This is a genomic window from Shewanella sp. Isolate13, from assembly GCF_022398325.1.
In the GTDB taxonomy this organism is placed as follows: domain Bacteria; phylum Pseudomonadota; class Gammaproteobacteria; order Enterobacterales; family Shewanellaceae; genus Shewanella.
The window spans coordinates 115,343-173,013 of the sequence record NZ_JAKEVD010000007.1; the positions used below are offsets into that span (position 1 = coordinate 115,343).

Consider the following 57,671-nt stretch of genomic DNA (forward strand, 5'->3'; position numbering starts at 1 on the left):
TTGGCTCCGCTGCTCGATGAGGTGTTAGCGGATAAGCTTGCCAGTGACTTTAGCTGCGAGTATTGCATTCAAGCACTCGATGATCTTCCTGTCGCTGGGCGCGAATTTGCCGATGTGGCTCAACGTCAAAAGCCTTGGGGCACAGCCCATGCACTTTGGAGTGCAAGAAATCATGTTCATGGCCCTATGGCTGTGATTAATGCCGATGACTTCTATGGCGACAGCGCCTTTAGCTTGCTCGCCGAAGGGTTATCGACAGCCGATGAGGATTGGATGATGGTGGCCTATCCAATCGGTTTGACCCTGTCTGAAAATGGTGGCGTGAATCGCGGTTTATGTCAGGTTGAGGCGGGGAAACTGGTGGATGTTGCCGAATGGCTCGATATTCGCTGTGAAGCATCGGGTTTAACTGGTACGTTAGACGAGCAGCGTTTTGCTATTGCCGATGATGCTGTGGTGTCGATGACTTGTTGGGGCTTTAAGCCAGATATTTTCGAGGTGGTAGAGCAGCAGTTTAATCAGTTCCTTGAGTACAATGGTCGCCATCCAAAGGCCGAGTGTTACCTGCCTACTGTGGTGCAAGCTCGACTCGATGCTCCGTCAGCTCCTCAGGCTAACAAGGTGGTCAATGTCAGCGTTGCTCAAGAGTCATGGTACGGCGTGACCTACCCAGAAGATGTTGCTTGGGTAAGAGACAAATTGCAGCAAACCCTGAGCAAATAATAGCGGTAAGCTAATTCCTTTTTTAAGAATCAACTGCAAGGAAAGTCTGGAGAAATAAGCCCGGATAGCAGAGATATATAGAGATAACTGGAGTGTTGGGTGATTGATTTTATAAGACAAAATGTTTTGTCGCATTTTGGTGTAAATGCAGATAGCGCCAAGGTGTCACCATTGGGTAATGGCCATATTAACCATACCTTTTTGGTGCTTAGTGTTGAGCGAGAATTTGTTCTGCAAAAAATCAATACAGAAGTATTTAAAACACCGATAGCTTTGGTTAACAATGCCTATAAGATCAGCCAGCACTTACAAGGCAAAGTGGCGGCCGATGAGTATCGTTTGCAGGTGGTTTCCCCTGAGTTAACCCTTGATGGTGAGCTTTTTGTCGATCTTGGGGAGCATGGGTTTTGGCGTGCGATAAATTATCTGCCTCACAGTCATAGTATCGATGTGGTTGGTAGTGAAGCCGATGCCGAGATGGCGGCTAAGGCATTTGGCCATTTTTCATCGGCCCTGTCGGGACTGGACGCCGAATTATTAGAGGATGTGATCCCTAATTTCCACCATCTGCCTGGACGTATCGAGCTCCTTACTCAAGCCGTCGAAGTCGATAGTCATGCTCGTTTGGCTGAATGTCAGCAGTGGGTCGATTTTGTGATGTCGCAAACCGAACTTTTACAGGAGTTGGCCGAGTTCGAGGGTAAGCTACCACGCCGAATCTGTCATAACGACACCAAAATTAATAACATGCTATTTGATAAGCGTGACATGACCAGCCTTGCGATTATCGACTTAGATACCTGTATGAAAGGTTATCTGATGTATGACTTTGGCGATATGGTGCGTACCTTCTGTAGCCCTGAGGCGGAAGACTCGACCGCATTGGATAAGGTGCAGGTCAGAGAGTCTATCTTTGCTGCCATCTGTAAAGGTTACCTGAGTGAGCTAGGTGATGTGCTGTCTGATGCTGAGCGCGAGAGCCTGTGGCTAGGTGCGCGAGTGATTTGTTTAATGATTGGTGTGAGATTCTTAACCGATCATCTCAATGGTGATGTGTACTTTCAAATTCACCATGCAGGCCATAACCTTGAGCGTGCAGCCAACCAGTTTACCCTGTATCAAAGTTTATTGGGCCAACAACACGTGCTCAGCAAGTTTTTACAGTCTTAAATAATCAGGGGAGTTCTTCCCCTTTTTTTATCCCATCAGTATTAAGAAAGTGATCGACTCAGGCTGCTTTTTGGCAACCGAATTCAACTTTTATCTTGTTTAAGATCAAACTCATGTTAACTGAGTGTTTGAACGCTGTTAAAGCAAGGCGTAACCTCATACACTGCGAACAGATTAATTCTATTAGGTATCATTTATGGCGCCAATTATCTGTGGCAGTGCTCTAGAGGCAGTATCTTTCATTGAGAGTGGTGAGACGTTATGGACTCACTCAATGGGAGCGACGCCAACCCTATTACTCAATGCCCTCGCTGAACATGCTTTAACCAAAAAAGACCTCACTCTATTACAGTTACATACCGAATGCGCTGAGTCTTTAAGTGATGAAAAGCTTAAGGGGCACCTACGACATAGGTGTTTCTTTGGCGGTTTGCCAACACGTTTGCTATTGCAGCAGGGGGATGCCGATTATGTGCCTATTTTTCTCTCTGAAGTGCCTAAGCTATTTCGTTCGGGCGAGCAGCCAATCGACACCGCCATTATTCAAGTCTCTCCCCCCGATAAGCATGGGATCTGTTCATTAGGTATTTCGGTTGAAGCGACCTTAGCAGCCTGTCAGGTAGCGGGAAAGATTATTGCTCATATCAACCCACAGATGCCGAGAACCCACGGCGATGGCTTTATCCATTACAGTAAATTTACAGCTGTTTATGAGCAGAGTATGCCACTGCCACAACACCCCTTAGCAGCCAGCGATGAAGTTAGCCTTGCGGTGGGTAGAAACGTCGCGCAGTTAGTACGCGATGGTGATTGCCTGCAAATGGGAATTGGCGCTATTCCTGATGCGGTTCTTTCCTGTTTAACTGATCACAAAGAGCTAGGAGTGCATACTGAGCTGTTTTCTGATGGGGTACTTAACTTAGTCGAACTCGGGGTGATCACTAATCGCTGTAAACAAGTGCATCCTGGCAAAATTGTTACCGGGTTTGCTCTCGGTAGCCAGCGGCTTTATGACTATGTTGATGATAATCCTTCGGTGATTTTCATGGATATAGAACAGGTTAATGACACCGCCATCATTCGTAAAAATCCTAATATGATGGCCATCAACTCGGCGCTGCAGGTGGATATTTCAGGGCAAATCTGTGCAGATTCTCTGGGCACGCGTATTTACTCCGGAGTAGGAGGGCAGATGGACTTTATTCGTGGAGCAGGGCTGTCTGAAGGTGGTCGCTCAGTGATTGCACTCCCCAGCACTGCTGCGAGGGGCTCTGTATCGCGAATAGCCACCGTATTGTCCCCAGGCGCTGGAGTCGTGACCACTCGTGCCCATGTGCACTATATCGTGACGGAGTTTGGTATTGCCAATCTGCGAGGCAAGTCCCTGCGTGAGCGAGCGCGGGCATTGATCGATATCGCTCATCCAGACTTTAGAGAGCAGCTCTGTCGAGAGACTTTTGATATGTGGGGCTTAACGGTTTAATCACTTATCTTAACTAGGCGTTCAGTTAACGCCTATACCAGATAATCGTTAGGAATAAGCCGAGTAGTCTGACCAATGGGTTGATGCTGACTCGGTTTATTTATTTGCTGCACTAGAAAATCATGCCTAAGAGCAGGCTTGAGTAAGTCATCAAACATCTCAACTTGTTGGTTAGCTGGGTTTAGCCAAGCATCGAGCACTTCATCATTTTGCGGCAAGATCATCGGGCTGGCTTTGCTGTGAAACGGCATAAGATCGGGGTGAGGTGGATTAGTGATGATGGAGCAGGATGTGGTCACTTCGCCGGTTTTCGGATGTTGCCAGTCTCGAAATAACCCGCCAAAAGCTATCGCCGAGTTCTCGGCGATAAAGTCGTGATAATAGCTATCTTTACCTTTCTTCTCAGTTTCACCAAAACCGCTGGCAATCACTAAGCAGCGACTCTCTCTAAATGGCTGAAAACCTGCGCTATTGGGAGTGTTTAGCTTGTCGAATCGAGTGTTAAATGAGGTGTAACGGCTGGGTTTAAAGCCTTCATAGCAAGTTTCAAGCAGTAACCACCAAGTGGCGGTTTGCAAGCGGCGCTCACCATCAATCTCACGCACGATGCTGATGTCATTAGTTGGCATTTTAAAGCGTCCAAACAACATCTCTTGCTGATTGCTAACCCGCAAGTCTTCCATCAGTGCTTGTACAAACATGTCATCAATAATATTGAGTCGACCACACATAGCGCTTTACCGTAAACAGATCTCGTATTGAGTATATGAGTGATTAGTTACGGAGTATAGCTAAGCATGGGTCATTCAAATTTATTCCAACTCTATTATATAGGGGCTCTATTCTTTGTTTCGATCTCTGTATATGCGTTTCTATTCACATGATGAGTAAGTTTCTCGTTGTCACCTAAAGGCAATTAATAGGCCTACCTATCGGGTATTTTTAAAGTCATAAATGTAGGTATTAACCATCAATTCGTGTTGTTCTGTTTAACAAGAGGTGGCCTACGGAATGTTTAGTACAGGGCTTTGGGGGAAACGATATGGCAGAGGGCGCAGCGGAGGAAGCAAAGGAGTTGGCTAAAAAGAAAGGCAAAAAAATAAGGAATATAACCAACTCAATCTTAGCATTGACTATAGTCTCGTTGGCGATATCGATTATTAGCGATCGAATTATTCCTACCACTGACAATGTTCGTGTTGAAGGCAGTATCGTCTCTTTGAATCCTCAGGTATCGGGTACGGTTTCCGATATAAAAGTGCAAGCAAATCGTGTTGTCGAGAAAGGGGATGTGTTGGTTCAGATCACGCCTACCGACTACCAAATCGCGGTAAAAAAGGCTGAGACCGAACTTAAATTAGCGGGGCAGAAGGTTGGCGCACAGATGGCGGATGTACTGTCTGCACAAGCTCAGCTAACCAACTCATTGATATCGCAAGAAAATGCAAGGCGTCAAGGTCAGCGAATTTTTGCGATGGTGGAAAAAGGCGTGGTTTCACAGTCCGATGCTGACAAAACCCACGCGATTCTAGATAAAGCCGATGCTGAGGTATTGAATGCGAAAGCTAACCTTGAAAGAGTGCAAACCCAGCTTGGCGCGACAGGTAATGATAACGCGCAAATTCAAGTGGCATTATTAGCGCTTCAGCAGGCGCAGCTAGATCTAGAGCGAACCAGTATTAGAGCCCCTTCTCGTGGTGCGGTCACAAATTTTACTTTGTCAGAAGGCGCTTATGCTTCAGCTGGTGCCCCATTGATGACCTTTGTTGCCAAGGATGGGTTATGGCTAGAAGCTTATTTTCGCGAGAACAGTCTTGGGAAGATCCGCCCCGGCGACAAAGTCGAGCTGACGCTAGACTATAACCCCGGCAAAGTTTATGAGGGGACGGTTAGCTCCATTGACTTAGGGGTGTCATGGAGAGCGAATAATCAACCGGGCTCCTTGGCTACCGTTAAGAATCAAACTGGCTGGCTGCGTGATTCACAGCGTATGCCTGTGTCTATTCGTATTGAAAATGAAGAGGCAATGCAGGCGATGCGCATTGGTGGACAGGCTGATGTGATTGTTTATACGGGAGACAATCCCCTATTTAACTTGCTAGGTGAGTTCTGGATCCGCTTAGTGAGTGGCTTCTCATATGTTCGATAACTTAAATAGCATAGCTGATATAGATAAGGCGCAAGAGAGGCGGATCCTTCGCTATATATCGGCAGTGGGTAGCGCAACTTTTCTCGCGGTGCTGTTTAATTGGCCTTTGGCATTTTGCGCCCCCTTATTAACCGCTAAATTCATCGTTGATAAGCCTCAGTTCCATATCTTGCATGTTAAGCAGCTTGGTTTTGCTTTGGTGTCGACGGCGGGGATCGGCTTTTTATTGTCGACCGGTTTGCCTGAATATAAATTTGCCTTTTTAACGCTTTTTGCGGGTCTTTTGTTGTGGGGATATTACCTTTTCACCGATCCTAAGTGGGTCATGTTTGCGACGTTTTTAATTATTGAACTGATCCTTTTACCCTCAGTGACCATCATCGATCAGCAAGCGGCTGTGGATGTCGGTATGGGGTTTGCTTTTTCAGGTATTGTGGCGGTTTCTCTGTATGCGATCTCGCATGTCTATTTTCCGGAAGAGGCTGACGATGAGTTTAAAGGCTTCCCCCCTTCACCGCTCCCTAAGCACGTCAGGTGGGCGGCAGCGGTTAGAGCCTTGATGATTTCATTTCCCTTGGTTTGCGTTTATTTTTACTTCCAGTTGTCACAAGTCTTACTCTCGGTTGCTTTCATCTTGTTGCTTTCGTTTATGACGACGAGCGAAAAAGCGGGTAAGACATCCATTTTCTATATTTTGAGTAACCTGCTGGGGGGCGCAGTGGCCTTTGTCGCTTTTTTGGTTATGTCATTTTCGCCGAATATCTATATCTACCTCCTGGTGATGTTATTGGTGGTGACGCTATTTGGCAGGGTGATCTACCTTAACCCTCAGAAAGCCCCTATTTTTGCAACGGCATTTACTGGCTTTTCAGTGTTGATGGGAACATCGATGAGTACAGGGGCTCTCGATGACAAGTTTTTTGTGCGCATCTTTCAACTGCTTCTTGTCACCATTTATTTGGTTTTTATGGCTTATTTTATTGAAGGGCGAGAAGCCAAATAGACACATCATTAAGTCGTTTTAGCATTATCACAAGCAAGGGCTGTAACAGGTTCTTGCTTTTTTTTGGACAATATTTCCTCAAGTAGGTTGGTTTTTGGTGTGTCACTAAATGGCCATTTATTTGAGGGCGCTGTTGTTAAGATTTGTTCATCAGTTAGATGAAACCATTTTAGTGAAGCAATGCTACCGAGGAATCAACGATGAAAAAACTCATTATCAACGCTAATGTTTTTAACGGCACAGACAACCAACTCTTAGAGAATGTTGCAGTGCTGATTGAAGATAACTTGATCAGTAAAATTAGTCGCCAAGATGACATTGATTTGTCGATTGCCGATGAGGTGATTGACGCTAAAGGCGGCACCGTGATGCCAGGTTTAATGGATGCACACGTACATATTACCTTGTCGGCTCCTTTCAATGTCATCGACACCATGACCCGTGAAGAGGTGGCGATTCGTTCTGCGCGTATTTCTGAAGAGATGTTGATGCGCGGCTTTACTACCATTCGCGATGTCGCCGGTAACACCCTCGGCCTTAAAAACAGCATCGACAAAGGTTACGCCAAGGGGCCACGCATTCTGCCATCGATGGCAGCGGTTTCTCAAACCAGTGGTCACTCGGACTATCGTCAAAATCAAGCGCAGGAGCGGATCGGTCAGCATGAAGACTCGCCTATGATGAAGCTTGGCGCAATGAAGGTCGCAGACGGCAGATCAGAAGTATTAAAAGCTGTGCGTGAGCAGCTGTTTATGGGCGCATCGCAAATTAAGATCATGGCCGGCGGCGGAGCATCATCCACCTTTGACCCACTCGATACGCTGCAATTTACGCTTGATGAGATGAAAGCGGCCGTCGAGGCGGCAACGGATTATGGCACTTATGTTGCGGCGCATATCCATACCGCAGATGCAATGCGCCGAGCCGCAGAGGCGGGAGTGATGTCGTTTGAACATGCCACCATTATGGATGACGACATTGCCCAAACCATTAAAGATAAAGGTATTTGGGTGATACCATCCTACTTTACCTCATCACTGATTGCAGAGCGTAAGATCCCGCTACCTAACGAAGAGACCTATCGTAAAACTGAGCGCGTAGGTAAGGCGATGCTCAAATCTGCCGAACTGATTAAGAAATATCAGATCGACAATATCGCATTTGGTACCGACTGCGTCGGCGAAGCCAGCGTACACGCCACTCAGCTTAATGAACTAGGTGCGATTGAGCAGACCTTTGACACGATAACGGCTTTGCGTATGGTGACCTCAAACTGTGGACGCTTATTCGAGATGTCGACCTATCAGCATCCGTACCAACAAGGAGTGTTAGGTCGAGTTATTGAAGGCGCCTATGCTGACCTACTGATCATCGAGGGCAACCCGCTTGAAGGTGTCGCCTGCGTTGCCGATACCAACAAGCAAAAGGTGATTATGAAAGACGGCATCATCTACAAAAACACCCTGTAATCGCGACTGCAATTGCAGCATAACGGCCTAATAACGGCGCTTAGTTGATATAACTAGGCGCCGTTTTGCTATCTGCGATATGGCAGCTTGTCGTAAGCGCTGGGCTTTTGTTTTTCCTGTCACCAAATGGCCATTTTTGAAAAATATCGCTGGTATATTAGACGGACATTCCTACTTGAAGAGTATTAAATATGTCACATCATTTTAAAGATTACCGCGGTTCACTAGAGCGTTCTTTAGATCACGCAGTCTCGTATCTTGAGTCGCTAGATGAACGCCCTGTTGCCCAAGAGATCACATCGCAACAGTTGCGACAATTGATTGCTGGTGAAATGCCACAGCAAGCCACAGCGCCAGAGCAGGTGATCGATGAAATGGCATATGCGCTCGATGCGGGTTTGGTCGCGTCGGGTGGGCCACGATTCTTCGGTTATGCCATCGGCGGTACTTTCCCTGCGGCATTAGCAGCAGACTGGCTAGTTAGCGCATGGGATCAAAATGTGCCGTACTACGTGTCTAGCCCTGCAATGGCGGTAGCGGAAGAAACAGCAGCCGAATGGATGGTTGAACTGCTGGGCTTAACCAAGGGTTCTGCGGTTGGCTTTACCTCAGGCGCTCAAGAAGCGATTTATACCTCGCTAATCACCGCGCGTAATTCGCTGCTAGAAAATGCTGGCTGGGATGTGGCGACTAAAGGTCTATATGGTGCGCCGCAGGTGAATGTGGTCGTGAGTGACCAAATTCACTCAACCATCAAACGCGCGCTTTCGATGATAGGTCTGGGAATTGAAACCATAGTAAAAGTGCCGACGGACGATAATCTTCGTCTTATTCCAGAGGAGCTTGCGCGGGTGTTAGCCGATATAAGCGGGCCAACATTGGTTTGTGCTCAAGCGGGTTGTATCGACTCGGGGGCATTCGACCCATTCGACGAGATAGCTGATGCGGTGGCAGCGCATGGTAACGCTTGGCTACATGTGGATGGCGCAATCGGCTTGTGGGCGGCAGCGAGTGATAAGCAAAAGCATCTGTTGAAAGGTATTGAGCGAGCCGACTCCATCGATACCGATGGCCATAAGTGGTTCAACATGCCTTATGACTGCGGCATGGTGATAGTGAAAGACCCAGCCAAAATCACCTCCGCAATGGGCGGCGGCAATATGGGCGATTACCTAAATGATGCCATGGAGAAGCCGGATCGTAATGCAATTAACTTCGGCATTGCCGCATCGAGGCGTGCCCGTGGTCTGCCTGTCTACGCCGCGTTTAAGTCGCTTGGCAAGCAAGGCATTGTTGACCATTTAGATAACTGCTGCGCATTAGCCAAACGCATGGCTGATATTTTGCGGGAAGTGGACGGCATTACCATTCTTAATGATGTGGTGTCGAATCGATTCTCAGCGCAATTTGGTTCAGGTGATGTGGAATATCGCAACGAGCTTACCGCGCGCGTGGTACATAGGCTGCAGCAAGAGGGATACCTTTATCCTTCAACATCAGGCTACAAAGGCCTTAAGACCATGCTGTTTTCAGTGCTGAATTATCATACATCGATAGAGGATATCGATATTTCAGCAAACAAGATCATTGAAGCGTTTAACATCGAAAAAGCGTTACTGCCTCAGCCGGTTTAACGTAATGAATTCAAAGAGCAAAGAGAGTGGAGGAAGTATGACTCAGCAACGATTTGTAGGTTATAGCCTAGCCGTATTGGTTTATTTAACTGTACTCAATTTCTTTAATGAGTATTGGCACTGGGTTTCTATCGAGTCCTTTAGCATTTCACTAGTTGCAGCACTGCTTTTGCTGACGCTACTTAAGCTGTCGATTAAAACCGAGCATAAAGTAGCCGCCTTTTTTAAGGCTAAACCCGGCAGGGCTGCAAAAGTATATCGAGGCATTAGCACCTACATAATCTTGGTGGGTAGCAAGTTTATGATCCTTGAAGCGATAAATGTGATGTTTGGCGAAAAGGTCTCATTTAGCGGGCCGTTCAATGGTGTCGTCGCTTTCTTTGCCGTTGTGTTTACTATTCTCATTGCAGAGTTTGTAGTAGGTAAAATATATACAGGCTTGAATGACACCAATAAGCTGCAAGTCGCATGCTGATCGGTTAATTTATCAATAGCAAACCGCCTCAATAGGCGGTTTTGTGTTATCTGTAATCGAGCCACTTTCAACATAGAGGGGTTATCGCAAGTTGAGAACACTGGTCCGAAGTTATATGCCTGTTGTTTTTAGTTTGATAAGTCACTCTGCCGTAGCTTTCGCTTCCGTATCTTGGGTAACTATTGAGCGGGTATTTGTTGATATAGAAGATCCTGGTCACTATTTACATCCACTAAACAGTTAGACAGAGTATGTTTTGATAGATTAGTAAGATTGAAAACTAAGGGCAATACAGTTGATGATAAGACAGGCTAGAGAGGCAAAACTGCTCGATATTGCAAGAGAGCTGATTCTTGAGCACGGCATGGTATCGTTTAAGTTCACCGATATCACTAAACGAGCGGAAGTATCTCGAGCCACGCTGTATAAGTATTTCTCAGGCAAAGAAGATGTATTGGTGAGTCTGTTTGTTCATGATGCCGGTATTACTAAGCAAATGTTATTGGATATTCAGCTTGATTCTACGCTCAATAACCGAGAGAAAATTTTACTCAGTTTGCTGGCTCCTGTTGCAAGCTCAATGGAAACGTTAAATCGTTCCGGCACCTTATTGTTAAGTGCCAATCCCGGGATTTTTATGTATGCGAGCGATAAACAGCAGGCTCGGCTAGAGCAGATCGTCTCCGAAATAAGGAAAATCACCCTCGAGTTCTGGCTAGCTCCCTTTAAACTGGGGCAAATGGGCGTTGCGCAAGAGCAGTTAGAGGAGGTGATGGCATTGACCTTCCCTTATCAAAGGGGATGCATTGTCATCCCTCAAAGTGTGATGACCGTTGGTAAGCATATTCATTATCCTTTAAGAAAAGTATTTGAGAATTTGTTGAAATCGACAGAGGCATTGAATTGGTGTGAGGAACACGCAAATGTTGATTATGAGAAAGTCTTAATTGGCATTGGTCGACATAAGAAAGAGGGCATGATTGCCTGTTAGGTAGTAGGCCTTGCCCTGAGTGGGCGGCCTGTTTTGCTTCATTACACAGAGCCGTCCTGGTTAGGCGCTATGTTGTCATATCATGCTGGTACTTTTACTTTGCGGGATTGATTCAATCAGTGGCTGCAGCAAAGGGCACCTTGCACTAGCTTGCTTAACAACATAAACCACAATGTTTTGTACATCGTTTCTTTCACTGTTTAAGGTGCACATCGCGCTGCCCATGCAGACATGGATAAAAGGCTCGATTTCGACATCCGCACGATAGGCCTCATCGATATAGTCTCGAGCAGATGAGGCGATGTAATTGCTTACGGTTTCGCTAGATACTTGAGCAAATACTCTTGGGTGTATATCAAGAGAAGCGTTTATGTAGGTCTCAATCCAACTGGCAACCTTGGCAATTTTATATTGTAGCTTTAAGGAACCGATTACCCCCATAGCGTACGCTCTTGCACTATGACGCCATTAGACTCAACTAATACATCTAGGTAATCTTTAAGTAATAATCCCCACCCTAAGTAGAAGTTAGTTTTAGCGTGCTCAATCGTTAGCTCTGCCACTCGATATGCCCATGGTGCTAAGTGCTCAGCAACGACGGCTTGCAACTCAAAAGTCTTGTTTTGTTTAATGGTATATTCCACTAGTTGTAGAACCAGTGATAAGTGGTCGATAGGTTGGTTATCACCGTCTACGGTATTGATTTTTATGCCTAAGCTATCGATAAGTTGTTGTAGTTTTTGCGTACTCGGCCCACACAGCAGGTTATCTTCACTCAAGTAGTATGAGCCCCATAATGGCACCTTCATTTTCCCAGGGCCGATAAAAAGCTGATTAAAATCGAGTCGTAGTTCAGGTAACTGCTCACTGCTATATTGCTTCATGTAGTTGCTTATAAGTGCAACACCTTCGCTACGGGTTTTACTTTCAGTCAGTAATGGATAGCACAGGTTGAAGTCATGTTCTTGATACATCTCCAGCATCTTATCGCTAGGATCATGATACATGTTGGCCGCTAAGATTGGGGTTATTTCAGCTAATGCGTTATTCATATTTACTCCAGGATAAAAGGCGGCCAAGTGGCCGCCTTGAAGAGATATCTACTTATCTAAGCTAGGCTCGTATTGGTAGAACTCAAGACCAGAAGTAGGGCCCACGTTACACCAAGTTGATGTACCAAAGTACAGCTTATCGTCGATATCGACGACGTTACGGACACCGTTAGAGCACTGGTTACCGAAACCGTTAGTGGTTAGCTTACGTGCTTTACCGTCAGCTTCGATGATTGCTAGATCGCCACCTGGAATAAACTCATCGGCTAGACCGTTCGCTTCCATCTCATTTTTTGTGTAATCGTACATCCACATGGCTGGGTTGTTAGCCATTTGGTTCTTCCACTCACGGTTCTGGAATACGATACCGTCGAATAACATGTACTCACCTGCATAGGCATTGAACAGTAGATCATGAAGACCTGAGAATGCATCGAAGAAGCCCCAGAATAACTTGCCGTCTTTGGCTATCGAGGTCCAAGAGTAAACGTTCCCCGGGTTGCCCATGCCAGCCTCGCCATGGGTAGGCTTCTTACCGAGCAAGTTTGGTGTCGCTTTCCAGCCGTTACCATCGTTAACCTGCATGGTCTCGTAACCGTATAGCAGCTCTACCTTAGAGGTGTCACCATCGCTTACCGCATCGATATTGTTAAGATTAATACGGAAGATCGAAGTCGCGCGCCATTCGTTGATCATAAACTCTTTGTGATTGATCTCTTTATTGGCATCAATGACTGAGTAATCATGTGGATCAAGACCTGTTAACTCGGTAAATAGCTCCGGATCGGCCTTAGCAAAGTGCTTATAAGCCGCATCAGTGCCTTGATGGTAAGTACCGAAGTACATGTAGCCATCGTTTATCGCACTGGTTCCCCATTTGGCACCCCAGCGACCTTTAGTATCTGGGTCGTATTGATCCATACCGAAGACTTCGCGGAATGTTAATTGGTTCTCTACCGTGTAACCTGCTGTAGGGATAGGATCAGAGATTAGAATGACAGACTCTTTGTACTTATCGTTACGTACACCCTCTTTGTAGACAAAAGGATGCGCAGAAGCCGACATGATCAGACGCTCAGTACCATCGCTGTGGGTGAATTGACGCCAGTCACCAACCATACCGTACTGGACGCCATCGGCTGTCTCTTCATTATCAAGTTGAGTCGAGACCTTACTCCAGCCTGTGGTAGTGAGTGGGTCTGTACCTTCGATATTACCACCGGCAAACGGATCATCTTGTGTACCTACCCAGCGAAGTAGTTGAGTTGGACCGTCACCCGCTTGAGTCATCCCCGTCTCAGCACCAACAAGAGTGTAAAAGCCAGTCGTGCCGTCAGGATGCTCTAAGGTGCGGAAGCGACGCGTAGTGTCACCGACAATATCACGGTAGCCGATGAATGAGCGCTCCTTAGCATTGAATACGAATAGACGTAGACGCCCCTGATCGCTAGTCGTCTTCCAATGTCCGGCAACAAATACTAGGTCGCCAACAGTACCTGCGGCACGGAAACCATAGGTATTATTGATTGGCTTGAATGCTTCGGTGAACTGAGGGCCGCCAGATGTCAGCATGCTCTCATGAATTACCTCTTTTTCGCCAGTGCGGAAGTTGTAGATGAAGATCTGTGATGGTGTGCCAGTCGTACCCGGTACTGAGCAACCAGTCGTCTCACTTTCAAAAGTGGTCAGCTCAATTGGCATTGCGATATTTTGGTATGGCCACACACACCAACCGTTAGAGATGGTGCCCATCCATAACTCTTCACCATTTTCAGCGCTGTCATAGACAGTCGTGCCCCATGGGTAAGAAGCGTTACGCATCTCTTTGTATCCCGCAGGCATAGTATTTTCCCAGTCACGCAGAGGGTCGTACTCGTTAGTCGGGCTGGTGGCGCTGTAGAATGCACCGTCTACAATAGTGCGACCTGCATGTACAAATGGGCCATCTACTGCTGGTGGATCAGCTGGGTCGGTTGGATCTGTCGGATCGCCCGGCTCTGTTACTGGGCATTCATCAGGGCTTGAGACCTCAGAGCCGTTTTCGCAGACATATATTGTTTCTGAGTCGTCATCAGAACAGCCAGTAACCATAGCACCTGCAAGCAGGATAGCGACAAGAGAAAGTTTAGTATTCATGTTATACCTCGTTTGGATTTACTACAGAACCGGCACCTGAACCTACAGGTTGGCCGTCTGGATGAACTCTAATAATTAGGTTTGGTTTGGTAATGCTTGCTGCCGGTAGCGGGGCTATTTCGGCCGTTTCACCGTATTTGGCGCGCAAATCATCGATGGGACCAAAGTCCAGTGCACGATGGATGCAGCTATCGACACACATGGGTCGCTTACCAGCGTTGAGACGGTCGATACAGCCGTCACATTTGGTCATCTTGCCTCGCTCTGTATCAAGCTGCGGTGCATCATAAGGGCAGGCCTGAGCGCAAGATGAGCAGCCGATACAGATGTCGTCATGCACTAACACCAAGCCGTCTTCGATGCGCTTATGCATGGCACCCGTCGGGCAAGCTTTAGTACAAGCCGGAGTATCACAGTGGTTACACGATATTGACGTGTAGTAGGCAAAGACGGATTGGGAGAACACGCCATTACCATTGTCGGTGCAGCTTCCGCCTGCATACTCATATACGCGGCGAAAGTTACGTCCTACATTCAGGTCATTCTTATCTTTACAGGAAACCATACAGGCCTTGCAGCCTGAGCAGATTGCTGTATCAACATAGAATCCTAATTGCATATTTTGCTCCTATGCCGAGTAGACTTTGACTCGGTTAGTATTAGAACGGAATGATTTAGCAACCGGGCTTGGCTTACTATCGGTTAAGGTATTTGCACAGCCACCCACATCGATATCACCCTTCATTCGGCGCCACTGCCCCTGAGGCATTGCCACTACGCCAGGCACAATGCGAGGGGTCACGCGGACGGTGATTTCAAGCTTGCCTCTGCGGCTCTCAACGATGACCTTTTGACCGTTGAGAACGCCAATGGAGCCTGCGTCTACGGGGTTTAGCCATAGGTGATGCTCTAGAACCTCATTGAGCCATGGGGTACTGGCATGAATACTGTGGGCACTGTGTTTACCGTGATAGTTAATGCACTGCAGTGGATACTCAGAAGCGGTTGCATCTTCGTATGACTCATCACAGGCAAAGTACACGGGGAGTGGATTGATCTCGTCGCTGCCTTCGGCTTGGGATTGTTTACTCTCAAAATATTGCGAGTAGATCTCGACCTTGCCGCTGGGTGTACCTAGTGGGTTGGTCGCCGGGTCGCTGATGAAGTCACGAATTTTCCCCACGTTTGGGTGTTCAGGCGCTTGTTGGCGCTGTGGGCCGAAACTGACAAACTCCTCAAAGGTGTCGCCTTGGATCCAAGGGTTACTCTTCTTAAATTCCGAGTAAACTTTGCGTACTTGATCTAAATAGGTCATGCCGCCATTGGTGAACTTACTGCCTATACCGAGTTTATCGGCGATCATATGACAGATATCGTAGGCCGGTTTGCATTCAAACATCGGCTCGATTGAAGGTGTGATGCCGTATGCATACATTAAAGAGCCACAATCCATCTTGTTGTAGCTTTGGATGACATCGTACATCTCAAGCCAGCTGACTTCTGGCAGGATGATATCGGCGTACTTAGCCGATGCAGTCATATGCTGTTCAACCACAACCACGTAATCGACTAAGCTTTCGTCGTTAAGTAGACGGTCGGCTCGGTTAATATCGCCGTTCTGGTTTGCCAGCATATTAGAAGATGCTAACCACAAGAAGCGCACGTTAGTATCTAGTGGCTTATCGGCTGCCATAAGTTCAGGATCTGAGTAGCGAACGTCATGGGTGCTTGGCTTCATCTGAGTACCAAACTCGATGGCATCGAGGTGCGATGCTGCAGGAATCGTCACGTCCATGATTTTCATGTTCATCAGATCTTTCAGCGTATCTGCTGGCATCATGGCGTAATGAGACAAGCCACCATTGCCTGGCGTACCGCCGTGGTTCATGCCAGCGCCGGAGATCTTACCGACCAGCAGTGGCAACATCATCACTGCGCGCGCATTATTCTCGCCGTTACCCTGGCGTTGAGGACCAAAACCTTGGGTGACAAATGGTGCTGCAGCCGTACCAATCGCCTGTGCTATTTCACGGATCTTCTCTGCCGGAATACCACAGATGGCTTCGGCGCGTTCGGGCGTTTTAGCAATGCCATCGGTGATACCAGTGATGTATTCCACGTACTTATCGTGGCCATAGGTGTACGTCTCAAGGAAGGGGATATCAGCGTATCCATCTTCTATTAGTACGTTTGCGATTGCCTCACACAATGCTGCATCAGTACCGGGGCGGATAGGTACCCACTCGTCAGTCGCTGTTACTGCTGTATCGGTGAATCTTGGATCGATATAGTAGGTCTTGAAGTTGTTTTTCTGCTTAACATTTAGATACTCATAACCAGAGCCTGCGCCGCCAAGGCGAGCCTCCATAGGGTTATAGCCAAAACAGACCATCAGATCGCTGCTTTCTAGGCTGCGCAAGCTAGAGCCAGTATTCCAAAAGCCAACGGTATCGCCAGCGTTAGAGGCAAGGTAGCCATACATGCCTGCAGACCCTTCACGATACTGTGATGCCGAGTAATCGTTATGGAAGAACAGGCATCCACCCGCTATATTCAGCAGACGTACACTCGATTGGGTTACGCCTGTGTTTAGGTCGTGAGAGCCACCACCAAGCGGCATGAAGATGGCATTTTTACCATATTGTGCGTAAGTCTTTTGTAGCGCCTCGGCAACACTGGTTACGGCCTCTTCCCAGCTGATGCGAACGAACTCATCAGAGCCACGGCGTCCTACACGTTTCATTGGATACTTGAGGCGATCATGGTTGTAGACTTTCTGACGCATAGAGCGTCCGCGCGGACAAGGACGGATCTCATGATCGAAGCTGTTCCAATCATCAGTTCTTTTGCCTTCGGTTTCGATGCGTGTGATCACGCCATCTTTACTGTGCACCTTTAAAGGACATGCTTGCCAGCAGTTGCTGGCGCATGTTCCCCATGTTGTACCTTCTCCAGCGGGAGGCAGCACGGGATCATTAGGGGGCAGCAGAGGATCGCTAGCACTGCTGCTGTCACAGCCGGTAACAGTGGCTACCGCAGTTGCAGCTGCGGTGAATTTAAGAAACGTACGACGTTCCATAATGATTACCTCAAAGCTTTATTGTGAAAAATGCACCGATCTTGTGGTCGGTGTAATTTTGATTGAGGTCAGCAATAGAGTTGATGGCTTCAATCGGTTGGTTGGCGTAATTCGTGTCGTAGTGGCGTTCGTAGGTGTAAGCCAAGCGAGTCGAGAAACGCGCATTGATGCGGTAATCCATATGGACTTCAGCAAGGTGTTGGTACTGGTAGTAATCACCCATTTCGGTGCTATCGACCGAAGTATCACTGCCAGAAAACGAGAAGGTGTAAGAGCTGCCGATTGAGATATCGTCGTTAATTTGGTATTGCTCTAGGCCAAAACCAAAGTAGCTAAATTCATCTGCAATCTCGGTGTTATGCAGTTCTAGGCTATCGATAGTTTGAATACCTGCGTAAGCATTCAACACTAACTGCTCTGTGAATCGATAGAAGCCATCGATATTGAGCGAGACTTCGTCAGACTCTTTTAGTGCCGAACTGTTACTGTATTCGTCACTGGCTAAGGTCACTTTGAGGTTGGCGCCATAGTTGTTGTGGCTATAGCCGACGCCAAACTCAGTGCTGAGGCGGTCGCGATCGGCTAAGTAGTATTTTTCAAAAATATCCTCGCCAATGCGGTAATCTGAGCCATTGCGTTCGCCGCTGCTGAGCTTAACGTGAGAGTTAAGCGCGCCTAAGCGGTAGTCGATACGAGCAAATAGTTCACTCTCTTGGGTCTCTTCACGGTCACTGTCTGAGCGAGTACGGTCATTTTGCTCGAAACCGGCGCTAAACTTAGCATTGCCTAAACGGTAGCTAGCATCGACGCCGTAACGAGTCTTGCTGGTATCGATTGGGGTGTTAATCGCTTCAAAAAATTCATAAGAGCCGCTGACATTATCGCGGTCACTGTAGCTGTAGAAACCTGCTAGCTTAATGCCTGCAAAGCGAGAGCTGATGCGAGCGTTATAGTCGAGGGTTTCCACTTCACCGTCGAAGTTTAAGATAGGTACTAATGAGTTTTCTTGCTCAATCGCCTCGTCCTGAATCATCTTGCCAGAGGCTGCGCTCATGCTGAGGCGGGTAGTGCCGAAGTTAAGGCTGCCTTTTACGCTAGCTTGTTGTGCACGGTTATCGGCATCGATACCAGCATTATCGGTAAAGTCTGAGTTAAAGGCGGCAACGCCTAGATTCCAGAAATCACCGTGCAGCTGCACACCCGCATTCATCACTTGAGTCGTATGGTCGATGGTCTCTAAGTAATTGGTTGGCTTAGGATCAACCACAGAGCTAATGCGCTGGCCCTGTTTGTCCTCGCTGCTCGCTTTTACAAAGGCGGTGAGCAACTGGTTTTGGTATTGGGCGCCAGCGATTAACTGTTTGCGTTCAGCACCAATATCGTTGTCATCTAAGTTCCAACGGTCAACATAGGCCAGCTCCAAGGCAAAGTTGCCGTAGTAAGCCGCTGCTTTTAGACGGCCGTTGTCAGCCCCCGCATTGTTAGCATCGACGCTGTAGTGCTGGCTTTGGATATCGGCACTGACACCATATTGATTATCTAAGTGAGTGCTTTGCTCAGTCATCACGCCAACCGTGTTGTGTTGCTCTGGTGCAACACAACGCTTGCAGGCGTAGTCTGTTTCAATATCTTGCGGTACAGCAAAGTTAGCTGCACTGGCGTTGGCTGAGAGAACAGCGAGCGCCACTAACGTAAGTTTAGCTTTCATCATCAGTTCCTATTTCTCAAACAAGTGGCCAGAAGGGTGGTTTGAACCATGAATTTTGCTGTGGCAATTCATGCAGGATTGACCCTGAGTGAAACCATCTAAGCTGCTGTGTACGTCACCTGGGTGACCAGCTTGGTTATGACAGCTCTGGCATAGCTGCGGTGCACGGCTGTTAAGTAAGTTGTCGTTAACTGAGCCGTGTGGGTTATGGCAGAGGGTGCAATCCTCAACAACGGGAGAGTGTTCCCACAGGGCGGGGCCTCGTTTTTCTGCATGGCAGCTATAACAGGTGTCATTTACTGCTAGAGGCGCTTCTTCATGTGGATTGTGGCAATCGCTGCAAACGAGGTTGTCTAAGTGAGTTGAGCGCTTAAACTGAGCAGACTCTTGCTGCATATGGCAATTTGCACACTGAGCCTGAGGTTGCTCAACTGCTAACTGTGCCTGATGAATGTTGTGGCAATCAGTGCAGGCTTGGTCATGGAATGGTGTGTGCTCTTGGCTATGGCATGATTCACAAACGCTATTGCGACCTTCAACGGATAACTCATCACCAAAAGTGAGCATGGGCTCGTTTTTGCCTTTGTGCTTACCTTGTGGGCCATGGCAGGCTTCACACTGAAGACCAGCCATAGGGCCTTTATTGGTATCACCGTGTGGCGTATTGAAAATTGCCATAACGGATTGAGACTTCTTGTGACACATAAGACAGGTGTCAGCACCTTTTTTAGAGTAGTTAGCCTCGGTGAATTTATTAACCAGTTGCTGCTCTAAAGGAGTAGTGTTCTCCTTAGCTTGTACACTATGCACAGTCAGTGCGGTTGTTAGCATTAAGCCTAGTAACACCCCGGTTTTAATTAAGATATTCATCATCTATCCCACACTTATTATTTCGAAAGTAAATGGTTTTTATGTCTTAGTACCTAGTTTGAGATAATTGTAGAGACAGGTGTCTACATTTTCGGTGATGAATGTCACATCAAAATAAACAGGTGTATATTGCGGTGTGTTATTTTGAGGTTGTTCAAAAAAAATGCTGCGCTGTGACGGTGATCTGCTGTTTTGTTAACTGATAAACTCGGTTTTTAGGGCTTTGGTGTGATGCTTGTTGGCTTTGTGGTCTTGTTGTGATCAAGCTTGTGTTTGCGGAGCTTGGATTTCCTCTTGAGTTGACAGTTGTCTACCTTGGTTCGTATGGTCTACTTGTTTTGTTTGCAATCAATACCTGCATACACCTTGAGTAAAGGTGCTTGGAACCATGAGTGCTGTTAATTTAAAAGCACTCATGGTTCATTTTTTCAGACTATTTAGATAGTAGGGTTAGGGGGAGGCGTACTGGATTTATACATTGCTATAAACCGGCGACAAGCTTGAAAAGCAGACATAAAAAAAGCCAGTAAGCTTAGCTTACTGGCATTGTTGTTTAGCGGGTAAATCAGTCGCTTTTAGTTGAAGCGGACTGATTCACTCTATGCTAGTTAACGCGATACTAATTTACACGGTGCTAGTTTACACGGTACTTTGCAATCAAGTCTTCGTCTAGCTCGATGCCTAAACCAGGTTTGTCACATACAGCTACATAGCCGTTGTCGAACTGCAGTTGGTTTTTCACTAAGCTAGTGAACAGTGGGCTGCTGCTTTGTGAGAACTCCATTAGCGTGCCGTGTTCACAAGCTGCTAAGAAGTGCACTGACGCATGCAACAAAATACCTGTGCTGAAACCGTGTGGGATCAGCTGAGTCCCGTTCATTTGCGCGATATCGTAGATCTTCTTCATTTCAGAAATACCACCACAACGGGTGATGTCTGGCTGCACAATATCGGCATTCGACTTAGTGATGAACTCTTGGAACTCGTAACGAGTTGTTAAAGATTCACCGCCAGCGATCTTTTGCGATACTTGGCGTGATAGCTTTTCATAGCTGATCAAGCTGTCTGCCAATACCGGCTCTTCAATCCAGTTGAGGTTAAACGCTTCTAGACGTTTTGCCATCATGGCTGAATGACCGCAAGTGTGCCATTTAGAGGCTAGGTCGATCTGCACTTCCATCTCTGGACCTGCCGCTTCACGTACCGCTTTAACAATGGCGTAGTCAGTATCAGGATCATCGCCCATCACGCCGCCGCCAAACTTAATGCTAGTAAAACCTTGGTCTTTTAAGCCTTGTACAATCGCCACGTTATCTTCAGGCTTATCTGCCGGAATGAAGGTACCGTAACAACGGATCTTTTCACGGTACTTACCGCCTAGTAACGTGTGTACAGGCACGCCGTAGAACTGACCTGCGATATCCCACAGAGCGATGTCGATGGCGCTAATGGCGTGAATGCCAGCACCGCGACGACCCATGTAGTTAGAACCCCAGTACATCTTGTTCCACAGGCGCTCAATTTCCAGCGCGTTTTCACCAATCAACAGACGCTTTAGGCCATTGCAGTAAAAGTTAGTTTGTGGCGCTTCGATACAAGCTTGAACCGCTAGCGGGCTAGAGTCGGCTTCGCCAACACCCACAATACCTTTATCAGTGTGCACCTTAACGATGACGGCATCTTCGCCCCACTCACAATCGGCATCCATTGCTGGAACGCGTAGGTGGATCACTTCAATATCGGTAATTTTCAACATGATTTATTTCTCAGACACGTCGTCAAACTTGTGGTTTGACAGGAATTTCTTTAAGCCGAACATACATAGCATTAGTACGATAACAAATGGTGCTGCAGTTAGAGTTACCGCTGTTTTCAAGGTGTCTAAAGACGCATTGATATATAGCATAGCTAGCGGAAGTAGGCTTAGCATTACACACCAGAACACACGTAGTTCACGGCTTGGATCTTGACCTTGCTTTAGGTTCTTAGTACTTACTGCCGCTACGGTGAACGCAGTTGCATCTAAGTGAGAAGCAAGGAACAACATCATCAGTACGAAGTAAAATACTGACAAGATGGTACCAAATGGCAGGTTAGCAATTAGCTGAGCGACAGCTATGTCACCAGTTGCAGTGTTTAACAATGCTGGAGCGTTCACTACACCATCAACCATAGCGTCAACTGAGTAACCTGTTAGGGCACCGAAGAAGAACCAACAACCTGCACAACCACCGGCAATCAGACCTAATACCACTTGGCGAATCGTACGACCCTTAGAGATACGAGTAACAAAAATCGCTACTGCTGGTGTGTAAGTGAACCAGTACAACCAGTAAAACACAGTCCAGTCTTTGTTGAAGGTGCCGCCATTAGTCGCGTCGGTGAATAGGCTCATTTCAACGAAGTTACTCAAGGTTAGACCTAGAGAGTTAACGAAGAAGTCAACGATAAAGCCTGTATCGCCTAGTACCAGTACAACCACTGCAAACACAAAACACATACCGCAAGCAGCGTGAGCAATCTTTTGTAGACCTTCAGCAATACCAATGTAAGAGCTTAGGGTAAAGGTTAGGGTGATCAGTGCTAGCAGGATGGTCTTCATCGCGAAGGTATTTTCCATGCCAAACAGCTCAGCAAAACCAGTCGATACCGTGTTGACGGTAACAGTTGTGGTTAAGATAAGACCGCCAAACGTTGCGAATAAGAAGATAAGATCTAACGTGCGACCTAAAACACGGCTAGCAGCGCTGCCTTCTTTCATGCCAAGGATAGACACCATTAACGAGGATAGGTTAAGACCTTTAGCACGGTTAACATGGAAGTGGTACGCCATTGCGATAGACGCCAAACCATAGATAGCCCAAGGTGTAATGCCCCAGTGGAACATCACGTACGACAAGCTAGTGCGTAGCGCTTCGTTACTTTGTGCTTCGATGTTTAGACCAATACCATTGTAGTAGTAAGCCCATTCCATAAACGCCCAGTACATGGTCGCTGAACCTAGACCAGCACAGATAAACATGAACAACCAGCTCATGTTGCTGTATTCAGGTGCGCCAGCACCAAGTTTGATAGTGCCGTAACGGCTTGCAGCTATGTACAACATGGTACATACAGAAGCAAAAGCAAATAGCTGGATGAATGAACCAAAGGTATTGGTTAGTGCAGCAAAGGCTGTTTTGCCTGCAGCTTGTACTTGATCAGGGTTAAACACCAACATCAATACAACAGCAAATACAACGGCCAAACTGACCGAGATCAGCAGTTTGTCGTTTTGAACTTTTTCATTTTGCCCTTTATTGTTTTGAGCTGGGGATTGCTGGGGCGCAGTTGGTTCTGCTGCCGGTGCCGCTGTTATATCTGTCACGACTACATCCTTACAAAGGTAGAAGTGCGGCTCACGTATTATTGGGTAAACCACACAGGGAATTTAATTCGGGCGGATTTTGAGCGAGGTTGGCGCGCAGTGACAACAATAAAAGCTTATTTAGCTATTACCAAATGTAATAGTAAGAGCCAGGTCACATGGTGGCTTTTGCCACTGTGATTGCTGAATCAATATCCAAAATGTGGCTTTTTTATAGGCCAAGTTAAGGTTCGTGTTAGTGCTGTTACTGACTTGTTTTGTTTGCTAGTTACTTGTGTGGCTAGCTTTGCCTATTTAGTGGCAGAAACTCTGAAAGCGGCCGAAAGCAGAGGGCTAATATCGACGCATGAGCGCAGTCATTAACTTTTGTTATTAGCAAAAGAGATAGCGCTCAAAGTGGATGTTGCATCACATTTCATATAAACCGCCTCTATTTGAGCGCGCAAGATGGCAATTTATGGATTGAAAAATAGCAAAAAACAATTAAATTGTAGGATTGTCTGACAATCCCGCTCTAATTAAGTATGAAAAAAGCTATTCAGCTCGACCCTAACGACAACGTAGCAACCCTACTTGTCGATGCCGTTAAAGGCGATGAGATAGAAATTATCTCAAGCAATAACCAAGTCATTGATATGGTGACCTGCCTGCAAGCTATTACTTTTGGTAATAAAGTGGCGTTAACAGATATCGCCGAGCAGCAGCTTATTACTAAAGCGGCTTACCCCGTTGGCATCGCCATTAAGGCAATTCCGCGCGGTGAATTGGCTCATGTGCAAAATGTGCGTAGTCAACGACTCGATATTCCCGACAACATTATTGAAGAAATTATTAAACAGATGGGCATTGAGCAAGCATGATGAACACTTTTATGGGATTTGGTCGCGCCGACGGCAGCGTAGGTATCCGTAATCACGTATTGATTATGGCTGTGGATGAATGTTGTGACGGCATTGCTCGCGCCATTGCCGACAGTATCGATAACGGCATTGTGGTCACCAATTACAACACTTGTATGTATGGCGGCAACGAAGAGATGATCAACACCATGATCCACACGGGTAACAACCCTAATGTGGCGGGTGTGTTGGTGCTCGCTATGGGCTGTGGCAGTATCGATCCAGAAATCGTTGCAGCATCTATCCGTGCAACAGGTCGCCCAGCATTTTCATTAGTGTGTATGAAGCAGCAAGGCACGCGAGCGACCATTAACCAAGGTAAAGCAATAGCGCAAGAACTGCAGCAAGCTGCCAATGCCGCACCACGTGTGGAAACGCCAATCTCTAAGCTAGTGGTTGGGGTTAAATGTGGCGGCTCAGATACTAGCTCTGGTATCGCCTCTAACCCAAGTGTTGGCCGCGCGGTCGATACGCTAGTGGATTTAGGCGCTACCGCCATTGCCGGTGAGTTGATTGAGCTGGTGGGCTGCGAAGCGATTTTACGTCAGCGTGCGGTAACACCTGAGGTGGCCGATAAACTAGAACGCTTAATTCATGAAGAAGAAGCCCGCTGGCATGTCGATGGCGCTGAAGTGGAAACCATGAGTATTGGTAACAGTGTTGGCGGTTTAACCACATTAGAAGAGAAGTCGTTTGGTGCATTGAGCAAAACCGGGACTCGTCCAATCCAAGGTGTGCTGCAGATAAATCACCTCGTCCACGAAAAACCAACCACGGCGGGTTTCTATCTGTCGGAAGCGACTCACCTATGTGGTAGCGCAGGTATGCACTTTGCTGCTTTGGGCGCGCATCTGATTTTATGGACAACCGGTGGCGCAGGCTTCAATAACCCAATCGTGCCAGTGATCCGTGTGAGCGGTAACCAATATTTACTAAATGAAGATATAGATATTGACGCTTCTGGTATCATGCGCGCCGAAGAAGGTGTAGAAAGTGTGGCTGAGCGCATCGTCGCTAAAGTTGGTTGTGTTGCTCAAGGGCAACAGACCAATATTGAAGAGGTTGGTTATAGCTATTGTAGCTTGTACCAAAAAGATCAGCGCTTAGAAACGGTATTACGTTTTAAGCCAGGCTGTTAAGCTTTTTCAACCTCTAGCCGCTACGCACTAGTAGCTAGTTAAGCATCGCCCTTATCCTTAATATAGGTTTAAGGGCTTACCATCGCAGGATGTTATGAATACAACTCAAGTTAGTTCAACAGGTGCCCGCTTACCGCAGTTATCTTGGTTTATGGCATTCAAAGCGGTGGCAGACAAGCAAAGCTTTACCGAGGCAAGCCGAGAGCTGTGTTTGACTCAATCAGCCATTAGCCAGCAAGTGGCTAAGCTTGAAGCTGTGCTACGCACTAAGCTGTTTTACCGTGGCGGCAGGCAAATTCAATTAACTGAAGATGGTAAGCGACTATTGTTGCAGATCAATCAGCCGATCCAAGAACTGATGGGCGTGGTTGACGGTTTCCACAATGATGCAGAGCACTACACCTTGCATATTGAAATGGAGCCTGTGTTTAGCCGTCAGGTGATCAGTAAATTACTGCCTAAGTTTTTAGCCAAGTACCCTAAGTTATTGGTTGGCCAGATGCTGACCACTAATCACTTTGACTTTTTACCGCAAACCGAGCTGGCCATTAAGTGGGGCGATGGTGAATGGGAAGGATTTGACTCGCAGTTTTTGTGTAGCCTAGATTACGTACCAGTGTGTTCACCAGAGTACCTAAAGCGTAAACCGCTCACTAAGCCTGCAGACTTAGCCGATGCCAGTATTATTCATGACCGAGACAACTTCGACTGGCGCTATTGGTTAAATTATTATCCAGTGGCAAAGTTAGAGCTACAAAAGTGTCATTACGCTAGTGAAAGCCAAGTGGTGATGTCGCTCGCCATGAGTGGTTTAGGTGTGGCTGTGTGTGCCTATCAGCAGATCCAAGAAGAGCTGGCCGATGGTCGTTTGGTTATGCCGTTTCCAGAGCTAAAAGTGCGCCATCAACGGGCTTATTATATTTTAACCCGTAAAAATAAGCCGCTGTCACCACAAGCCCATAGCTTTATCCAGTTTGTTCATGAAGCCATGCTAGAGTAAAGTTTGCGTGCTTTATTTCGCTGGTTCAGCTACTTAACATTATACCTACTCACTATTGAAGCCATCAGTAAACGATATGAAAATCATCAAAGAAAGTTTGGAGTCGCAAGCCATCCGTTATTTGCGTACGCATATATTAGAAGGCCATATCAAGCTAGGTGAAAAGCTGGTGGAAAGCACGTTAGCCAAGCAATTAGAGTTATCACGCAGCACGGTACGCATGGCGTTAAACTCGCTGGTGAATGAAGGCTTAGTCATCCAAAAGCCTTATTCTGGCTGGCAAGTGGTGGAGATAAACCAGCAAGACTTGTGGGAGCTATACCACATGCGTTTAGCACTAGAAGGTGAGGCCGCAGCTATGGCCGCTAAGTGGGCCAGTAGTGATGATAAGCGCCGTTTAGCTGACTTTTTTCAAGAGTACCAACTGCTGTGTTTGCAGCACAGTGACGACACCCGCCGTATTAGTGAGATGGACTGGCAGTTACATCTGCTGATAGTTGAGATCTGCGGCAGTGCGCGCATGCTCAACCAATATAAGCAAATTCTTTACCCATTGCAGGCTTATATTGCGTTAACTCACCAAGATTATGACTTATCTGATAGCGCCTCTAGTCATCAAGCACTGGTGCAAGCAATTTGCGCTGGTAATGCTGAGGTGGCAGCAGAGCAAGCAAGGGATAATATTACCCCAATGTTCCGCAGCGCTGCAGTGCAAACCAATTAACATAGAATATTAGCCATCTTTGAGCTGGCTTATCGCTAAAGTTAAGCGCTACAAAAACAAACAGGCCCATTTGGCGAATTGCCAAATGGGCCTGTTTTTTAGTTAGCGTATGTTATGAGCGGATTAAACAAAGCTCATAAACAAGCCCGCAATCGTTGCCGCCATTAGGTTAGACAAGATACCAGCGAACAGTGCTTTTAAGCCAAGTGATGCAATTTCAGAGCGACGCTCAGGCACCAAACCACCAATACCGGCAATCGCAATTGCTACCGTACCTAAGTTAGCAAAGCCACACAGTGCGAATGATAAAATCACTTGGGTGCGCTCAGACATCGGCAAGCCAGTAGATTCAACAATCATGTCACCAGTTAGATAAGGTGCTAGATTGATATAAGCAAAGAACTCGTTGATGACAATCTTTTGGCCGATGAACGAACCTGCAAGTAGCGCTTCATCCCACGCCACACCCATTAACCAAGCAATAGGCGCAAACAGATAACCTAAAATCAGTTGTAGGCTTAGGCCGTCAAAACCAAACCAGTTACCAATGCCACCTAACATACCGTTCATTAATGCCACTAAGCTGACAAAGGCAAACAGCATAGCGCCTACAGCCATGGCGAGTGATAAACCGTTCATGGTACCGGTTGTTGCCGCATCAATAATGTTAGCTGGTGGATTTTCTTCAACAACTGCTAAGCTTTCATCCTCTACTTTTTCAGTTTGTGGGATCAACAGTTTAGCGAACAGTAGACCACCCGGCGCCGCCATAAACGAGGCAGCTAACAGGTACTCCATCTTAATGCCGAGCTGAGCGTAACCCGCTAGCATAGTGCCGGCAATTGACGCTAAACCACCACACATTACCGCAAACAATTCTGCACGGGTCATTTTTGGCATATAAGGCTTAATTAACAGCGGCGCTTCAGTCACACCTAAGAAGATGTTAGCGCTAGCAGACATAGACTCTGCCTTGCTGGTATTAAGGATTTTTTGCAGAGCACCACCCACAATACGCACTACCCATTGCATAATGCCTAGGTAATACAGCACCGCCGAAATGGCCGAGAAAAACACAATAATTGGCAGTACTTTAAATGCAAGTACAAAGCCGCCAGCACCAAATAGTTCATACATTTTGTCGCTAACCAGGCCGCCGAACATAAACGACATACCTTGGTTGCTGTAACCAATCACGGTTGAAACCGCTTCCGCCATATTAAAAATAACCGCTTGGCCAAACGATGAGTAGATGACGAACGCACCCATGATTAACTGCAGTAAAAATGCCATACCCACAGTGCGGTAGTTAATGGCTTTACGGTTTTCAGAGGCCAAAAACGCCACGGCAAGAATGGCGATGATGCCAACAATACTGATTAAAATTTGCATTGAATTTGTCTATTACTATCTAAGTTGATGAAAGGAGAAAGCGAGTTTTCTCCCCCAATGGATAAAACAACCTATAAACACAGTTTAATGTGATGCTTAGCGCGCTGCTTAAAGCGAAAAAAACATCAAATTAGCGTTTTTAAAGCGAGCGAAAGCGGGCGGGAATAGCATTGTTATTCCCGTCACTCATTCGTTTTTACTGGCTTTAAAAGGTTTTAATTAATGCCTTGATGACATCAAGCACATAAACCTGACAATCAATCGCCGTTTGCGGCTCAAAGTCTTGCTTATGTTGGTCGGTATTAGACAGTACGCGAATACTCACAAAAGGTAGCTTGTAAGCTTCGGTAACTTGCGCGGCTGCAGAGGTTTCCATCTCTTCAACTGAAGTGCCCATGGTTTCGTGGAACCAGTTAATGCGGTCAACTTCGCGGTTCCATTCATCACAGCTACCAATTCTTCCCACAACTACTTTGCCATGGCTGTAACTGCTGGCTTGCGACAGGGCAACTTCAACAAGCTTAGGGTCAGCTTTGAAGTGATTGTGCTCAACCACAACACCGTTTTCACGCAGGTACATTGGCATATCGAAGTTCTGCCAAGTAGTAGGGTGGATGCCTTGGCCTTTTTCCACGAACTCGATTTTGTAAGCGCCCATGTTAAAGCTGGTTTCACCAATGACGATATCAGAGCGGTAAAGCTTAGGATCGTGGCCACCAGAGGTACCCTGATTGATGATAGCTCTTGGCTGGAAGTGCGCAATACCAAGGGTGGTTGATGCGGCGGCGTTAGCCAAACCAATTTCGGTACGCGACACCACAACTGGGTAGCCATCTAATAGGCCTTGCCAGAATGTCCACGAACCGAATGTTTGTTGTTGTACATCGTCTAGGGCGGCAACGAGGGTCTCGACTTCAACGTCCATCGCGCCTTGAACTAAGATAGGTTTTAGCATTTTTGAGGGTAACTTTTCATTATGTGACTGTGTAGAGTTTACGTGTTCAGGGTCTAACTTTTCAGCTTTTGGCTGCTCGCAAGTTGGCATGACAAATAACTTCAAATGGAAAGTGCGCGGATGGTAGCAACGAGATTTAGGCTAAACAACGAAATGAAAAGTAAAATACTTGTTGCGGTTTCGGTGGCCTGAAAAATGCACAATTCTTGACGGTTATCGCTAAATCCATGATGTTGTTACTACTTGTTTTGTAAGGATATTTCAAGTTGTGTGTATTAATTGAGCGTGTAGGGTAAGGCAGTGATTTTAAATTAGAAAAACAGTGTTTAAGAAAACAGGCTAGTGGGTGGGGCGGATTGGAGTTGGTTAGGGGGAAAGTGGCGCACTTCTACTTTGAGAAAGAGCCACTCGCATTATTGTTGGAATAGGCTTGTGGTGTGTTTAGCAAAGCAACCTATCAGCCAACAGCTAGCTTAGCTGTGTCATGCCACATATATGCAGGCATAGCTTGTTTTAGCTTCCATGTAATGCTCATTGGTTGAGAGCCTTCATACTTAACAAAGTCTACGGGCCCAAAATTAACAAACCCCATAGTTTTACCATATTCATCTTTAGCTTGTTCTCTAACAAATAAGATGAATGTCTTGTTGTTTTCCCTCTGCGTTATATAGCCTAGCCCCCTGCCGGAGGTTGGCTTAGCGCTGTTTTGGGTTTGCCAATGAAATAGCGATGGGCTAATTGCGTAGTCGTGGTACATGGTCGTTGCAGAAAACTGCTTTTCGCATTTATCTAAGGTAACAAAAAGCAGTTCAGTATTGGAACCTGCAATATTAAGCACACCTTCTCTACTGGATGATTTCTTATCAAATGTACTATCACCAAACGCGACCAATATGTGTTCTTTGGGATAACGTGCATGCATCTTTAACGGAGAGCTATCCACCATAATATTGCCTACGGTAGGCATCTTAAATTCTTGCGTGGCCAAGCGTTCAATAAGCAGTGAAATAACGTCACTAAGTTCGTCTTGTAGTTTGCTATGTTTTAGTGCGAGCAAGCTTTGCTCAATTGTACCAAATCCGGCTTGTTTACCCGTTTTGTCCCAAAAGTCATAATGACACATGGTCGAGAAAACTGGATGGTGTTGTTCTGCATAAGACCCTACAGCAGCTTGAGTGGTCACTGATAAGTTGTTTCCACATAATGCTTTGATGAAGCGCAAATAAGAGATAGAAGTGCAGCTTAATAATCGATTATTGATTGCACGATAGTAAGCGGCATAAATGTCTAGTTCGTTCTGCTGTATTTCTTCACCGCGGCTTGTTTCTACAAGTGCTCGCCAACCACCAAACTTACCTACTTTTACTTTATAGATATCCTCTAATGACAAGTCAGGATAAATATGCAGAAAGTTTGCTAGCGTGAGAGGTAAATCAGTCACGTTAGGGTAGTTTGAAATTAAGCCAAGCAGTCTGTTTTTGTTTAAGGTTGCTAGCGATATGTTCTTTAAGATCATTTGCTGCGTTTTTTCTTGCAGTTCTATTCGGCAGCCTAAAGGTAAATGTGGAAACCCTTGTTTGATCTCTTTTGAAATAGATTGGTTGGTTTTGCCGATAAGCGCTCTAAACTTATGCGAAAAGTCATACTCAGGACGAGAGTTTCCAACGAAGTCAATGACGGTGCAGCATTCTTTATCTTTAGTCAGTCTTAAGCCTCGACCTAACTGCTGAAGAAAGATTGTCAGGCTTTCTGTCGGTCTTAAAAATAGCAATGTATCTAGCTCTGGAATATCGACACCTTCGTTGAATATATCAACCACAAACAGAACGTTAATTTCTTTCGATTTTAAACGTTGCAGCTGAATGTCACGTTCGTTTGTATTGTCACTTGTGAGTACACCGCAAGGAATCTTGCTTAAAGTGAACTTTTGCGCCATGAAGTTAGCGTGATCTTTACTTACGCAAAACGCCAATGCGCGCATCTGCGATATGTCAGTGACTATTTCTTCTAAGCTTTGCTGTATTCGCAAGACCCTTTGATCATTGTATGTGTAGAGTCTAGTTAACTCGGCGATATCATAACGGCCTTTTGCCCATGAAATCTTTGTCAGATCGGTATCATCATTAACTGCAAAGTATTGGAACGGTGATAAATGACGCTGATTAATCGCTTCTGGTAATCTGATTTCTGCCGCAATTACATTACAAAAGTCTTTTAGAATATCAGCTCCATCATGGCGTTCAGGTGTGGCAGTTAAACCGAGTAAAACTTGTGGTGTAAAGTGTTTTAGAATAGCTCGATAGCTGTTTGCTGCTATGTGATGAACTTCATCGATAACAACGTAATCAAAGTAATCTTCAGTTAATTGAATTGTCGCAAGTTGATTGTTTAAGCTTTGGATTGACGCGAATAACTGATTGAACTTTTGTGGTTTGTTTTGTCCTACGAGTAACTCACCAAACTGATTACTTTTTAAAACGCCGCGATATGCACTTCTCGCTTGTTTTAAAATTTCCTCCCTATGAGCTAAAAACAAAAACTTAGCTTCAGGATTTGCTGTATAAAACTCAGCGAAATCAAATGCTGAGATAATCGTTTTGCCTGTGCCTGTCGCTGCAACAACAAGGTTACGATACCTATCGTGCAGCTCTCGTTCTACTTTTAGTTTGTCTAAAATAGCTCGCTGATGTGAGTGAGGTTTGATATCAAAATAAAAGTTTTGTTTGGATGTATCATAGGTACCTCTGGCCTCCTGCAAGGCGTTAACTAAGCGCTGCTTGCTTTGGGTATTACCATCAAAATATTCAAAATCAGGGGACTCCCAATAGGTTTCAAATGTACTGAGAGATTTTTCAATGATATGTGGGATCTCTTGCGAGGTGATCTTTAAGTTCCACTCTAGGCCACTGGTTAAAGCTGAATGCGACAGATTGGATGAACCTATGTATCCAGTGTGAAAGCTGGAATTACGCATAAATAGATAAGACTTTGCGTGTAAGCGTTCTCTGTTGGTGTTATAGCTCAGCTTCACTTCTGTATTTGGCAAAGACGCCAAGAACTCAATGGCTTTAGCATCTGTAGCTCCCATATAGGAGGTGGTGATAACCTTTAGTTGTTTACCGCTACGAGTAAATTCCTCTAGTTCTTTTTTAAAGATTCGGATCCCTGCCCATTTAATGAATGAGACCAGCCAATAGATTTTATCGGAGGATTGGATTTCGCGTTTAATTTCAGTTTCAAGAGATACGCCTGCGTTGCTCCCACAAAACAACTCGCTCTGAGTGAGTCCTGTTAGCGGCATTATGTCTTCAATATACTTTGGCAAATCTGAGGATATTGGGTTTTGCTTGTCGAGCAATGCAGTCAGGATCTTACCTTGGCTATCAATCAGATTTTCGGTGATGAGCTCATTATCACCAATGTTAGCACTAAGCCATTCAATGACTTTATTGGCTAAACTTATTTGCTCAAAAACACGGTCATTACCATTAGGAACAGAGTCTATCGCTATTTCGATTATTCTTGTCAAAAAGCGAGAGAGCCAAGAAGCGGCTTCGCCATTTTCTAATGAACGTTCGCCAACATAGAAAGCTTTTCTATCTAATTTCTGCTCGACTAACTGAGTTATCAGTTGCTCATATATGCCGGTTTGGTTCATTAAAAGTGCTTTTATTATTTGAAGTTAGCTAAGAATAACTGAATTGATTAATAGAAATAAGTAGTGATGTTCAAACTTATCATCTGAACTTGTAATACTGATTTTCAGCCAACAAAAAGCCCAGCATTTGCTGGGCTCTACTAATATTTTACTGCTTGTCTTTTACTGCGACTTATCTAAACGCAAAAAGCTTACTCCACGTTCTGGATCTGTTTGTGCTTTATGTTTTATTCCTGTTAATATTCAGCGTGTTATTGGTTGCGTTGTAGGTGTGGTGATTTTGATGTCACCATTTATGTCACCGTTGTGTAAAGAAGATATCTAAGGAGTTAATGGTTTTCCAGAGGTTGTAGGAATTGAAAATTTCTATTTTCTCACATTGAACCTTTTTTTTAATTAAATCATCCCCATATAAATATTACCCTTTCTGCAATGGCTTTGATTTTGGAATGCTAAAAAAAATAGAACAGTACATAAACGAATTTCCTGGTCAAAAAGCTAGAGTTATTGCAAGAAAACTTGGTTTAGATAGAGCTAAGGTTAGTAGACACCTTCATGGGAGTGACAACTACTATCAAGATGAAGATAGCGCTTGGCATTTGGTTGATAGTAGAACATTAGTATTGGAGCTGCCCAATACATGGATTACGTCGGTTAATTTTGAAAGATTTCTCTCACATTCAGAGAACTTGTTTGACTGTAACGCCGCAAACATCACTTTCTCTTTTCATGAAAAAAGTGCAATAAAACTGGATGCCGGTATAAGACTTCTCTTTTTGATCAATTCGCTATCTATAACTGGAAAAGGCGTTAATTTGGATTTCTCTAGATGCCCTAAGGCTAGAAGTTATCTTAACAGAGCTGGCTTCTTTGATGCGCTGGATGAAAATGTAGTAGTTCTACCCAGTCGGCCTAAGAGGTCAAAAGCTAAGATGTATCGAGGAACTTCGAGTAAATTAGTTGAGTTTGCAAAAATTCATGCCGACATAGACAAATATGACAATGCCATTCCAGGTGTTTTAACAAACACATTTATCAAGCATTCATCTATCGAATACGAAGGAGCTGCATTTAATCTCTTTTCTGAGCTATGTGAAAATATAGTTGAGCATAGCAATTCGCCAGTTCCAGGTGCGGCGGCAATGCAGGTATACAGCAATGCCGCTAAACCACACATTCAGGTTGTTGTTTCGGATGCTGGGGAAGGTATCTGTAATACTCTTAGGCCAGTACTTAGAGAGAATAATACTCTAGGGGATGATTTTGATATCGATAGCATGAGTGATGGTGAGCTACTTGCAATAGCTTACACTCAAGGAGGACTAAGCCGGAAAAATGTACAGTCATCAGATTGTGGTGGTTTAGGTCTTTTTACTAGCGGATTAGGAATTAAGAAGCATGACGCCAACCTTTTGATCAGGCTAAGTAATTATCAAGTTAGCTTGAAGTACGAAAACAATAAGTTTGTTATTGATAAAGAGGATTTTGATTTACCAAAACTACCGGGAACTCATATTTATTTTCAGTTTTTTATTGATAAATCAGAGTAGTTCTGATTAACTTAAAGTTATGAACCAGAATATAATACAACTTAAACTTAGAGACTATACAGCTAGAGATGATGTTCACGGCAACCAAGAAGGGAAAATGGTTTATCGTTCTCTTTTGGACGCAGTCGAAAGTTATCCTGATGTGAAATTATTTGAAATTTCATTAGCTGGTATATCTCGAACAGATGCGTCTTTTCCAAGAGAGAGTGTTGTTGCGCTCGCAAAGCAATTCCGAGGAGAAAAGGGGTTCTTTCTAACAGGCATTTCTATTGAGGATCGAGATTTTATCGATAATTGGCACTATGCAGCCTTAATAAAAAAACAACCTCTTACGGTTTGGTTTAAAGAAGGTTTTAGAACCTTAGGGCCGGAGCTCAGTTCTGCAATGGCTGAGATTCTCTCTAGTATATTAGCTAAAAGTGAGACAACAACATCGGAAGTAGCAAAGCTATTTAATTTGACTGCTCCTAATGCTAGCTCAAAGCTTAAAAAGTTAGCTAATGATGGTTATATACTTAGAGTTGAGCGAATTGCACCATCTGGTGGTATGGAATTTGTGTATTGCCCAATAAAATAAGTGTTTATTAAGCCTACGCCACACATCAACGTGTGGCGTTTTTATATTTATCAATAAACTCAATTCGACAATGGTTCTTTTGTCAGATACTGCAGTATATCTATCTAACCCTTCTGTTCTAGTAACTCTCCTATAGTTTTTAGCTTACCTATTGATAATATAAAGTTTTATTGCTCAGAACAGTGGAAATATAACCCCAACCAAAATCTTTAATCAAACGAAAATCAAAAAATCTGCTTAAAACTCGTTGACACAAGCAGATTTTTGGGGGTATGCTTTATGTATCGGGTTAACCGGCTTAAGTTAAGCAGAATTATCTCGAGGAAATAAAAAGCAAACATAACGCTTACCTTTTATTTTTTGGTATTAGATACCTTGCTTCGCACCCAAATTATCTAGCTACCGTGAGTATCAGTCAAGCAGTTTGTATCTAAGTACTGAATATGAAGGTAGCAAATATGATCTATGTAAATGGTAAAAAAATAAATTTGAAAGCTGGAGTATATCGAGGCTCTCAGTTAGTGAAGCATACGAGTATTTCTGATGGTGAACGACTCTATCTAGACCTGAAGGGGGATGTGGATGTCCCTGTACTTGAAGATGATCTGATTCAGATTCAAGGAGAGGAGGTCTTCTCAGTTGGTAACTCTAATATACCTGAATGTCCTAACCTAGTTAATAGTCATTCAATCAATATAAATGGCTCTGAAATTATCGAAATGTCGAAGTCTAAGCTTTGTGGTTCTTCGTTAAAGCAGCTGTTACACGATGACATTTCGAATAAAGTGCTTTATTTGGAACTTGAAGGTGCTCCTGATTACCTACTCAGTGATGATGATTGCTTGATAATCAGTAAATCTAGTAAGTTCCTTCTTGTTAATCAGTCTAATTCTGATGCAGATATTCCTGATTTAGAAGATTGTGCTTGTGGGAATCATCAGCCAGACAAGCATCAAAAGTATAAAATTAAGATCGATAAAACCAAGTATAAGGTGGAGTGCCCAAGGCTTACAGGGCGCGAAATTCTTGCTCTTGCTGGCTATGACGAATCGAGGTATTTATATCAAAAGTTTGCTGGCGGTGAGAGAAGGCAGATTGAACTAAATGAAAAAGTAGACTTTACTGAGCCTGGTATTGAGCGTTTTCACACAATGAGATGTGAACATCAAGAAGGTCTTCAGCAATCTAGGAAGCACTTCTCTCTACCTGAGGAAGATGTTGAATTCTTGAATTCACTTAACTTAGATTGGGAATGTGTGACTGAGAATGGTATTAAAAGAGTTGTGATCCGTAGCTTTCCATTGCCTGACGGATATAATTTGAGCTGTGTTGATGTCAACATGCAAATTTCAAATAGTTATCCAACTACGCAAATTGACATGGCCTACTTTTATCCCGCTATATCTAGAGCCGACAATAAGCCAATACGAGCATTAGCTCAGGATGTTTTCGATGGAAAAAGTTGGCAGCGTTGGTCTAGGCATAGAACCGCTTCAAATCCTTGGCAGCCAGGTGTAGATAATGTAGCGACTCATGTTGCATACATTCAAAGCTGGTTTACTCAAGAACTGCTGAAGTAGAGGTGTGCTATGTCGATAAAATTTAAGATAACAGACTCTGCTATGGTCGAATTAAATGAACATCTGTTTCCTGGAGATGGAAAAGAAGCTGTAGCTTTTGTTCTTTGTGGTCACGTTGTTGGTGACAAAGAGACGATATTGTTAGCTCATAAGGTAGTTCCTCTTAGTTATGCTTCTTGTTCAGTTAGGGAGCATGATTATGTGCAGTGGTTTACCCAGGAGCTTGTTCCTATACTCAATGAAGCTGAAAAAGAGAACTTAGCCGTTGTTAAAGTACATTCTCATCCTAAAGGGTATCCTCAGTTTTCTGACGTAGATAATGAATCTGATAGAGTGCTATACCCGAGCATTTATAGTTGGTCTAAAAATATTTTGCCCAGCTTGTCCGCTATCCTGCTACCTAGTAATGAACTAATCGTCAGGCATGTTTCTGAGTCTGGAGTATTTACGCCTGTTTCAGTCACTATCATTGGTGATGAAGTTCACCACACACCTGCTGAATTGTCATTATGTCGCGAAGTTTTAGACTTTGAGGAAAGAAACCTTCAAGTTTTTGGCTCTAAAACTCGTGACACACTTAGTCGGATGAAAATTGCTGTTATAGGTTGCTCTGGCACCGGTGCGCCGGTCATTGAACAGCTAAATAGGTTAGGAGTAGGTGAATTAAAACTATTCGATCCCGATGTTGTAGAGCACAAAAACCTAAACAGGATCACTAACACAAAAACTGCGGATGCGGACGCTAAGAAATTTAAAGTCTCATCCATAAAGGATACGTTGGATGAGATCGGGCTAAGCACTGTCGTGTCAGCATTTCCTGAAAGTATCTTCGATGCCGAAATTGTCAAAGAAATAGCTGTTTGTGATTTTATATTTGGATGTGTAGATTCTGCTGAAGCCCGATGTCTTTTGAATAGGATTTCAACCTATTACCTGGTGCCTTATGTTGATATTGGAATTTCTTTAGATGCCGACGGCAAAGGGGGAGTCAACAATATCAGTGGTAAAGTGGCTTACTTTCAGCCTGGGAAATCTGATCACATCACCAGACGATCGGTCTTTCCTGCCACACTGGAAGCTGAAGCACTGAAAAGAAGTTCGCCTAAGACATATCAAGACAGGCTGGACGAAGGCTATATCAAGGGGGTAGTTGAAAATAGTCCTGCAATTATCCCTGTTAATACCTACGCTTCGTCGTTAGCTGTTATGGAGTTTCTAGCGAGAGTTCATGATTACAGAAATGAACCCAATGGCGACTTTGCAGAGCAAGTCTTCTGTTTGGTAAATAACTTCTATGAAACCAAAAGTGAAAGCAGTTTTAGAGTTCCTTTAGGCTTACACAAGTGTCTGGGGAGAGGGGATAAAGCTCTGCTATTAGATATGCCTGAATTTTCTGAAGAAGAGAGGGTCGCATGATCTTTACATTTATAAAGAAGGCTAGGGCATATTTCAAAAGGCTATTCACTAAATGTTACAAAGTTGAGCTTGTAGATGATGAACCAGATTTTGTGGATGATAAAATCATCTACATAATCGGAGAAGCAGATTTTCATGCTATTGCTGTTATGTTGTGCCCGTGTGGCTGCAAAAGCAAAATCCATCTAAATCTGCTGCCAGGCAATAAGCCTACATGGTCGATAACGTCTCAGGATAAAGTACCAACCATTAAACCATCTGTATGGAGGAAAGTTGGTTGTAAAAGCCATTTTTTTGTTCGCTCAGGACAAATTGTTTGGGCTGAAAGTTGGGGTACTTTTTGAACTTTTCCTAACAAGCAAGCAATTTTGAGCTGCCCTCGCAACTCAAAATTGCTAGTTTATTACTTGGTATTAAGGCGCTCATCTAGCACGAAAGTGTAGCCATTTCCGCCAAGGATATCGGAGATTTTGGTCATAGCGTTTTTAAGAAATATATCTTTTTCAGGGGTGTCAGCAAAATTCTTTGAGTAACGACCAGAAAAGCAATTAACGTAAATGGTATTAGGAGCTTCTGGCTTCTGAATAAATTCGCCCCCAATCCTAGCTGGTCTGGCACCCGTCAATGTTGGGTGTCCCGTTTCGGCGCTATCTTCACCGATGAACAAAGCACCATACTCAGAAATTACCCATATCAACCACCTAGTTTGAATTTCTTCCTTGGGTTCTGACTTTTTCCATTCGTACGTCCTAACCTCCTGCTTGTCGAGTAAAGCTTTAAATCGGTCACTCGTAGTTTCATCACGGTTATCGAAAGAGTGTTGAAGGACTAGTTTACTATTCTGCTCATTGAGTTGCCTATTAGCAATCTCCGTATTTTTGATTAGCTGTGGCATCCAAGCTCGACCAAACACTTCATCTAAATAATTAAAAAATCGATTCGGCTTAGTCTTTGCTTTTATAGTTTTGAGAACTTGGTTTATGAAATCAGGATCATGAGCAGTGTATAGACTTCTGTTCGCTAAGGTTTCATTATACTCTTTTGAAAGGAAGTCTAATGTCTCTGTTGCTGTTTCATCATAGAGAGCTGAGCATAAATAAGCTTCTCCTTGAGGCAAATTAGTTGAGTCAAAAATTAGGTCGAAATGTGGTTGACCATCAAGTGATACCTCGCTAATCCACAAAAACTTAGGGAAACTCCGCGTTAGAATCTCTGTTTTATTAATCACGCCGCTATTTTTAACAATCTGTTTGTACTCTGTGCTTTTTAAAAGCTTTAGTCTTGTTGACACCTTAGAAGCACTCTCACTACTAGAATCTGCCAACACTTTAAACACAGAATTCAAAAATGAGCGTATACGAACAGTTGTTAGAGCTATTGGATCAAAACCAATTCTAACTCTTGGATCTGTAGCAATAATCAGGTTGTTATAGACCATTACTTCAGGGCATTCGTGAGCTTCAACATTTTCACTATTAGCGTAAAATTCCTCAGAGATAAGAACGGTAACTTTTTCTCCTGCGTTTTTTACTGTGTAATCTGAAACAAATTTTAAAATTGAAAATGGACCGTTCCTATCATCATGAACAATGAGCTTATCCATCTCGCCGCTTTCATTTTTCCCGTAACCAATAATTGTAACGGCATGTTCACCAGCGGTTTCATACGGCTTACTTAGTTGTTTTGTTTGACACTCAAGACCTAAAATCAGAGGAATATTACTATCTATATATGTTTGCACAACTTCTTTGAGTAAAGGTAGATTTTCTTTAGATGAACCTTTGGGACTTATTTGATGCTGCCTTAAATCAAAATATTCGAGGGCTCGCTCTATCTCTTCAGCATTGAGTCCGGTGCTCGGAAAAGTATTAATGATCTTACTGCTTTCTGTTGCTGCCAGAGTGATTTGTGCAGGAGACTTAATCCGTCTTAATTTCAGTGCATGCATCAAACACCATATAGAGGAACTACTGCAGGCAGCTACGACTCTATCTTGTTCTTGAAATGCTAAAGACGAAACGGTTAATTTAAGCCCGAATAGGTCTGCAGTATATTCTCTAGTGATTACAGTGCTCTCTGGAGCAGTAAAGCTTTCAGGTAACTTCAAGCATGTTCGACCAATAAAAGTCATTGGGATTGGCTTAACAACCATAAAACCTAAGTAACCACCCAAGCTTTGAGGGTCTTGGGAGGGAGATGCGACTACTCTCTCAAACGTATCATAGTCAAAGTCCTGATCGAAGAAGTGAATTCGACTGCAGTTCTTTGGGTAGTTTTCATGACATCCTACATAGTAATTTAAGTAGTCATCTAGATAACCATTATCGGTATACTGATTTTCGCAAACCATAGTTTTAGCGTTAAGATCACAAAGAATCTTTTTAATACTGTCTAGTTGCTTTTTTAAAGTGACATCTTCAAGTTGGACGTTGACAGTTTGCTTAATTAAATTGCTAAAGGCGAAGTTATCTTGCTGTTTATCAAAAGTTGATACGAAGAAAGGTGCTTTCATGTGCGTCCTAGTACAAAAAAAGCGACCCCTAGAGTCGCTTTTCTCAAATTCCGTTTTATATTACATATTGTAACGACGTTGGCGGTCAGCTTCTGTTGGCTTAACGCTTGCTGCTTGTTTACTACGTGCTGCAGCACTTGCTACAACATCATCAGCAATAGATGCTTTTTCATCTGCAGTGAATTCATGGTTTCGTAATGCATCAATTAACCATGGGGGCATAGCGAACTCCTTATTATTTAACGCAAACTGAAAACAGTTCACGGATTTCCGTTGATTCTATCCTGTTGTTGACAGCCCAGTCAATAAAACTTGCGAATCGCATGTCAACCTAAAGAGGGTTTTCATTAGTATTGTGATGTAAATATAGCTCAAAATGCAGTTTTACAGCTTAGTTTTCACCCAGTAAAGACTTCTGCCGTTACATCAGCTACTAAACTTTTTTACTTACCGACTTTTAAGTTAGCAGCGTAGCTGCAAGTTGACAACATTGCTGTAGCAAAATAGTTGTTCCCTGTTTTGTGCTGTACTCAAAGGTTTAACTCCTTTTCACATGATTCTTTTGTGAGATTTTCAGTCTGTGTATGGAGAACATTTGCTAGTATCGCTTGATTATGATGGCCCATGCATTTAGATGCTTGGTTAAGGAAATATTTTCTGGTTAGAAATTTATGATCTATTCCTTTGTTTGGATCCAGCTCCTTAGTACTAAAGAACCAATGGCTATTGTCCTTATGCCTACTCCCTGCTACATAGCTGTTGGCTCTATCCATTCCTGATGTGTAGTAGATGAAGGTGTCCCCATCTATTGTTAGGCCTTGACTTGAGTACACTGTCATTGCATAAGCTTGAGCTATGTGGCAGTTCCCCTCAGGACAGCAATAACTAGATGTGTTTATGCTCACCTGTTTACCAGAATCGAGTAAAATATCGAGCACTATTTCTTCATTTAGGTTTGTGGCGATGTCTGTTACTGTCCCCAAATCCCCGTTAGTTAGCCCCATTTTATAGTTGTTTTTGGTTAGCCTTATTCTTTCCCCAACCGCAAACTGCTGAGTGAATACCTTATTGCCGATAGCACACTTAATTTCAACTTGTTTGGTTGGGAGTGTACCTTCAGCTTGCAAGGCTTCTCTTGCCTTTGCATTTAAATCCATAACATCAGCCCATCTATGGGCTAACAATAAAGATTGTTTATTTGGTTGAGATTTTCGATAGTTGTTCCACTTTTTTACTAATGCATTTTTAGCAGATTCGGCATCTTCCGAGAAATTAAGAAGCTCTCGATTGTCTAACTCATTAAGAGCTTGCATGGTTCGACCGTCTCGAAGATCTGCAACGACTTGCTTTGACCATTGGTCTCGTTGCCTTCTTATGGTCTCAATTCTTGTTGTACCTATTACCTTAGGTTGAGAAAGGTATCTAAGTGCTCCAGCATGTTCAATGGCATCAAGTTGCTTGTCCTCACCAACAAGGAGTATCTTACAATCGTGTTGTGTAGATAGTTCGATGAGTTTCAAAAGATCTTTAGTGCTAACCTGGCCCGCTTCGTCTATCAATATCAGTTTATTAGTAAGAGCCATACGTTTACTTTCTGCATCTTTTATTAGTTTGGCTATGGTATGAGTTTCGATGTTTGCTTCTAGTGCTAAGTTATTTGCCGCAGATTTAGCAATGGATGCGCCTATGACGTGATAACCATTTTTCTGATATATTTTTCGTACAGCATCCATAGATGCAGATTTTCCAGCACCTGCGGAGCCTTGCAAAATTGAAAAACAGTTAGGCTGACAAGCTTGGTGTACAGCTTCTCGCTGTTCTTCACTAAGTTGAAAGTGATGCTGTTCTATATTTGATTTAATAACATTTTCGGTTAAGTGAAATGATTCTTTTAAGGCTAAGTCTTTAGCTAAGGAAATCAGTTTTTGTTCCATTTCAAGAATTGAGGTGGTTGTGAATAGTTGCCGCCCTTTCGAGTCCAAACCTACCTCTATCGTCTTCTCGTTATCAATAAAGCTTCTGGCTACCAACTCTGCAATATCAGCTCCTTCAGTGCTGCATTGAGCGAGCTCATTAGCTTGCCTATATATTTCTTGCTGAGTAAATGATGATTTTGACTCTCCCAATTTTTCAGCGAGTAATTGAGTAGATAGTTCTAGGTTTCCTTGCTCTACTTGAATGTTTTCCGATTCGTTTTCATTAACCATGTTTGTGAGCAAGTTTTCTGTACTTAATTTGAGCAAATCTAGCTCTTTATGCCATTGTTGGTATAGAGCGTTTCTTGCTATGTTTTTTTTCTTATTTCTTGTTGCTAATACAGCTATATCCCCAATTTTACTTGAGCTTGATCTAGCACCATATTTTGATAGTTCTGCTTCGATTTCCTTTGAACGTTTTGAGTAAAGTTCACATATGTTTTGAGGAATACAGGGAAGTTTAAATGACTCGTTATCACTTTCGATTTCGAAACCTAAGCTATGTAACTGGTAAGCTAGTTCAGCACGATATGAAGCTCCAATAGCCTTTTGCCATAGATAAAAGTGGCGGCTGTCTATAGTCCCCCAAGAACCATCATTTCGTGGGGCGACATTGGCAATAAGACAGTGTGTATGGAGTTGGGGGTCTTGCTCTCGACTCGTTGCATGTTCAAATAGGCCCGCTGTAAGGCCTAAAGTTCGTTCTTGCAGCGTTCCATTTTTACCTATGCGAGTGTAAGAAGCATGTAGCTCTAGTTTTTCAACTGCTTTGATTACGGCTTGCTTATGGGCGGCCTGTATTCCTAATTTCAGTGCTTTATCGGCTCTTGCCCACGCAATAGATACTGATTTAGGAGCACTAAAGGTTAGATCCCAGCCAGCTCTTTGTTTTAGGCTGTTTTGTTGCCTTAGGGCATACTTGCCATCCGGTGTAAGTCCCTTCATGATATTAAGGTACTCTTCTGTCTCAACAGTGCCTGAAAGCCCAATTAACCTTGCACCTACACCTGCCCATTCACCATTTGGCTCACCGCCATCTAGGTAATAATCTTCTTTGGCTAGATCGGTGTAGTAGCTAATATTGCGTATCGGAGAAATAGTTAGCATGACTTTTCTCTCCCTCTTGAACCTCTTCTATTATTTACTTTCATTGTGGATTCAGCTGGAGTGTTTTTCGGAATAAAACCCTTAGCGATTACTTCAAGTTTTGAATAAGGCCAGAGCAGCCAATATGCGGCATTCCAGCCTGAAATGTTCAGAATTCCTGTTACTCCTTCATTATCAGCCAAGGGGAGCTGCATTATCTGTTCTGTTCTGACGACAGGCTCTTCAGATTGTTGGAGAGTCCTACTTTTATTGCCCTCATGATCAAATGATTCTGTGTATCTTTTCACTACTCGATTACCAATATTTTTTGATAACCGACTTGCTGAGTCTGCTGAGTTTGTTCTCAGTGTTATGGAATTAGAAAATAGACTAATTAATGTTTCGGCATCTTTATCGCCATATGTTGAATATATTTGGCTGATATTTTGTGTGCCAGCGATTGTTCTAGCTCCCTTGCTTCTGCCTAATGATAGCCATTTGACGATACTTATAGTTTTAGGAAGATCGGCTAATTCGTCTATAACTAACCAAATAGGTTTTTCCGTGTCCTCCTTGCTAAGCAGCTCATCTGTTAAGAGGCTGATTGCGGCAGCACATAGAGGGGATGATATGTGGGAATACTGAGCAATGTTAGGGAAAATAATTTGGCGATTTCCATAGTCGCCTACCAGCCATTTTTTTATTGAAAACTTAAATTTTGACTCATTAGCCCAGTGTTGGGCTACTGTTCTAATCCAGCTTAATTGTGTTGTGAGTACAGTCATGAATCCTTGTGTTGTTTTACTATCCCTCTCAATAAATTTGTCGGCTTCAGGATAATGTTTAAAGAGGTTTGTTTTTAAGTGACTTGTTTCTTGTGCTAATTGGAGTTGTATATCTGTCCAGCCCCAGCTTTTTTCTGTCTTCATTAGGGTTACTAATATGCCAACAAAAATAATCCTGGCTCCATCTGTCCAGTATTTGTCACCACTAGTCTCATGTATAAAAGCCTCTGCGACTCTTTGAGCTGCTTCGATGGTGCCAATGTCCGCACTAATATCCCAGTAGATAGAGCGCTGATCCAACGGATTAATTAGCACAGCACTGCTTTCAAAGAAGAGTTGTGTATATTCTTGTTTGGCATCATAAATAAGAGCATTAGTATTTTTAGATTTGAGCTGTTGAACTAATGGCTTAATTATCGTGCTTTTACCTGAACCTTGAGCACCGACGACAAAAATATTTCCGCTTTCTAACTGCTCTGGGAGTTTTATGTGGTTGTGAATCTTTAAGGGGGAGTTTGACTTTCCTTTCATGCGTCGAAAGCATTTTTTAGCATGTTTATATGCCTCATAACCGACATAAAGTTGAGGGCCTTCTACATGATTAGCACGGTCAACCCCACCATCAACATAGAATAGAGATATTGTTAGCTCTTTAGTTAAGTAGGCACTAACGATGAGAGGCGCTAGCAGGTGATAAATAAAATCATCAAGCCAGTTATTTTTTTTGAGGTAATGGATATAGGCTGTTAATGTGGTTGAATCTTGGCTGAAAGTATCATAAAAAATATTTACTAGTACTCTTCTGTGAGCCTCGAAGCTAGGCCATGGCGTTACAAACTGCCATGTATACATAGTAAAATAATATGAAAGCAACAGAGTGACAATAATTGTTAAAAATACAATTAAGCCCCATCTTTGATATCGGCCAGGTAAAGTCATTGTACACCTCCATTCAAGCGTGTGGTTAGTTCATCGAGCGCTTCTTTTCGCTCTATAGGATTCAAGCCCTGGACAGCACAGCAAACCTCAAAGGACTGCCTTAATAGATTACTTTCTAGCTGCTTTAGATCGCTTTTTAATTGGTTTGAATTGTTATAGGCTGACCAAGACTCTCGTAGCACATTTGCTAAATTTGAGCCGATTCTTTCAGCTTCCTGTTCGATTTTTAGATAATCTGAAATTGAGAACCTGACTGTGATAGCTTTTTGTTGTTGATTTTGAAATCGTTTCATTTTTACCTCTTGTGATTTCATTGAAATCATATGTAAAAGAAGGGGGTGGAGTTATTTCCTCTGTTTGCTGCAACAGTATTGAAATCACTTCAAAGCATTCGTACTTTTGGGTCTCAAGGCTATTGCTAGGCAGACCTGCACCATCGAAGATGCGTGGGGTCTGAATGTCACCCCTGATTTTGGTTAGTTAGCCATTCCTCGATCGTTTTTCTTCTCCAGCCCACTAATCTCGGACCTAACTGCATTGGTTGAGGGATTTTCCCCTGTTGTCGCCAGCGCCATAATGTACAGAGGCTAACTCCAAGCTCTTGTGCTAATTGATTCGGCCTAACTATCTGATTACTATTCATTTGGTGTTCCTTCATGAAATTTCAGTTAATGTTCATGAAGGAGTATATTGAGATCGATTTTTCAGCACATAACCAAACTGGGACACTTTTTATGATTAATGAAAAATTAGATACTTTAAGTGGAATTCATTATCCCGAAGATTATAAGAATGCGTTGATGATGCTGAGAAAAGCCGCGAGGAATAATGATATAGCCTGTACAGAAAAGGAGGTTGTTGCAGGGAGGAAAGGATTCTGGACATTTCTTAGACCAATAAAGTTCGTTCTTCCCAATGTGATAAAAACAGATACTGGATTCACTGTTGAGTATGATATTTCTTTTGCGGATAACTTAGGTGTTTATATCTCAGACTGTTGTTCTGGTGATGTAGAAGTAGCTATAAATAGAATCGATCAGATCACTAGAAGTGTTTCTAATGAGGTTGTCTCTACAGGGAAATATGAATTGCTGCTTGATTTACAACAAATGGGAAAATTTTTAAGAGATGTAAGTATTGTTGTAACCAAGTATAAAATAAGAGCCGATAGAGACGAATGCCAAGACTCTCAATCCAGTACACGCTTTTCATATAGAGTTGCCTGTATGCTTTGTGCTCAACCAATAGTCTCGCCTGGGCATAATCGTTGCTTACAACATACGAGGTCTAGACCTGTTGAGAAGTTGGACAAAGCGGAAGCGGATAATCGTGATAATTCAATTAGGAGAATGCAAAGGATAGTAATCAACTCATATATCAACCTTAAGTTATATACTAAGTACATCCCTAGTATTAATGACTTAGAAATTGAGGGGATGTCTAACGAAGAGCTGATGAAGGAACTTGCTCCTCTTATAAAAAAACAAAGTATTTCTCGTAACAAAGCCTCTGATGAAAGATGTGAATTATTGGAAGGTTGGTCGAGACGCCAAAGTATCCAGCAATGCTTTAGGCGGGAGGTTAAGCTCATTGAGGAGTGTCTCGAGATAGTAATTTCTGCGGGAGAACTAACTCTTGCCGATTTGGAGCTTTATTTCGGTTCTATTATCAAGACTGTTAGGAGTTTTGAACATACTAGAGCATTGTTAACCGAAGATAAAAACTCATCTTTTTATTTTGATTTATCTCTAACTAGCATTGAAAACGCTGCACGTATCGTTCAAGGTCGTGTGAAAATTGATTGCAATCTGTCGAAAAAAGAGTTGCAGTTGGTGACATACACTTTAATTAGAGAGGCTCAATTTTGCTTGATTAGAAAAGCATCCACAGTGAAGAATTTACCAGTAATTGAGAGTTGGCATACAAAGTATTTGGCTATGAGTTTAAAATTTGATTACTAAATAATATTGCGGTCATGGTTTAAAGATTCTATGATTTTTTTTGCAAGTATATCTAGAGCCTCTTTTCTCTCGTCAAAGTAATCATAGCGATCATAAATTCCTTCAACACCACGAAGTTTGTGGTTTAAGCACCTTTCTGCAATGTGTGAGGGGACTGAGAGCTCCGCTAGTAAGCTTCTACAAGTCCTTCGTAAGTCGTGTATAACAAAGTGCTCTACGCCAGCTTGCTGTAGCTTGTTTGTAAGTGGGCTTTTATTTGAATCGACTTTCATTCCAAACAGTTTAGCTAAAGCGTGGTTTAAAGTGTCATGCGAAATGTAAGCTCTTTTTTTACTTGCTCTTCGTGCAGGGAACAGATAGTCAGATTCACAAGAGCGTACTTTTAACTCTTCGAAATAGGGGAGGAGCTTTACTGGAATAGGAATTTTTATCTCTACACCCGTTTTTGTTCTGTTTTTATCCAAGGTCCAAATGAGGTTGTCAAAATCAAACTCTTTCCACTGGGCAGCTATTAGCTCACCTTTTCTAACTCCTAAGCATATTAGTAACAAGCAGGCTATATAATTTTCTCGTGTAAATTGTTGGCTGTTTTCTGAGAAAACGTTAAAAACGGATCTTACTTCGTTGAATGATAAGGCGCGAACACGTGACTTTTCAGTTCCACCTGCATCTTTGTTTGTGAATGCTAAAGCTACATTGAAATCAATAAGCCCTAGTTTTATTGCGTGGTTAAAAATTTGTTTGCAGTAGACAAGCGCATCGTTGGCGATTGATGGTCGCCCACTATTATCGATGTCTCGTATTATGCCCAATATGTCTCTTGGGTTAACTCTCCCTACTGGCAAGTCACCAATCTTTGGAGAGATATCTTTTCTGTAGACTCTTTCTGGGATCTGCGGGTTCTCTAGCCTCTTATTGCAACCTTCTAACCAATCTAGAGCAATATCGTTAACCGTGTTTAGATTTACTAATGAGGAGCGTTTCTTTTCTGCTATTGGATCTAAACCTTCATTCACTTGTGCTCTAACAATAGCAGCTTCAAGTTTTGCATTTGCTAGGCTTAAGCCTTCAGGAGGCTTACCGTAGCGACCGATTGTAATTTCACGTCTTTTATTATTGATCGTATAACGGACAATCCAGAAACCTGTCCCTTCTGGAGTGACTCGAAAATACAGCCCCCTATCAACGTTGAACTTGCCAACAGTGCCTTCTCTAAGTTTGGATTTTAGTTGAGCGTCATTCATAAGGAAGATACAAAAAAGGTGACAGATTTCTATATCCTACATGATTATAGAAAATCTGCCACCTTATCTGTCACCATTAAAATGCACTTGAAGAAGATGTTGTGAAATTTTACTATATTTCACCTCTGCTTATCTGGTTGTTTCTAATGGTTTTTAATGCTTTGCCTTATCTCGATAAACATTACTCTACGTTCTGGATCTGCTCGCGCATTTGCTCAATCAATACTTTAAGCTCTACCGCTGCGGCAGTCACTTCGGCGCTGATTGACTTAGACGCTAGGGTGTTGGACTCACGGTTAAACTCTTGCATCATAAAGTCTAGACGGCGGCCTTGTGCGCCACCTTTCTTTAGAATGCGGCGGGTTTCTGCTACGTGAGCGTCAAGTCGGTCCATCTCTTCGGCAACATCCATCTTCTGCGCTAGCAGTACCATTTCTTGCTCCATACGAGCAGGGTCAAGTTCACCGGTGATTTCAGCTAAACGGTTAGTTAGCTTGTCACGTTGCCATTGCATCACTTGTGGCATGTGCTCACGCACGATAGCAACTTGCTCAACGATTTGGTCAAGACGGGTTTGCAGCATGGTGTTGATTGCATCACCTTCACGGCCACGGGCTTCGATAAATTGATCGATTGCTGAATCAAAAGCGACTAACAACTCTTTGCCTAATGCGTCCATGTCTTGCTCTGAGCCTGACATCACACCTGGCCAGCGTAGTACGTCAACCACGTTAAGCTCGCCTTGGCCGGCTTCATTTTTAACCCAGTTAGCCGCATTGATAATTTGCTTAGCTAGATCTTGGTTTAGTTGCAGTTCGCTGTCGTTCTTTTCGTTTAGGTCGTAACGAAGGTTTACTTCGATTTTACCGCGGTTTAAGCGTTTACGTAGACGATCTCTAAGAACAGGCTCCAAGCTGCGGAAATGTTCTGGTAGGCGCAGGTAGGTTTCTAGGTAGCGCTGGTTTACTGAACGGATTTCCCAAGAGGCGGTGCCCCAATCTGCTTTGTGCTCAATACGAGCGTAGGCTGTCATGCTTTGGATCATTGATGATTTCCAGTGTGATTCGTCTAAGTGAATTGTGATTATATACCCAAACAAAATGAAGGTGCAGGCTTTAGTGGTAATTTTGCTCAAGCGGCGGTGATTACAAGGTGCTGTTTTAGGCTTTTAGTTATTGATTGTTGTTATTGCGAGCTTATGGACAAAATCAGAAGGCTGTTTTCTACTGAGTTTACGGATTCAGATAGCATAGTGGCGCACATATCCCTATAATATGCAGCCAAATTACCCCATGCCCTTAAATACAGGAATTCATCATGCGCCCAAGCAACAGAACTCCAGCACAGTCTCGCCCTGTGACTATTACTCGCCAGTTTACTGCTCATGCCGAAGGTTCGGTTTTAGTAGAATTTGGTGACACCAAAGTACTGTGTACCGCTAGTTTTGAAGAAGGCGTACCGCGTTTCCTTAAAGGCCAAGGCCAAGGTTGGGTAACAGCTGAATATGGCATGTTGCCACGTTCTACTCATAGCCGTATGCAGCGTGAAGCCGCTCGCGGTAAGCAGTCTGGTCGTACTCAAGAAATCCAACGTCTAATCGGCCGTTCACTGCGCGCTGCGGTAGATATGAAGCTACTAGGCGAAAATACCATTGTTATCGATTGTGACGTGATCCAAGCTGATGGTGGTACTCGTACCGCTGCGATTACTGGCGCATGTGTTGCGTTAGTTGACGCGCTAAACTGGGCTCGTGGTAAAGGTATTTTAAAGACTAACCCACTTAAGTTCCTAATTGCTGCGGTAAGTGTTGGTATTTATAAAGGCGAGCCAATCTGCGATTTAGAGTACATCGAAGACAGTGCTGCTGAAACCGATATGAACGTGGTAATGACTGAAACCGGTAAGATCATTGAGATCCAAGGTACTGCAGAAGGTGAGCCATTTAGCCATGAAGAGCTAATGAGCTTACTTGAGTTAGCTAAGCACGGTATTCGTGAAATCGTCGATACACAGAAAGCGGCGTTAAGCTAATTATTGTTTTTGTTATTAGGGCCCTACGGGGTCCTTTTTGTAAGTGAAGTAAAATTAAAAAATACCAATAATACTAAATAGTAGATTGAGTATTACCCCTACATTTTTAAGGAGAGATTGTGAAAGCCTATCAACGTGAGTTTATTGAATTTGCCCTAGAGCGTCAGGTACTTCGATTTGGCGAATTTACGTTAAAGTCAGGCCGCACTAGCCCTTATTTCTTTAACGCTGGCCTGTTTAACACTGGCCGTGATTTAGCGCGTCTAGGTCGTTTCTATGCTGCGGCGCTAGTTGACTCGGGTATTGAGTATGACTTGCTATTCGGCCCTGCATACAAGGGTATTCCAATTGCAACCACGACTGCGGTAGCACTGTGCGATCATCACGATATCGACATGCCTTACTGCTTTAACCGTAAAGAGAAGAAAGACCACGGTGAAGGTGGCAGCCTAGTAGGTAGCGAGCTACAAGGCCGTGTAATGCTAGTTGACGATGTGATCACTGCAGGTACCGCGATTCGTGAATCAATGGAAATCATTGAAGCGCACAAGGCTGCATTGGCGGGCGTATTGATTGCTTTAGACCGTCAAGAGAAGGGCAAGGGCGAGTTGTCTGCAATTCAAGAAGTTGAGCGTGACTTTGGTTGTGACATCGTGTCTATCATCAAGCTTGAAGACTTGATCAACTACCTATCTGACAAGCCGGGTATGGAAGCGCAACTAGCATCTGTTAGTGCTTACCGCGATCACTACGGGATCTAGAGCTTACGGATAACGGAACGCTGCGCTTACGGAAAAGATAAATGCCGCGGCTACAGTTAAATGTAATCGCGGCATTTTTTATGATTTTTAGCTTAATACCAATCAGTACAAGAATTTGATCAACTCAGAGCGGTTTTTGGCAAACTAATTCAAGGCGAATAGCTGCAATAATGGTTATTCCCTTATAAAGCTAATCAACGCAGAAGTAGGCAGCCAAAAACGCTCCAGAATGGCGAGTTTTAGCGATTCTGATGCTGTGTTAACGATCTTGAACGTAGAACAACTATGCTCTTCGCTCGTTGCCTTGCCTCAAAACCGCTAAACTCTCGCTGAGTGACTAAATATTTATACTGATTGGTATAAGGCCGAAGGCCATTCCGTTATCTGTTAACGAGCCTGCGAGTGTTCCGTTTTCGGTTTTTTACTTTAGTTACTAAGAAATTCCGCTCTGGTCGCTGGATTAGACTTAAAGATGCCGCCGAGTGCCGTGGTGGTGGTGGTACTGGTCGAGTCCATCACGCCACGGGATTTTACGCAGTAATGCACCGCATCCATTTTAACGGCTACGTCTTTAGTGCCTAGCAGGGCTTGTAGCGCTACCAGTACCTGTTGAGTCAGACGCTCTTGCACCTGTGGGCGCTGGGCAAAGAAACGCACGATACGGTTAATCTTAGACAGGCCGATAATATTCTTGCGTGGTAAGTAGGCCACAGTTGCCAGCCCGTCGATTGTGACTAAGTGATGCTCGCAGGTACTGGTTAGGCTGATGCCATTAACCTTTACCATCTCATCGAAGCCCATCTTATTTTCGATAACGGTGATCTTGGGGAAGTTGCTGTAGTCTAGGCCTGAGAATATTTCGTCGACATACATCTTGGCGATACGGCGCGGCGTATCGGCTAGGCTATCATCGCTCAAATCCAGTGACATTAAGGTCAAGATCTCTCGCATATGATGCTCAATCTTGTCTTTACGTTCTTCAGCAGTTAGCTCACTCGGCAGCATCGGCGTTTCGAGGCCACGCTCAATTAATGCAGATTGTACTATCTGAGCTGATTCACTGAGGATTGCGTGTTTTGATGTCATAAGTTCCTCCACCATAACAATGAGTGGTGATATTCGTATCCTTGGTACTAGGGTTGCCAGTCTTAATGCGAGACAGGCTTATCTCATAAAAAATGAAAAGCTATTTGCATTGTATTAAGAGAGGACGGGAGGATACCGCTATTTGCTGTAAATATACACCGAAAACCGCATTGAAGATAAGAAAAACCGACTAATTTAGTCGGTTTTTCTGTTGAGAATATTACAATTTCAGATTGGTTTTTAAGAAACTAAGCATTTCACTGTAATACTTGGCCCTATGAGCATCGTCATAGAATCCGTGGCCTTCATCGTCCATTACCAGCTTTTTAAAGGGGTATTTCTGTTCTTTGAGGGCATCTTCAAGCGCTTCGAACTGCTCGATAGGGGCGCGCTCATCTTCTCCGCCGTGGACTAGCATGATGTTGGTTTTAAGCTTATCGACATTGTGGGTTGGAGACATAGCCTTGAGCACGGCTTCATCTTCACCTAGTACCTCTTTTAGGTAGCGTTTACCTGCGCGGCGTCCTTGTACATCTCCTTCATCAAACATCAGCTGAAGATCGTAGACACCTGCAAAGCCGATAGCACATTTAAATAGATCTGGTTCTATCGCTGAGCTTTGAATGGCCGAGTAACCGCCAAAGCTACCGCCAACGATACAGATCCGGTCTTTATCGACGATGCCTTGGTCGATTACATATTTGGTTGCGTCAATGATGTCATATTGGATCTCTGTGCCCCACTTTTGATGACCAGCAGTTTCAAACCCTGAACCGTAACCACCAGAACCACGGAAGTTAACTTGCAGGACTGCGGCCCCTTGGCTAGCGATCATCTGGTTCTGCGAGTCAAAGCCCCACCAATCTCGTGGACCATGGGGGCCACCATGGGGGTTAACCACTAAAGGCAGGTTTTTCGCCTCTTTACCGTGGGGTAGGGTGAGGTAGCCATGGATCTCGACCCCATCTCGACTGGTGAAATGGATAGGCTTAATTTCTGCCATCAGATCCGGGTCTAGCCAGTTCTTTTGTGACACGAGATATTCGAGTTTGACGGCTTTAGAGTCAAACAGGTAGTAGTCGCCAGGGTTACGGTCATTGAAGGCTTTAATGATGAGTTTGTCTGCATCAGTTGTTTGACTCACTAAGTGAATTTGATGACCCGGCAGAGATGCTAAAAGTTGTTTGATATACTTTGCCGAAGGATCTTTGGAGTCAACAAACTCGTAGGTTGGATAACCGTTTTCGTATTCGACTGCGTAGAGCTTCTTGGTCGTTGCATTGATCCATACGTTACTTGGGTTAACCACTTTATCTTGGCTAACAAGTTTTTTGTCGCCGGTTTTAATGTTGATCAAATAAACGCCAGCAGGCTTGCCTGACTCACTTGCCGTGACATAAACACTGTCCTTGTTATCGCTAAAGGCAATGGGTTTTATATCGTCCAAACCAAGGTTAAGTTTTTCGGTATCTATCCAGCTGCCATCGTCTCGGTAATAGAGCTTAGTGTTCACGTAGTCCCGAGTACCGCTAACAAAGCGCACATCACCATCATGGTCGGTTAAGAAATTGGCATAGGGAATAGGGGAGCTCGCAACTTTTTTACGTCTGCCCTTATAGACATCGACGCGATACACTTTTTGCGTATTCTCAGCCATATTACTGCCACCTCCTCCCCAAGGAAGAGCCTGAACTAACATATAGCGATCATCTTCAGGCATAGGATCTAAGATATATGCCGTGGCGCGAATGGGAGTGTTTTTCCTAAGGTTTGAGCCTGTTTGTTGTTCACCCCCTTGATAACCAAATAGGTAAGTCGCTCGTGAACCATCGGCGTTGACTGCCATTAATTCGCCATAATAGAGAGGATGATCGCTCCAGCCCTTGAGGTATTCCTTTTGCATCACTAGGCGTTCATCGTTGACCCACTCGTAATGACCCACTTGAGCATTGCTTTCAAAAAACACCGCGTGAACTGGTTTTTTGTCCGAGGCGTTTAAGATGATTAGCATGTTTTTGCCATCTTTCTTGGTGATGGCACTGAGGTAATCACCGCCTGGAGAGATTTTTACCTGTGAGAATTGAGCCGAACGACTGAACAGGCTTGCTGCGTCATCTGTTTTTGCTGATGCGTTACAACTTAGCCAAGCAAAGCATGCAAGGCCAATAGCTTTGATGAGTTTCATACAACTTCCTTGTGGAAACAAATGTCAATTTTTGTAGTGATTTCAGTGTGAAAAATAAACTAAAAGCAGGGGCGAAACAATAGAGATTGGAGGAAATGGCAGCATGTGTGGCTTGCTGCCATTTTTGTAGATTAATAAACTAATTTGATACTTATTGGTATTAGCTTTGAAGCAGTTGTTGCTGGATAAAAGTCCATTGCTCATTGAAGTGTTTTGTTGGCTTTAGCTTGAACTCGCTACGGACAAACTGAGCGATTCGGCCTTCGGCAACGGCTAGCAGTAGGTTGGCTAGCACGGCTTCGTCAAGGTTAAAAGCCTTACCTTCACGTAGGCTTTTTTCACGCAGAATCTGCTTTAAGTGCGTCTCGATTTTCGAAAACAGCTGGCTAATACGGCTGCGTAGTCGCTCGTTCTCACCTAGCAGCGCATCACCGTTTAATACTCGAGAGATCCCTGGATTGCGTTCGGCAAATACTAGCAGTAACTGCAGCAGTTGCTGACAACGCTTCATGGTGTCTTTTTCTTCATCCATGATCAGGTTGATACGTGATAGTAAGGACTCTTCGATAAACTCGATAAGTCCTTCAAACATGCGCGCCTTACTTGGAAAGTGGCGGTAGAGTGCCGCTTCTGAAACGCCGACTTCAGCTGCTAGTTTAGCTGTGGTGATCCTTTGTCCGGGGCTTGTTTCTAACATAGTCGCTAGGCATTGGAGGATATGCTCACGACGATTTATTTTCGGGCTTGCAGCCATTTATCTGTCCTTCACTCGATTACTACTGAGCGAGACGGCAAGGAAACATTGCTCCATGCTATCCATTAAAAATGATTGGGTGAAAAACACCCAAACAGTTATTTGGTTCCTGAGTGGCCAAATCCACCTGCGCCGCGATCCGACTGATCAAACTCGTCGACAAGTTTAAATTCAGCCTGAACAACCGGTACAAATACCAGCTGCGCGAGTCTATCACCGATTTCGATTGTAAAAGGCTCACTGCCACGGTTCCAGCAAGAGACCATTAATGGTCCTTGATAGTCTGAATCGATAAGTCCAACTAAGTTACCGAGAACGATGCCGTGCTTATGGCCTAAACCTGAGCGCGGTAAAATCACCGCCGCTAGACTTGGGTCTGCCACATGAATGGCGATTCCTGTAGGAATAAGCACAGTTTCACCCGGCTGAATAACCAGTTGAGTATCTGTGATGGCGCGAAGATCCATGCCTGCACTGCCTGGTGTAGCATAAGCTGGTAGTGGGAATTCGGTGCCGATGCGTGAGTCTAAAATCTTTAATTCGATTGGTGTTTTCATCAGTTTTTTATTTTGTTCGCTATTAGAGTAAGCAATTGCTTGGCTAAAGTGTCCTTATCGACAGCGGGTAAATCGATGCTGCCATCATTCCAAAATACACTGAGTGCGTTAGCGTCACTGTTAAAGCCAATGGCGCTATTTGATACGTCATTAGCGGCAATCATATCGAGCTTCTTGCGAGTCAGTTTTCCGCGTGCATATTGCTCTACATCATTGGTTTCAGCTGCAAATCCGACGGTAAAAGGTCGTTTAGCATGACTGGCAACGCTGGCTAAGATATCAGGATTTCGCACTAGCGCAAGTTGCATCTGTTCGGCAGATTTCTTAATTTTACTGTCGGCAACTTCTGCAAGGCGGTAATCGGCAACGGCGGCGCAGCCAATAAATATCTGGTGCTTCTCAACCTGTGGCATCACCGCATCTAGCATCTCTTGGGCCGACTCAACATTGACTCTATTAACGCCGTTAGGGGTCGCGAGGTTGACGGGACCGGCAACGAGTGTGACTTCTGCGCCCATCTCTGCTGCCGCTTTGGCGAGCGCAAAGCCCATCTTGCCAGAGCTATGGTTGGAGATATAACGCACAGGGTCGATAGCTTCGCGAGTTGGGCCTGCTGTGAGTAGTAGCGACATACCTTGCAGCAGTTTAGGGCCAAAGAAATTCACCGCTTTGTCTGCAATCGCCACAGGCTCAAGCATTCTACCTGGGCCGACTTCACCACAGGCCTGTGAGCCTGAATCAGGGCCCCAGATGTGAATACCACGTTCGGCCACTTGCTTTAAATTGGCTTGCGTCGCGGCATTGCGATACATCTGTTGGTTCATGGCTGGGCAAATAACAACAGGGGCTTCGGTAGCTAAACAGGTCGTGGTGATCAGCTCATCGGCCATCCCCGCATTAACGCGGGCGATAAGGTTAGCCGTTGCTGGTGCAATGATGACTAAGTCTGCCCAGCGTGCTAATTCGATATGCCCCATCGAAGCTTCGGCAGTAGGATCAAGCAGATCGGTTGCCACCGGATGGCCAGAAAGTGCCTGCAAAGTTAGCGGGGTGATAAATTCCTGCGCACTTTGACTCATAACAACACGGACGTCGGCGCCGCGTTCTTTTAACTTGCGTACTAGGTCGGCCGATTTATATGCGGCAATGCCGCCGCCAATTCCCAGTAGTACCTTTTTGTTATTGAGACCCATACTTAACTCTTTTTCATAATCATGTTGGCGATGATGTTTTTCATCATGCCGCAGAGGTTGGGCTAAGATATCACAAACTGCAAAATGGTGATGCACAAGTTCCAAAAATCTAGACCATACTCATACCTGAGAACAACAAGGAGGTTGTGATGGCAATAAAGGACTGGCCAGAAGGTGAGGCGCCGCGAGAAAAATTATTGACCCAAGGGGTAAAACAGTTATCTGATGCAGAATTATTAGCGGTTTTGCTTAGAGTGGGGTTAAAAGGCTTAACAGCAGTAGAGCTGGCGAGAAGCATGATAAATGAGTTTGGCGGCCTTAGAGGCTTGCTTAGCGCGTCTCAGACACAAGTTTGTCGGCTAGACGGAATAGGTCCGGTGAAGTTCGCTCAAATGCAGGCAG

The 57,671-nt window shown here is 44.2% G+C and carries 47 protein-coding genes (2 of these 47 running past the window's edge); 22 read left to right on the plus strand and 25 right to left on the minus strand.

What is annotated here, in order from left to right; translation table 11 throughout:
- The 3 genes from L1D44_RS06830 to L1D44_RS06840 all read left to right on the plus strand — a co-directional run.
- On the plus strand, positions 1–723 hold the 3' portion of the coding sequence (locus L1D44_RS06830) for an NTP transferase domain-containing protein (protein WP_239889449.1). 180 nt of this gene lie to the left of the window's left edge; only the last 723 of its 903 coding nucleotides appear in the window; its start codon lies beyond the left edge, outside the window; its stop codon occupies positions 721–723.
- Positions 724–822: 99 nt separating this feature from the next.
- Positions 823–1,893, plus strand: a complete 1,071-nt coding sequence (locus L1D44_RS06835; protein WP_239889450.1) for an aminoglycoside phosphotransferase family protein — start codon at positions 823–825, stop codon at positions 1,891–1,893.
- A 196-nt stretch (positions 1,894–2,089) separates the two neighbouring features.
- Positions 2,090–3,376: an acetyl-CoA hydrolase/transferase C-terminal domain-containing protein gene (locus L1D44_RS06840; protein WP_220768594.1), complete on the plus strand. Its 1,287-nt coding sequence runs from the start codon at positions 2,090–2,092 to the stop codon at positions 3,374–3,376.
- A gap of 32 nt (positions 3,377–3,408) precedes the next feature.
- Here L1D44_RS06840 and L1D44_RS06845 read toward each other — a convergent pair whose 3' ends face one another.
- Positions 3,409–4,107 carry an SOS response-associated peptidase family protein gene (locus L1D44_RS06845; protein ID WP_239889451.1) on the minus strand — a complete coding sequence of 233 codons (699 nt, stop codon included), beginning with the start codon at positions 4,105–4,107 and terminating at the stop codon, positions 3,409–3,411.
- Between the two features lie 311 nt (positions 4,108–4,418).
- Here L1D44_RS06845 and L1D44_RS06850 point away from each other — a divergent pair, with 311 nt between their 5' ends.
- From L1D44_RS06850 to L1D44_RS06875, 6 genes are all read left to right on the plus strand, one after another.
- Positions 4,419–5,525, plus strand: a complete 1,107-nt coding sequence (locus L1D44_RS06850; protein ID WP_239889452.1) for an HlyD family secretion protein — start codon at positions 4,419–4,421, stop codon at positions 5,523–5,525.
- Positions 5,515–6,528, plus strand: coding sequence for a DUF2955 domain-containing protein (locus L1D44_RS06855; RefSeq protein WP_239889453.1), 1,014 nt, complete (start codon positions 5,515–5,517; stop codon positions 6,526–6,528). Before L1D44_RS06850 ends, L1D44_RS06855 begins: the two co-directional genes overlap by 11 nt.
- A 200-nt stretch (positions 6,529–6,728) precedes the next feature.
- Positions 6,729–7,997, plus strand: a complete 1,269-nt coding sequence (locus L1D44_RS06860) for an amidohydrolase family protein (RefSeq protein ID WP_239889454.1) — start codon at positions 6,729–6,731, stop codon at positions 7,995–7,997.
- 191 nt (positions 7,998–8,188) lie between these two features.
- Complete coding sequence (locus L1D44_RS06865; RefSeq protein WP_239889455.1) at positions 8,189–9,631, plus strand: pyridoxal-dependent decarboxylase; 1,443 nt, start codon at positions 8,189–8,191, stop codon at positions 9,629–9,631.
- A gap of 37 nt (positions 9,632–9,668) precedes the next feature.
- Complete coding sequence (locus L1D44_RS06870) at positions 9,669–10,106, plus strand: hypothetical protein (RefSeq protein WP_239889456.1); 438 nt, start codon at positions 9,669–9,671, stop codon at positions 10,104–10,106.
- Positions 10,107–10,404: 298 nt separating this feature from the next.
- Positions 10,405–11,097 (plus strand): TetR/AcrR family transcriptional regulator, encoded by a 693-nt coding sequence (locus tag L1D44_RS06875; RefSeq protein ID WP_239889507.1) that lies wholly within the window; start codon positions 10,405–10,407, stop codon positions 11,095–11,097.
- 75 nt (positions 11,098–11,172) lie between these two features.
- Here the strand turns inward: L1D44_RS06875 and L1D44_RS06880 are convergent, their stop codons facing one another.
- The 9 genes from L1D44_RS06880 to L1D44_RS06920 all read right to left on the minus strand — a co-directional run bounded on the left by L1D44_RS06880 (position 11,173) and on the right by L1D44_RS06920 (position 23,309).
- The gene (locus L1D44_RS06880) at positions 11,173–11,538 is read right to left on the minus strand and encodes a hypothetical protein (RefSeq protein WP_239889457.1); all 366 of its coding nucleotides are present in this window, start codon (positions 11,536–11,538) and stop codon (positions 11,173–11,175) included.
- Complete coding sequence (locus L1D44_RS06885) at positions 11,529–12,149, minus strand: molecular chaperone TorD family protein (RefSeq protein ID WP_239889458.1); 621 nt, start codon at positions 12,147–12,149, stop codon at positions 11,529–11,531. Before L1D44_RS06885 ends, L1D44_RS06880 begins: the two co-directional genes overlap by 10 nt.
- Positions 12,150–12,197: 48 nt before the next feature.
- Positions 12,198–14,285 (minus strand): hypothetical protein, encoded by a 2,088-nt coding sequence (locus tag L1D44_RS06890; RefSeq protein WP_239889459.1) that lies wholly within the window; start codon positions 14,283–14,285, stop codon positions 12,198–12,200.
- A gap of 1 nt (position 14,286) precedes the next feature.
- Positions 14,287–14,904 carry a DMSO/selenate family reductase complex B subunit gene (locus L1D44_RS06895; protein ID WP_239889460.1) on the minus strand — a complete coding sequence of 206 codons (618 nt, stop codon included), beginning with the start codon at positions 14,902–14,904 and terminating at the stop codon, positions 14,287–14,289.
- A gap of 9 nt (positions 14,905–14,913) precedes the next feature.
- Positions 14,914–17,364 (minus strand): molybdopterin-dependent oxidoreductase, encoded by a 2,451-nt coding sequence (locus tag L1D44_RS06900; protein ID WP_239889461.1) that lies wholly within the window; start codon positions 17,362–17,364, stop codon positions 14,914–14,916.
- 10 nt (positions 17,365–17,374) lie between these two features.
- A complete protein-coding gene (locus tag L1D44_RS06905; protein WP_239889462.1) occupies positions 17,375–19,075 on the minus strand; it encodes an MtrB/PioB family outer membrane beta-barrel protein in 1,701 nt (566 codons plus the stop codon).
- Between the two features lie 6 nt (positions 19,076–19,081).
- Complete coding sequence (locus L1D44_RS06910) at positions 19,082–19,945, minus strand: DmsE family decaheme c-type cytochrome (protein ID WP_239889463.1); 864 nt, start codon at positions 19,943–19,945, stop codon at positions 19,082–19,084.
- A gap of 631 nt (positions 19,946–20,576) precedes the next feature.
- Positions 20,577–21,698 (minus strand): mandelate racemase/muconate lactonizing enzyme family protein, encoded by a 1,122-nt coding sequence (locus L1D44_RS06915; RefSeq protein WP_239889464.1) that lies wholly within the window; start codon positions 21,696–21,698, stop codon positions 20,577–20,579.
- A 3-nt stretch (positions 21,699–21,701) separates the two neighbouring features.
- The gene (locus tag L1D44_RS06920) at positions 21,702–23,309 is read right to left on the minus strand and encodes a BCCT family transporter (RefSeq protein ID WP_239889465.1); all 1,608 of its coding nucleotides are present in this window, start codon (positions 23,307–23,309) and stop codon (positions 21,702–21,704) included.
- 524 nt (positions 23,310–23,833) lie between these two features.
- On the opposite strand from L1D44_RS06920, the gene L1D44_RS06925 reads away from it, so the two are divergent.
- From L1D44_RS06925 to L1D44_RS06940, 4 genes are all read left to right on the plus strand, one after another.
- On the plus strand, positions 23,834–24,169 hold the full coding sequence (locus tag L1D44_RS06925; protein WP_239889466.1) for an SAF domain-containing protein: 336 nt from the start codon (positions 23,834–23,836) through the stop codon (positions 24,167–24,169).
- Complete coding sequence (locus L1D44_RS06930) at positions 24,166–25,347, plus strand: UxaA family hydrolase (RefSeq protein WP_239889467.1); 1,182 nt, start codon at positions 24,166–24,168, stop codon at positions 25,345–25,347. The genes L1D44_RS06925 and L1D44_RS06930 overlap by 4 nt, the downstream gene beginning before the upstream one ends.
- A 94-nt stretch (positions 25,348–25,441) precedes the next feature.
- Complete coding sequence (locus L1D44_RS06935) at positions 25,442–26,347, plus strand: LysR substrate-binding domain-containing protein (RefSeq protein WP_239889468.1); 906 nt, start codon at positions 25,442–25,444, stop codon at positions 26,345–26,347.
- A gap of 76 nt (positions 26,348–26,423) precedes the next feature.
- The gene (locus tag L1D44_RS06940; protein ID WP_239889469.1) at positions 26,424–27,071 is read left to right on the plus strand and encodes a GntR family transcriptional regulator; all 648 of its coding nucleotides are present in this window, start codon (positions 26,424–26,426) and stop codon (positions 27,069–27,071) included.
- Between the two features lie 123 nt (positions 27,072–27,194).
- Here the strand turns inward: L1D44_RS06940 and L1D44_RS06945 are convergent, their stop codons facing one another.
- The 3 genes from L1D44_RS06945 to L1D44_RS06955 all read right to left on the minus strand — a co-directional run bounded on the left by L1D44_RS06945 (position 27,195) and on the right by L1D44_RS06955 (position 33,076).
- Positions 27,195–28,463 (minus strand): NupC/NupG family nucleoside CNT transporter, encoded by a 1,269-nt coding sequence (locus tag L1D44_RS06945; protein ID WP_239889470.1) that lies wholly within the window; start codon positions 28,461–28,463, stop codon positions 27,195–27,197.
- 205 nt (positions 28,464–28,668) lie between these two features.
- The gene (locus L1D44_RS06950; RefSeq protein ID WP_239889471.1) at positions 28,669–29,508 is read right to left on the minus strand and encodes a 5'-methylthioadenosine/S-adenosylhomocysteine nucleosidase; all 840 of its coding nucleotides are present in this window, start codon (positions 29,506–29,508) and stop codon (positions 28,669–28,671) included.
- Between the two features lie 367 nt (positions 29,509–29,875).
- Complete coding sequence (locus tag L1D44_RS06955; protein ID WP_239889472.1) at positions 29,876–33,076, minus strand: DEAD/DEAH box helicase; 3,201 nt, start codon at positions 33,074–33,076, stop codon at positions 29,876–29,878.
- Between the two features lie 449 nt (positions 33,077–33,525).
- Here L1D44_RS06955 and L1D44_RS06960 point away from each other — a divergent pair, with 449 nt between their 5' ends.
- The 5 genes from L1D44_RS06960 to L1D44_RS06980 all read left to right on the plus strand — a co-directional run bounded on the left by L1D44_RS06960 (position 33,526) and on the right by L1D44_RS06980 (position 38,543).
- Positions 33,526–34,626 (plus strand): hypothetical protein, encoded by a 1,101-nt coding sequence (locus L1D44_RS06960; RefSeq protein WP_239889473.1) that lies wholly within the window; start codon positions 33,526–33,528, stop codon positions 34,624–34,626.
- Between the two features lie 19 nt (positions 34,627–34,645).
- Entirely contained in the window at positions 34,646–35,203 is a 558-nt protein-coding gene (locus tag L1D44_RS06965) for a winged helix-turn-helix domain-containing protein (RefSeq protein WP_239889474.1), read from the plus strand.
- Between the two features lie 443 nt (positions 35,204–35,646).
- Positions 35,647–36,783 carry a multiubiquitin domain-containing protein gene (locus L1D44_RS06970; RefSeq protein WP_239889475.1) on the plus strand — a complete coding sequence of 379 codons (1,137 nt, stop codon included), beginning with the start codon at positions 35,647–35,649 and terminating at the stop codon, positions 36,781–36,783.
- A gap of 9 nt (positions 36,784–36,792) precedes the next feature.
- Entirely contained in the window at positions 36,793–38,199 is a 1,407-nt protein-coding gene (locus tag L1D44_RS06975) for a ThiF family adenylyltransferase (RefSeq protein ID WP_239889476.1), read from the plus strand.
- Positions 38,196–38,543: a DUF6527 family protein gene (locus L1D44_RS06980; protein WP_239889477.1), complete on the plus strand. Its 348-nt coding sequence runs from the start codon at positions 38,196–38,198 to the stop codon at positions 38,541–38,543. The genes L1D44_RS06975 and L1D44_RS06980 overlap by 4 nt, the downstream gene beginning before the upstream one ends.
- A 59-nt stretch (positions 38,544–38,602) precedes the next feature.
- On the opposite strand, the gene L1D44_RS06985 is transcribed toward L1D44_RS06980, so the two are convergent.
- The 5 genes from L1D44_RS06985 to L1D44_RS07005 all read right to left on the minus strand — a co-directional run bounded on the left by L1D44_RS06985 (position 38,603) and on the right by L1D44_RS07005 (position 45,790).
- Positions 38,603–40,711, minus strand: a complete 2,109-nt coding sequence (locus tag L1D44_RS06985) for a C39 family peptidase (protein ID WP_239889478.1) — start codon at positions 40,709–40,711, stop codon at positions 38,603–38,605.
- A 60-nt stretch (positions 40,712–40,771) separates the two neighbouring features.
- Positions 40,772–40,933 carry a hypothetical protein gene (locus tag L1D44_RS06990; RefSeq protein WP_239889479.1) on the minus strand — a complete coding sequence of 54 codons (162 nt, stop codon included), beginning with the start codon at positions 40,931–40,933 and terminating at the stop codon, positions 40,772–40,774.
- A 308-nt stretch (positions 40,934–41,241) separates the two neighbouring features.
- The gene (gene mobF, locus L1D44_RS06995) at positions 41,242–43,794 is read right to left on the minus strand and encodes a MobF family relaxase (RefSeq protein WP_239889480.1); all 2,553 of its coding nucleotides are present in this window, start codon (positions 43,792–43,794) and stop codon (positions 41,242–41,244) included.
- Positions 43,788–45,497, minus strand: coding sequence for a type IV secretion system DNA-binding domain-containing protein (locus tag L1D44_RS07000; protein ID WP_239889481.1), 1,710 nt, complete (start codon positions 45,495–45,497; stop codon positions 43,788–43,790). Before L1D44_RS07000 ends, mobF begins: the two co-directional genes overlap by 7 nt.
- Positions 45,494–45,790 (minus strand): hypothetical protein, encoded by a 297-nt coding sequence (locus tag L1D44_RS07005; protein WP_239889482.1) that lies wholly within the window; start codon positions 45,788–45,790, stop codon positions 45,494–45,496. The genes L1D44_RS07000 and L1D44_RS07005 overlap by 4 nt, the downstream gene beginning before the upstream one ends.
- A gap of 363 nt (positions 45,791–46,153) precedes the next feature.
- On the opposite strand from L1D44_RS07005, the gene L1D44_RS07010 reads away from it, so the two are divergent.
- Positions 46,154–47,458 (plus strand): hypothetical protein, encoded by a 1,305-nt coding sequence (locus tag L1D44_RS07010; RefSeq protein WP_239889483.1) that lies wholly within the window; start codon positions 46,154–46,156, stop codon positions 47,456–47,458.
- On the opposite strand, the gene L1D44_RS07015 is transcribed toward L1D44_RS07010, so the two are convergent.
- Together L1D44_RS07015 and L1D44_RS07020 are read right to left on the minus strand one after the other, a co-directional pair.
- The gene (locus tag L1D44_RS07015; RefSeq protein WP_239889484.1) at positions 47,455–48,702 is read right to left on the minus strand and encodes a site-specific integrase; all 1,248 of its coding nucleotides are present in this window, start codon (positions 48,700–48,702) and stop codon (positions 47,455–47,457) included. The two genes, L1D44_RS07010 and L1D44_RS07015, sit on opposite strands and share 4 nt — an antisense overlap.
- Before the next feature lie 181 nt (positions 48,703–48,883).
- Positions 48,884–49,747, minus strand: coding sequence for a YicC/YloC family endoribonuclease (locus tag L1D44_RS07020; protein ID WP_239889485.1), 864 nt, complete (start codon positions 49,745–49,747; stop codon positions 48,884–48,886).
- Positions 49,748–50,019: 272 nt separating this feature from the next.
- On the opposite strand from L1D44_RS07020, the gene rph reads away from it, so the two are divergent.
- Together rph and pyrE are read left to right on the plus strand one after the other, a co-directional pair.
- Complete coding sequence (gene rph / locus L1D44_RS07025; protein ID WP_239889486.1) at positions 50,020–50,733, plus strand: ribonuclease PH; 714 nt, start codon at positions 50,020–50,022, stop codon at positions 50,731–50,733.
- Between the two features lie 119 nt (positions 50,734–50,852).
- Positions 50,853–51,494: an orotate phosphoribosyltransferase gene (gene pyrE, locus L1D44_RS07030; RefSeq protein WP_239889487.1), complete on the plus strand. Its 642-nt coding sequence runs from the start codon at positions 50,853–50,855 to the stop codon at positions 51,492–51,494.
- A gap of 426 nt (positions 51,495–51,920) precedes the next feature.
- On the opposite strand, the gene folE is transcribed toward pyrE, so the two are convergent.
- The 5 genes from folE to coaBC form a co-directional block, all read right to left on the minus strand.
- On the minus strand, positions 51,921–52,580 hold the full coding sequence (folE, locus tag L1D44_RS07035) for a GTP cyclohydrolase I FolE (protein ID WP_239889488.1): 660 nt from the start codon (positions 52,578–52,580) through the stop codon (positions 51,921–51,923).
- A gap of 220 nt (positions 52,581–52,800) precedes the next feature.
- Entirely contained in the window at positions 52,801–54,765 is a 1,965-nt protein-coding gene (locus L1D44_RS07040) for a S9 family peptidase (RefSeq protein ID WP_239889489.1), read from the minus strand.
- Positions 54,766–54,925: 160 nt separating this feature from the next.
- On the minus strand, positions 54,926–55,519 hold the full coding sequence (slmA, locus tag L1D44_RS07045) for a nucleoid occlusion factor SlmA (RefSeq protein WP_220769565.1): 594 nt from the start codon (positions 55,517–55,519) through the stop codon (positions 54,926–54,928).
- A gap of 98 nt (positions 55,520–55,617) precedes the next feature.
- On the minus strand, positions 55,618–56,076 hold the full coding sequence (gene dut / locus L1D44_RS07050; RefSeq protein ID WP_220769564.1) for a dUTP diphosphatase: 459 nt from the start codon (positions 56,074–56,076) through the stop codon (positions 55,618–55,620).
- On the minus strand, positions 56,076–57,269 hold the full coding sequence (gene coaBC, locus L1D44_RS07055) for a bifunctional phosphopantothenoylcysteine decarboxylase/phosphopantothenate--cysteine ligase CoaBC (RefSeq protein ID WP_239889490.1): 1,194 nt from the start codon (positions 57,267–57,269) through the stop codon (positions 56,076–56,078). Before coaBC ends, dut begins: the two co-directional genes overlap by 1 nt.
- A gap of 149 nt (positions 57,270–57,418) precedes the next feature.
- On the opposite strand from coaBC, the gene radC reads away from it, so the two are divergent.
- Positions 57,419–57,671, plus strand: the 5' portion of a protein-coding gene (radC, locus tag L1D44_RS07060) for a DNA repair protein RadC (protein WP_239889491.1). Its footprint extends 425 nt past the window's final position; the window shows 253 of its 678 coding nt (coding positions 1–253); its start codon is at positions 57,419–57,421; the stop codon falls past the right edge of the window.

Coding starts and splice junctions, on each gene's coding strand:
- L1D44_RS06840 (WP_220768594.1), top strand. CDS start 2,090: ATGGCGCCAATTATCTGTGGCAGTGCTCTAGAGGCAGTATCTTTCATT.
- L1D44_RS06845 (WP_239889451.1), bottom strand. CDS start 4,107: ATGTGTGGTCGACTCAATATTATTGATGACATGTTTGTACAAGCACTG.
- L1D44_RS06850 (WP_239889452.1), top strand. CDS start 4,419: ATGGCAGAGGGCGCAGCGGAGGAAGCAAAGGAGTTGGCTAAAAAGAAA.
- L1D44_RS06855 (WP_239889453.1), top strand. CDS start 5,515: ATGTTCGATAACTTAAATAGCATAGCTGATATAGATAAGGCGCAAGAG.
- L1D44_RS06860 (WP_239889454.1), top strand. CDS start 6,729: ATGAAAAAACTCATTATCAACGCTAATGTTTTTAACGGCACAGACAAC.
- L1D44_RS06865 (WP_239889455.1), top strand. CDS start 8,189: ATGTCACATCATTTTAAAGATTACCGCGGTTCACTAGAGCGTTCTTTA.
- L1D44_RS06870 (WP_239889456.1), top strand. CDS start 9,669: ATGACTCAGCAACGATTTGTAGGTTATAGCCTAGCCGTATTGGTTTAT.
- L1D44_RS06875 (WP_239889507.1), top strand. CDS start 10,405: ATGATAAGACAGGCTAGAGAGGCAAAACTGCTCGATATTGCAAGAGAG.
- L1D44_RS06880 (WP_239889457.1), bottom strand. CDS start 11,538: ATGGGGGTAATCGGTTCCTTAAAGCTACAATATAAAATTGCCAAGGTT.
- L1D44_RS06885 (WP_239889458.1), bottom strand. CDS start 12,149: ATGAATAACGCATTAGCTGAAATAACCCCAATCTTAGCGGCCAACATG.
- L1D44_RS06890 (WP_239889459.1), bottom strand. CDS start 14,285: ATGAATACTAAACTTTCTCTTGTCGCTATCCTGCTTGCAGGTGCTATG.
- L1D44_RS06895 (WP_239889460.1), bottom strand. CDS start 14,904: ATGCAATTAGGATTCTATGTTGATACAGCAATCTGCTCAGGCTGCAAG.
- L1D44_RS06900 (WP_239889461.1), bottom strand. CDS start 17,364: ATGGAACGTCGTACGTTTCTTAAATTCACCGCAGCTGCAACTGCGGTA.
- L1D44_RS06905 (WP_239889462.1), bottom strand. CDS start 19,075: ATGATGAAAGCTAAACTTACGTTAGTGGCGCTCGCTGTTCTCTCAGCC.
- L1D44_RS06910 (WP_239889463.1), bottom strand. CDS start 19,945: ATGATGAATATCTTAATTAAAACCGGGGTGTTACTAGGCTTAATGCTA.
- L1D44_RS06915 (WP_239889464.1), bottom strand. CDS start 21,698: ATGTTGAAAATTACCGATATTGAAGTGATCCACCTACGCGTTCCAGCA.
- L1D44_RS06925 (WP_239889466.1), top strand. CDS start 23,834: ATGAAAAAAGCTATTCAGCTCGACCCTAACGACAACGTAGCAACCCTA.
- L1D44_RS06930 (WP_239889467.1), top strand. CDS start 24,166: ATGATGAACACTTTTATGGGATTTGGTCGCGCCGACGGCAGCGTAGGT.
- L1D44_RS06935 (WP_239889468.1), top strand. CDS start 25,442: ATGAATACAACTCAAGTTAGTTCAACAGGTGCCCGCTTACCGCAGTTA.
- L1D44_RS06940 (WP_239889469.1), top strand. CDS start 26,424: ATGAAAATCATCAAAGAAAGTTTGGAGTCGCAAGCCATCCGTTATTTG.
- L1D44_RS06945 (WP_239889470.1), bottom strand. CDS start 28,463: ATGCAAATTTTAATCAGTATTGTTGGCATCATCGCCATTCTTGCCGTG.
- L1D44_RS06950 (WP_239889471.1), bottom strand. CDS start 29,508: ATGCCAACTTGCGAGCAGCCAAAAGCTGAAAAGTTAGACCCTGAACAC.
- L1D44_RS06955 (WP_239889472.1), bottom strand. CDS start 33,076: ATGAACCAAACCGGCATATATGAGCAACTGATAACTCAGTTAGTCGAG.
- L1D44_RS06960 (WP_239889473.1), top strand. CDS start 33,526: ATGCTAAAAAAAATAGAACAGTACATAAACGAATTTCCTGGTCAAAAA.
- L1D44_RS06965 (WP_239889474.1), top strand. CDS start 34,646: ATGAACCAGAATATAATACAACTTAAACTTAGAGACTATACAGCTAGA.
- L1D44_RS06970 (WP_239889475.1), top strand. CDS start 35,647: ATGAAGGTAGCAAATATGATCTATGTAAATGGTAAAAAAATAAATTTG.
- L1D44_RS06975 (WP_239889476.1), top strand. CDS start 36,793: ATGTCGATAAAATTTAAGATAACAGACTCTGCTATGGTCGAATTAAAT.
- L1D44_RS06980 (WP_239889477.1), top strand. CDS start 38,196: ATGATCTTTACATTTATAAAGAAGGCTAGGGCATATTTCAAAAGGCTA.
- L1D44_RS06985 (WP_239889478.1), bottom strand. CDS start 40,711: ATGAAAGCACCTTTCTTCGTATCAACTTTTGATAAACAGCAAGATAAC.
- L1D44_RS06990 (WP_239889479.1), bottom strand. CDS start 40,933: ATGCCCCCATGGTTAATTGATGCATTACGAAACCATGAATTCACTGCA.
- mobF (WP_239889480.1), bottom strand. CDS start 43,794: ATGCTAACTATTTCTCCGATACGCAATATTAGCTACTACACCGATCTA.
- L1D44_RS07000 (WP_239889481.1), bottom strand. CDS start 45,497: ATGACTTTACCTGGCCGATATCAAAGATGGGGCTTAATTGTATTTTTA.
- L1D44_RS07005 (WP_239889482.1), bottom strand. CDS start 45,790: ATGAAACGATTTCAAAATCAACAACAAAAAGCTATCACAGTCAGGTTC.
- L1D44_RS07010 (WP_239889483.1), top strand. CDS start 46,154: ATGAAATTTCAGTTAATGTTCATGAAGGAGTATATTGAGATCGATTTT.
- L1D44_RS07015 (WP_239889484.1), bottom strand. CDS start 48,702: ATGAATGACGCTCAACTAAAATCCAAACTTAGAGAAGGCACTGTTGGC.
- L1D44_RS07020 (WP_239889485.1), bottom strand. CDS start 49,747: ATGATCCAAAGCATGACAGCCTACGCTCGTATTGAGCACAAAGCAGAT.
- rph (WP_239889486.1), top strand. CDS start 50,020: ATGCGCCCAAGCAACAGAACTCCAGCACAGTCTCGCCCTGTGACTATT.
- folE (WP_239889488.1), bottom strand. CDS start 52,580: ATGACATCAAAACACGCAATCCTCAGTGAATCAGCTCAGATAGTACAA.
- L1D44_RS07040 (WP_239889489.1), bottom strand. CDS start 54,765: ATGAAACTCATCAAAGCTATTGGCCTTGCATGCTTTGCTTGGCTAAGT.
- slmA (WP_220769565.1), bottom strand. CDS start 55,519: ATGGCTGCAAGCCCGAAAATAAATCGTCGTGAGCATATCCTCCAATGC.
- dut (WP_220769564.1), bottom strand. CDS start 56,076: ATGAAAACACCAATCGAATTAAAGATTTTAGACTCACGCATCGGCACC.
- coaBC (WP_239889490.1), bottom strand. CDS start 57,269: ATGGGTCTCAATAACAAAAAGGTACTACTGGGAATTGGCGGCGGCATT.